This window comes from uncultured Paraglaciecola sp. (assembly GCF_913020055.1).
Classification (GTDB): Bacteria; Pseudomonadota; Gammaproteobacteria; order Enterobacterales; family Alteromonadaceae; genus Paraglaciecola.
On sequence record NZ_CAJWCF010000025.1, the window covers coordinates 1 to 46271 of the forward strand.

Below are 46271 nucleotides of genomic sequence, written 5' to 3' on the forward strand. Positions count from 1 at the left end.
TTGCAAAAGTCATCGACATCGCAATACAACTCAACTAAATTCTTCATGCCTGTTCCTTGTTTAAATCAGATGTTTTTTGGTCGAAAGATCTGATCTTGGAACAGGCATTTAGTTCCATTGCTTAAACAGGATTGAGGTTAAATAATCTACCTGAGGCTATGATCCCTGATCTTCAATTACACACTGCACTCACCACTACAATTAGTTTGGCTACAGGCGCGCCTTCTAAGATTGTTGCAAAGCAATCCTTCCTGTCCTCACTGCTTGTTTAACTAACGTTACTTCTGGCGCTAACTTAAACAAATCGCCGTTTAATCCAGTCAAACTTCTGGGTACATGACTTAAACGGGCGATGTCTGCATTCGCTTGCAAATGCTCGCTTTCTCCGTGAGTAGGCACAGCTATTTGTGGGCGCACCCATTCGTACATTTGTTTTAGCTCTTCCTGACAGGGGTGGCCAGATGCATGGATGGGTAGTTCTGAGTCATCGGCCATCAATGTGTGTATTTTGCGATCTTTGTAGGCTTTAAGTAGGTTTTCAATAGACTCTTCGTTGCCGGGGATCACGATAGAGCTGAATATCACTAGGTCCCCCTCGTCCAGAGACACATTGCGATAGGTGTCTTTGGCTAATTGATTTAATGCAGCTCTAGGTTCACCTTGGCTCCCCGTTGCCACTGCTAATACTTCTTCTGGTAGTAAATATCCTGTATTAAATGCGTCAAGCACAGGCAAATCATCAGGCCAATGCCCAGTGGCTTTGGCGGCGCCTACGGTGTTTTGTAACGAACGACCAAACAACGCAAAATAACGCCCCGTCTCTTTAGCTATTCTTGCTAAGGTAATCAAACGAGCAATATTGCTGCTAAAACAGCCCACTATGACCCGTCCCTTTGCGTTTACCACAGCTTGTTTCAAACCTGTATAACATTGTTGCTCAGACACCGAGTGCCCTTCGCGATTAGCATTGGTAGAGTCACACACCATAGCTAGGATATTTTGCTTAGCCAATAGTTTAAAAGCATGGGGGTTAAATGGTTTATCTGTGACTGGCGCTAAATCAATTTTCCAATCAGCTGTATGAAACACGTTGCCTGCAGAGGTTCTGATCACAAAAGCATGAGGCTCTGGTAAAGAATGGGTAATCAGCATCCATTCAACGTTAAATACGCCAATATCGACACGCTGGCCACTGTCGATTTCGATAATCGGAATGTTGTCACCTTGACCATCACGAGCAAGCTTTCGGCGTAATATTTCTGCAGTATATTTAGTGGTGTAAACAGGGCATTTAAAGCGACGCCATAAATAAGGCAAAGCGCCAATATGATCTTCATGGGCATGGGTAATTACAATGCCCGCTAACTGCTCTTTGCGTTGGCTGATAAAACTAGGGTCGGCAGACACAACGTCGTGTTTATGCAACCCAGAAGTTTTTGCTTCAGCTTCAGTGCAAAGTGGGCTACTAAAAGTTATGCCACAGTCCATCATCAACCACTGCCCAGCATGACCATAAAGATTCATATTCATGCCAATTTCACCTGTACCGCCTAAAGGCAGAAACCAAAGATCTTTATCGCTGGGAGTAAGTGACTGAATAATAAATTCCTAATATAGACAAACTGTAAGGGGGATAAGCAGCGCCTGTCCGCGCTACTTTTATTTTTAAACTAAACCAACAAGAATTGATCCTACAGGCAGAACATACGTTGCCCAATCATTGAACAACAAAACTGGCTAAATCTTCTCCCAAGCTGGTAACTGGCTTTTCAATGATACGGCCTAATTCTTCCTCTCCTTGCAAAAGAATAAAGGTGGGTGTGTACCTTAAGTCATATTTTTGGTGCAAATTAGTCGGATCTTGTTTGTTATAATTCACCCCATGTAACGACAAGTTAGCCAAATCCACACCTGACAAATCCAATAACTTTAACAGTCTAGGGACTTCACGTTCACTGTCGTGGCACCAAGTGCCGAACAATACAACTAGCGACTTACCCGATACAACATTTACCGCTGTGATCTCGCTGGCACTTGGTTGGTATTGTTCATAAATGGCCCGAAATTGCGGATAATCAGCCATCAACTGGGCCGCCGAAATGATTCCAGTAAAGGGCTCAGATGCCACTCTATGCTGCTCTGTCGAACCACAGCCTACAGACACAACAACCACTAAAGCGAGAAATAGCGCTTTCATTTTAATTTCCTTTTAATGTATTCAGGCCTTCGCCAAAGTATTGATTAATGTTTATGTGACTCGCCAATATTTCGCGTTTCACCGGGTGCTGAAAAATAGTCGACAGTACCTGATTTAAGCTGATTAGGAATAACCACTGGCACGTGAATACCAATAGACTGTTTGGCATTGATTATTTCGTTCAGAATATCATTACCTTCGGCTGAAAAATAGAACCAATACGGCGGCAAAGCAGTATCGCTAACACGTTCTTTCCAATGGCTTTTATAAGGTAGAAAATGTTTATCTTCTGGATCAGCATCGCCCAGATGCATAACTGTGACAGACGTATTTTGACTATTTAGGGTCACTCTAAAAACCAAGTTTTCAATTTCTGCTCGACTGGGCCAACCAGCATGAGGAATGCGCACCGCATCAATTTCTAAACCAGCGACTTCAAAAGCTTTGGGATGCTGATCAAATGCTAGTTTAACACTTGTCACTTGTGGGAGTATTTGCTTCGCACCAGACAATAACATCAATTCTGTAACCGCCTGTTCAGGTGCGATTAACTGAGTCATCGGATATTTCAACATATATTTCAACACCTCATCTGCGGCGAAATGATCACCATGTGCGTGACTAATAACAATAGCGGTAAGGTTGTCAAAAGGCGGAGCAGCACTGAAAATCGCCTGTTTAGTCTGTTCTGGTACCAGCTGATAAGTGCCAAATACTTGATGGAAAAACGGATCGAACAACACTTTTTTATCGCCATTTGTAATCAAAACAGCTTCATTCGCAACATAAGTGGCTGAGCTTTGATGAGCCAAAGCAATAGGTTGACCAATCAAAATTAACCACACACAAAAAACTACCAGTCTCATTATCATTCCATTTCAGTGGTTATAGTTGGCTTCTCAGTTTCACTATACAGTTGAAACATATATTCTTGCATATTCGCAACGTACTCCTCAGCCTTTTGTAAGTTGCCACTATCAATATTATCTTCCACCAAAATAGCAAAATCGCTGAGTTGCCCAAAGCCGTAACTTCCTGCCGAACCTTTCAATTTATGCATAAGAAATTTAATCTGAGCCCAATCATTTTGAGCTCTGGCAGCTTGTATATCTTCTAATTTTTTATTGAAACTTAATCGATAGTTTTGCACTAATTGCTCAAACTCAGAACGATTGTTAGCAAATTTAGTCTGTGATTTATTTTCTTTATTTGTATTGAGGTGAGTCTCATTGTCTATCACCTTAGCTAAGTACTTGGTCAACATAGCGTAGAAATTTTGGCTATCAATGGGTTTAGCAAAGTGCGCAATAGCACCTGCTGCCAACATATTCTTTTTACTATTTGAATCAACATTGGCCGTCAACATGATAATTGGTGCGGTGAAACCTCTTTGTTTAAGAATAGTGGTGGCTTGTAAGCCATCCATTTCTGGCATTTGCATATCCATTAAAACTAAATCAAAACGTTCTTTTTCACAGACAGTTACCGCCTGCTGACCATCGTTAACCAAAGTCAGTTGAGCACCAGTTTTAGCCACCAAATAAGCCACCAACTGACGATTGTCTTCATTGTCGTCAGCACACAGGATATGCCCAATTAATTCAGGTATCTCTGCCTTAGGCTGCAAATCTCTGAGTGGTACCTGGTCAGCCTGATTTTGGTTAATCATTACTTGCTTGTTTGCCGCTTCTACATAAGGCATATACACCGCAAACTGACTGCCTTTGCCTTCTTGACTGGTCACTTTGATATGCCCACCGAGCATTTCTGTTAGTTGTTTACTGATATATAAACCTAAACCTGTACCGCCATATTTTCTATTGGTTGACTGATTACCTTGAGAAAAAGCAGTAAACAATCGCAACTGTTGTTCATCACTCATACCCGGCCCAGTATCAGATACTACAAAAATAAACCTTTGCCTAAAGGTGTCCCAATGAATGTTTAAGTCCACCTGCCCTTGATGAGTGAACTTGATAGCGTTATTGCACAAATTTAGCAAAATTTGTTTGAGTCGAGTGGGATCCGAATTAAATTCATAAGGTAACGGGAAGTTAAGTTTAAGATTAAAGACAAGGTGTTTTTCTCTGGCGAATCCCTCCATATAAGCGTTAACTTCTTGCAGTAAACCAGCCAATACGATATCAGTTTTGTCGAGTTTGATTTTACCCGCTTCTATTTTTGATAAATCTAAAACATCGTTAACTATATTCAGTAAATATTGCCCGCCATTTTGCACAGCCAAAATGGCTTTGGCTTTATCACTTTCACTGGCATTTACGTCACTGAGTATCTCAGAAAAACCGATTATTGAATTAAGTGGAGTACGAATTTCGTGACTTACATTGGCCAAAAACCGACTTTTAGCGTCAGTCGCAGATGCAGCAAGTTGTTGTTCTTTTTGTGCTATTTCGACTTGATACTTAATGGTATTGGTTTGGCGTATTTCTTCAGCCTGATCTTTTATTTTCTGCTCACGCTCCATAACAGCACTTTGCATACTGCTAAATTCTTTGGCTAATTCTCCCAGCTCACTTTTTTCTGACACTTTAATTTGGTCAGTGTAGCTTCCACTTGCTACCAGTTTTGCAGCGTCCAACAAACGGCCGACTGGCCGAGTGATACTGCGGGCAATAAAAAAAGAGCCCAACAATGCCAATAGTACCCCAACTATAAAAAACGGTAACAACTCCAACATAAAGGCGTTGCGGTTTTTTAACCAATCACTGATTGAATCTTGTAACACCACAACAAAATGCTGTTGGTTATTAGTGAATATACTAAAAGGTAAAGCAACCCAATCTTCTGCCCCCATGATAGGAATATCATTCACCGCTCCTTGGGCAACAAAACTAGCCGTTACTTGTTGTAACTCTTGCTGCACAACGGCAGTATTGTTTTGCGTAGATAACAATATCTGGTTTTGGTTTTCAGCTACTACCAAAAAATTAATATCTAGAGATATTAGAGTTTTGATTCTGTTCAAAAAATCAAGATTCAACTTCTTGCCCATCAATAACCAACCAATAGTGGCCGGTGCTTTGATAGGTTCAGCAGACATCATAAAAGGCTCGTTACCCACCATGGCAATCCAAGCTCTGTTTTGTTGTTTGTCATCTAAATCTTGGGCTAAAAACCGGTCGACAGTGAGATCTTCTCCACCATATTGAGCAATCAACATAAAACGTTTATCCAACACCAACGCGATATCTGCGTTAATACGTTTACCATGATTAAACAACACACTTTTGATCGACTCGGTGTCTTCTCCCTGACCGATTGCGCTGCGAAGTGCCCAATCTTTGGCAATGGTTTCAACGCTCGAATCGAGGTGCTGCTTAGCAATCACTACTTCGTTCATAAATACGTTTTTGCCTACATTTAGGCGGGTAACAAATTCACGTTCGGCTTGGTTATAGGCAGCCTGATAAATACTGACTAAAGTCAAAGCAAAAACCAAAGTAAACAAACTCACCACCAGCAAAAATATCTTTCTTTGCAGAGGTGTCCAAATCAGTTTTTTACCTTTTTGTAGGTGTGATTTCACTTATTATTCCTAAGCCACAAAAGAAGCGTCAATTAACGCAGTTTGAAGGTCTCTGGCCCCAAAACAAAACCAGTTGATAATCCAAGTCTGAGGCTAGCACGTTTAGCTCATTTTTCGTATGCAGACAGTTCAGGTTAGATTATAAATCTTCACTAAACGTTATTTACTCACTTTTTTATCACTATTACCTTTTAGTTTGACAACGCGATAAAAAACTACCAATAACAAGATTGCCTTCTATGCTTACTTTGATTCTATAAAACAAGGACACGTATATGAATATCGTCGATTTCCCAACCAACACTTCAAAGTGGAGTTTAGTATTTCACAAGGTCAGCCAAACATCAGTCGAACTCTGGGCTGGCACCTTGTTTGGCACATTGCGCAAACCTAAACTGGCAAGGTTAATTGTTAGCTTAGATGACAATGAAATTAATCGTGAAGATATCACCCTTAAACAGTGGCAACGACCTTTCAACAGGTTAAGTCAGCGCTTTTATGACACCCGATTGGTCTCAAGTTTACAAGCAGGGAAAAGTTATAAAGTGGATTTTTACCAACGCTTAGAAGGGGATGAGCATCAAGGTTTAGACCAATGGCAATTATTACGTAGTGGCACGTTTTCAACCTTACCTGAAGCATTACCCACTAACAAAAACAAAGCCTTTACTGTGGCCTTGAGTAGTTGCTTTTACGAACACCGAGATTGTGGTCAGGCTGCTCGGGCTTTCAAAGCTTTGTACGAGCGTGGTGATGAATCAGTTAAGCCTGACATTAAATTTATGGTGGGCGATCAGGTGTATTTAGATATCGGCCTAGACTCACTGTCTCCATTGACTAACGAAGTACGCCAACGGGTAGCAGAAGACTATGCCAAACACTGGCAAGCATTAGGTAGCATATTGGCCCGTGGCGGGGCATGGATGTTGCCTGATGACCATGAATTTTGGAATGATTATCCGTTTTACGACAGCTTATTGCCTACCTTGTTCATGTTGAAAATACGCAAGATCCGCAATGCTTGGAAAGGCGCATCTCGTGATGGTGTGTTGAACGTGCAGCAAAGTAGTAAGGTCGATACCTTTGAAATTGGTGGTGACCTTTCGTTTTGTTTCGCTGATTTACGCTCCTATCGCAGTAAAACCCAATTTATCGATAAACAAGGTTTTGATAAAATGCTTAGCTGGGCAGAAGGATTAAATAAACCTGGCGTGTTAGTCATTCCACAAGTATTGCTGACTGAAAAAAATAAGTTGGAACGCAATCTATTGAGTTTCAAAAAACAATATTCACAGCTGATTACTGCCATGGCCAGTTCAGGGCACGACATTGTAGTTATGTCAGGTGATGTGCACTTTGGCCGTATTGCTCAGGTCAAAATGGGGGCCCATGGGGGCAGATTGATTGAAGTAGTGTCCTCGCCTATGTCGAACTTAACCGGGTTAAATAGCTTGGCGTCAGATAAAGCCAAAACCACTCCTAAACACTTTCCCGATCCATCAGCCATCGACATCCCAAATTTTGAACCACAACCGGTGCAATACGATAAAAACTTTCATGTGCATACAAAAAAAGGTTTCCCTTTATCTGCATACTGGAAAGAACGCACCCGAGAACATTTTATGACGGTAAGTTTTCACAAAAATACGGCAAGCGTGGGTATGTCAGTTCAAGCGTGGCGTATTCGAGAACAAGACAGTGACCGTCTACCAGTCAAAGACTTTAAGCAGGCTTTTACAGTTAATTTAAAGTAAAAAAGGGGCTGTACAATTTTTTGCAGTTGGCGGTATCGCAACATATCTATGTGCGATTTCGCCAAATTACTACGATTTACTGTATTGGAAGTATGTGTTTTGCGCCTAACAGTTTATAAAATGCCAATGAAACACCATTTGTCCAACCAAAACCATGCTGAACTTCATACTCACCGCCCTGTGCAACATGTTGACTGTGTTGCACATTATATTTTTCCATCATGTTGTTATCGGTAATAAATTGTTGCTCTACCGTTGCCACCCAGCGTTCCATTATTTTCACTGGTAACAATTCAAATCCATAATTGATTAATCCAACAACCGCGAACCATTGAAGTGGGGCCCATCCATTTGGCGCATCCCACTGTTGTGCACTATGGTTTAATGTTGTTACTAGGCCACCTTCCATAAGGAACGAATTTTCCAATTTATGGGCAATGTGTTGAGCTTGTTCCTGTGAGGCTATCTGAGTAAATAAAGGTAAACATGCCGCTAAGGATTGAGTTGGTGTTTTTTGACCTTTGATAAAATCGAAATCATGATAAAAGAAGCTGTGCTCATTCCACAAATAGTAATTGATTGCATCACTTCTAGTCTGCGCGAATTCAGCAAATTTTATACTCTGTTCTGTTTCAAGTAACTCAGCATAAAATTGACTCAGTAACATCTCCAACTTATACAACAAACAGTTTAGATCAATAGGTACTATGTGGGTTGTATGGATAGATGCTAAGTCATCTTGGTCGGCTAACCACCTAGAACTAAAATCCCAACCAGATTCACATCCGGCGCGGATGTTCCGGTAAAAGTCAGGCCTTTTGGCAACCGCAATTTTTTCTGCTTCCTCGATATCTTCGCGATACGATTCTGGCCTAGGCTCAGTACTATCGTCCCAATAACGGTTTAAACACTCTCCATTTGGCATTTTCACAACACGCTTAGTTGCAGCAGCATCATCGGTCAATAGCTCTTTACCTTGCATCCAAAATTGGTATTCCTTTTCCATTCCTTGCACACAGTGTTTTAGAAATTGGTTTCTGACTTGCACTTGATTGGCGGGAATATTCTGCAAGTACATTTCAACCATCAGCCCTAATACAGGGGGCTGGGAACGGCTATTGTAATAACTTCGATTGCCATTAGGTATACAGCCTAAAGTATTTTGTAAATCAATAAAATTTAAGATCATTGACTTAATAAGATCTGACCGAGACGACTCATTTAAGCCTAATGCCGTGAAGTAACTGTCCCAATAATAGATTTCACGAAACCTGCCTCCAGGCACAACATAAGAATGAGCAAGTGGTAACAAAGAAGATGAATCTAATTTATCAGGTTGTTTTTCAAGTTTTGGCCAAAGAGATTGAATATAACTTTTTACCGAAGCACTATCCGTATCGTTGCTTAATAATATCGTTTTAGGGATGACAAAATTTTGCTCAACAAAAGTTGTCAGATTAAAGGCTTCATTAGTCTTAGCGACGTCATAATCAGCATATATTTCTGACCAAGCATGTTTGGGGTAAGCGTCAGCAAATGTTTTACTATCTGCAAATATTCTAGACAATTGCACATCATGAAATAAACGACTTTTAAAGAAATCTAAACTTTCTTGTAGGCAAAGTTTTGCATCGGTTTTTTCTGACATAACCACTATTGACCGCTCTGCATGGTGGACGAAGCCAACTTATTGGTTGAATTACGAAAGAAGTACAAAGTGGTCGCCAACAGCGCCATAGGCAGCAACGACAAGTAAAAAGCATTTTTCCCGCCAAAAGTATCAAACACAAGGCCAGTAATAACCGAACCTGTGGTGCCACCAAGCGCAGAAAAAACAACAATCAAGCCTGTCATTTGTGCATGTTTTGCTTTTTCCAAAGAACTTAGCATTACAGAGTTAATAATTGGATAGATGGGTGCCATCATCAAACCAGCTAAGGGTAAAAGATAAGCGGCGATGGGCGCATTAAAAATACCTGTAATGCCCGTTGGGTCGATGTCATCTGCTAAGGGCAAACTCAACAGCATTAAAATAGCCATCATCGCGATACATATATTCAAAAATAAAAACCAATTCATGTACTTCAATATCTGCCCGGCCATTAATCTGCCAATAGCTATCATAGCCGCAAAAATACTGGTGATTTGCACACTCACATCAACTGGCAGGTGTAATACTTCACTATTAAAAGTAGGTAACCAGGTGCCAATGCCTTGCTCTATTAATACATAAAGAAAAACAGACAAAACAAATACCAAAACCAGAGGTTTATATGCCAATTTAAGCATGTCTACAAACTCGTGGATCAGGCCATTATTTTGTGGTTCAACTGGGGCTTTTTGAATGGGTGAGAATAAAACAATACCAGCGGTGATGAACAATACTGCGGCTAATGGGTAGTATACATTTAGCCAATCGAGTGAAGTGGGTGCTTCTGGGTCTATATAAGCACTGAAGATCCAATAACCAGACAATACGCCCAGCATAAAAATACCCTCAATTGTATTCAGTAAGGATGAATGAGAACGAGTATCGTGGGTGAGTTGACCTACAAGGGAATAAACAGATACTTTGACTAAAGCAAAGGAAGTTCCGATACAGGCGAACAACAACTTTATCGCAACAAAGTCCCCCCAAATAGGCGTGACTAAACAAGCGCCTGCTGCCAATAATAAACCAAACAACATCGCCATTTTGTAACCAATTCTTGGAATAAAAGAGGCGACGAGAAAAGACACAAGGGCGATGGATAAATCTTTAAACCCTTCAAGCGTACTGGCATCTGGCTTACTGATACCAAAGCTGTTTATGGATTGCAAAATAACCGTACCCACACTGTTCAACAAAATTGCGAACATAAAGTAACAAGCTGCAATCGCACTAATCACAAGCAATCGGGACATACACACTCAACTCATAGAAATTTAATGACGTTAGTCTATAGCCAACACAGTATAAATGCAATCGATTGCATTTATTTTCTAAACAAACCTCTTTAGTGACGGGTGGAATTACGGGTTATTAACTCAATATCAATAACAGTAGATTGCGTTGGTTTACCCTCAAATTGGTTTACCAATTGATTCACCATCACTTCTGCCGCTTTTTTTATGTTTTGCCTAATAGTTGTTAGCGAAGGGTGAAACAGCTCTGCCATCGCAATATCATCAAAACCTACTATCGCTACTTCGCTGGGAATGCCTATGTATCTTTCTTTTAGGGCCTTAAGCGCCCCTAAGGCCACCATATCACTTGACGTGACTATGCCATCAAAAAATAAACCATGATGCAAAATCGTCTCACTAATTTTTTCATAGGCTGCGGTACTAGTAATATCAATAGACAAGGTTAATTTGTCTTCAATTATACAGCCTGCTTCAGACAAGGCTTGGCGATACCCTTTATAACGTTCTGCCAATTCCAAATGTTCAGGATCACCTAAGAACACAATATTTTTGCATCCACTGTCTATCAAATGTTTGGTTGCAATATACCCTCCTAACTTGTTATCGCTGCCAACTACAGTGTAATCAACGTCAGATGTAGGGTCGCCCCATACAACCATAGGTAGTCCAGAACGCGCGACCGCATCAATTTTTTCATCACTTTTACCTTGGCCGACTACAATGATGCCATCTGCCCTACTACTCGAAAGAAAATAATTAGCCCAATCATCGGATGCCATAAAAGAATTCGATAGCAATAATTCATACCCCTTATTATTAAGTGCCTGATTAAGTTCACCTACTACTTTTAGTAAAAAGGGGTCACTAATACTTTGTTCAGTATGGTCTACCAAATTCAAGATCACTGCTATCACGTTAGTTTTTTGAGTACGTAAACGGCTTGCAGCTGCGTTGATACTAAAATTATACTTAGTTGCTAGTGCCTTTATTTTGTCTCTGGTTGCCTGTTTGATAACGGGGTTGTCGTTCAAAGCCCTTGACGCTGTAGATGTAGAAACTCCAGCCAGCTTGGCAATATCAGCAAGTGTTAATCTTTTATCCGCTTTCAAAATGTAGTCCGTCTCAATAGTTTAATAAAAAGAGTTTGGTGTTTATTCCAAAGCACAACTCTACTCTACCATATTTGTGTTACTTGAAATAAATTTCAATCGATTGCAAAAATAAATTGCAATCGATTGCAATTTTACATAAGGTTAACAACAGGAACACAATCACACATCCAAGGTAACTAAAATGAAAACTAAAACATTCCATAAAAAATTACTACCGGTCAGCATTGCCCTTATCATGACAGGTTCGGTTCTAGCGCAAGAAGAAGCCCCAGATGAAAGTAACAATACCGATTTTATTGAACAAATTATCGTAACTGGCACCGCCAGCGGAAACGCCATAAGGAAAGTCGACGCTAGTTATGCATCGACTTCATTAAGTGCAGAAGATATTTTGAAATTAGCCCCTAAAAGCACTGCCGAGCTATTCAGAGCTGTACCAGGAGTATGGGCTGAAAGCTCAGGCGGAGTTTCAGGAGCTAATGTCTTTGTCCGAGGTTTTCCTTCTGGTGGTGATGCCCCTTTTTTAACGGTGCAACTTCAAGGAGTGGGCATCTACACCCCTCCATCAGTGTCTTTTCTTGAGAACTCAACACTATTTCGCGTAGACGAAACGATTGAGTTTATGGATGCATTACGTGGTGGACCAAATTCAGTTTTGTCCAATGGACAACCTGGATTAACAACTAACTTTTTACTTAAAGAAGGTCAAGACGAAACCGAAGGTACATTTAAGTACACAACTTCAGACTATGGATTACAGCGGATTGATGCCGTGCTCAGTGGAGCCTTGGCTGAAGACTTTTATTATATGTTCGGTGGTTACGTCCAGCAAAGTTCTGGGGTCAGAGATGCCGGTTTCACGTCAGAAAAAGGCAATCAATTTACTATCAACTTAACCAAAGAATTAGACAACGGTAAAATCAACTTTTACACACGAATTACTGATGACCGCGGCACATGGTACACACCATCTCCTCTAATAGAGGGGGTAGATAACAGCTTTGTACATTTAGGTACTTTAAATAGACAAGCAACTATCAATTACGGCCCAGAGGGCAATAGCAGTAGTGAAGCCTTTGATTTTGGTGAAGGCCGTGGCTGGGATGGTTCGGTTTCTGGCGGCAGTATTAACTTAGAACTAGGGGATGGTTGGACTTTTGTTGACCGTTTCTCTTTTACAAAAGGTGAAGCAGACACCTTAGGTTTAGTCACAAATGGTGACCCAGTAAGGCTTTCAACCGTAGCTGATAACGGTGACTCAGCTACCGGTGCGGTAACGGGCGATACCTACGCTGGTAGCACTTTTGTGCAACAATTAGGGAGGTGGGTTGTGCGTAAAGACATTGAGTCTTTTACCAATGATTTGGCCTTAACTAAGACCACAGATACTTTCAAGACCTCTGTAGGTTTTTTCAGTTCTAGTTACTCGTCAAATGATTGGTGGGCATTAGGTAATCACGCCTTTCACGTTGTGCAAAGTGGTGGTGAAGCCCTGGCTGGTATAGCTTGCAATGACAGTGTTGCAGGTTGTGGCTGGAACTACGATATCAACAGCACTGGTGATGGCAAAACCACGGCTCTTTATGCTGCTGTAGATTATCAATTTAGTGATGACCTGAGTGCTGATATTGGTATCAGAAACGAAAACCATCAAATTGAATATAGCGTGGACGAAGGGTTAGATGGACTGATTACCAAAACTGTTCAGTATGATGAGTCTGATGTTGCCTACACTTTAGGCGTGAACTGGCAATTTGAAAAAGATTCAGGTGTATTTACCCGTTACAGTGAAGGCAGCAAAATGCCCTATTTTGATGATTTTCGTGATAATTTTGGCAGCTACACCAACGGTAACGACCTTATCTCCGATGTGGTTCAATTTGAATTGGGCTACAAACTTGCCGCTGAAAACTACAACGTTTACGCTACGGGTTTTTATAATGAAGTAGAAAGCTCTCAAACCCCTATTCCTGGCGGCGCATCAAATTTATTCGCTACAGAAGCTATGGGTATTGAATTAGATGCCGCCTATTTCACTGATGGTGGATTCGCAGTATCACTTAATGCAACCATTCAAGATTCTGAAGTGGTTGATTCTGTTGATACAACTGTAATTGGTAAAGAAGCGCAGCGTCAGCCAGCTTTCCAGCTACGCGTTACACCAAGCTATGACTTCGAAATGACAGATTTTTATGCCACCGTATACGGCACACTATCTATTGTTGACGATAGATTCGCTGATTCAGGTAATACAGTAGTGTTAGACGGTTACGAAAGTCTAGATTTCGGCCTAACCGTTGCTAACGATAGTGGTTTAAATATGAACTTAGCTATTCAGAACCTGACTGACGAAGATGCGTTAACTGAAGGAGATCCTCGTAATCCGACTGCACCCAATGGTCGTTTTATCTTGCCTAGAACAGTCACTTTTAGTGTGGGTTACTCGTTCTAATAAAGCCGGGGTATTTTGATATAACGCCTGTAGACCATTAGTTTACAGGCATTTTTATTATTGGAATGGACATAAGCAAAAGGGATGGCATAAGCCATCCCTTTTTTTGTAGATATTGGAGTTGGCCGATAAGCCGGGTTCTGTGAAGTTTGTTCGAAAACAAACAGCGACAATCATTCATCTAGGCCAGCAATCGCTCACTGGCTCCAGCAACACACCCGATCTCAACGTGGGCCACGCCATACGAGATCCTATTTGGTCTTGCTCCGGGTGGAGTTTACCTTGCCGTATACTGTTACCAGAAACGCGGTGCGCTCTTACCGCACCCTTTCACCCTTACCGGCGCTTACGCGCTTAGGCGGTCTTCTCTCTGCTGCACTTGTCGTCGGCTCGCGCCGCCCAGGCGTTACCTGGCACCCTGCCCTATGGAGCCCGGACTTTCCTCCCTTCAGAAATTCACAAGTGAAAACTGAACGGCGATTGTCTGGCCAACTCCGCGGCGGATTTTACGCAGGTTACACATTAGATACAATCACAATCCTAAACAACTTAGCTGCAGTAATAATGGAAGTGAGTTTAAGGGTGTATGTCACAAAAAATTTAGCGGTAAAATGGTCGTGTTGATTAGAAAAAAGTAGACAAATTATGACTGGTTACATGTATTAAATTTTAACAAACAACATTAGGTCAGGTCAGTCCATACCCTTCATTTTTTAGCCATTCTTTGGCCTCTGAATCAGTTTTAAAAAAGCGCCTTTCAAATACATCTGGCAATGCTTTTGATGGTTGTTTTTTTGTGTATTTGTGGAATAAATCAAGCTTAACGCTTTCGATATTAGTGTTAATTATGGCTTCTCTTTTCATACCTAGACGTTTGCATTCAACTGACAACTGCACAATCAGCAACTCACAATCAGGTGTGCATAATTCCCATTCCATAACATCACTGATGAGCCCCCAAGGTTTATCTTTAATTGGGCTAATGATTTCAAGAAAAACTTCGCTATAAGCTTTAGCCGTTTCTGCATTCCAGGCGCCAGTTACCACCACCAACACAATGTCACCTACGAGAGTTACCTTAAAACCACCATGTTGATTAAACATATCCGAGCTACCTTAGAAGGGTAAAAAGTTAAAGGAATAATCCAAGATAGTAGCTGTTACGCTTTGCTCGCCAAAATTGATCAGTTTTATCCTATTAAGTAATTTGTTTTCAACATTTTCTGAATCCAGTTCGCTAAACACCAGCTCTACTTTAGAGACTGCACCACTTGGCTCTATGCTTAACTTAACTGTTACTTTTCCTTGCAAGCTAGGATCAGAACGTAACGCTTTGCGATAAATAGCGTAAATAGCACCTTTGTTGGCATCTAACACTTTACGAATAGATTCGGTGTCTCGATTACCTAATACCGTATCTTCAGTCACAATTTGTTTCGCTGCTAACGACGCTAATCCTTCACTAGGTGCAAGGTATTCAGTGTTTTTGCGACCCGCAAGCTCTCCTTTTGAGCCGACGTTGGTGGTTAACCTACTGGTGTCTACCCCTCCGCTATTACCCGCCACTTTTTTACCAATAAATTTACGCTGAGTTTGGTTGCTTGCACCTGCCCCTTTGATGGTATCGGTATCGGCTAGATTGGTCAGGCTAGCATCGTCTCGCATACTGGCTAAATCATCTTGGAAGGCCAACAAACCCGATTGTTTGGCTTTGGTTTTAGCCAGTTCAGTAATCTCAGCTTGGGTGGGCACTTTTTTCACTTCTTTAGGTGGTACCTTCTTGGGCTCTACGGGTTTAGGTGGAACAGGTTTCGGTTTTTCAATTATAGGCTCAGGTACAACTGGCTTTGGCTTTGGCTTGGGCTCTGGAATAGGCTTAGGAGGTTCAACTTTTCTAGGCGTCATTAAACGCGTCAATTGAGGTGGCACCTTTTCTTTATCAGCGCGAGCACGCTCTGGTAACTCCTGCCACTTCACCACTGCCGCAAAGGCAAGAGTGATGCACATAACAACAGCAGTGATAGTTTTAAAACGTTTATTTTCCAGTTCACTTGAAGACCAAGGCAACACTGTAATAAAGGCATTAGGGACTGACATTTTACTGTTAGCAGTAGCAGTATGCACATTCATGCTGGCGGCATTCATAGGGTTTCTCCCTGAGCTACCACTGCATTTTCAACTTGATTATCACCTTTCTGGACAGCTGGTTCTTGTCCTTCTACCGCCAAAGATATGTTGGTAAACCCAGCTTGAGCACAGGTCTGCATAATACGTTTGAGTAATGTATAAGGGATGTTCTTATCACCCATAATGGTAATCGCTCTTTCGATATCATTACCATCGGCGTCTTTTTCATCGCTGTTACCTGCGCGGTTAATTTGGTAAGCCAACTCGGTCACCAACTCTGGTATCAGGTCATCGTTTTGACTCAAAATAGTCGGTACATCAGCTAATTTCTGGCCTTGTAGAATGAGATCGTTATTGTTAACCATCAATATCAAGGTTTCTTTCGCTGCTTGTTGCGCTGTAGATTCGGGTAATTTTACACTTTTATTGTTTTGTAAGACTTGTACATCTGATGCATTAACCATCAAGAAAAACACCAAAATAGTAAAAATATCCATCAATGATACTAAGCTGAGCTTGGAGTCTTTCGCCATACGTTTATGATGACGATCCATGCGCATCGCTCTTGCGGATTTTTTCATTTTAATCCCCCAGACAACCCATTTGGTCCACTAGGTCTAGCATCGCTTGGGGCATCTCCTAAGGAAATTTTTGGGAAAAGCTCGGCATCCACCACAGAGGCGATTAGCACATCTTGGTACGAACGTGTGGTATCCATTAAGGCCACAATCACTTGATACGGAATTTTTTCTTCTAATAATAAAGTGGCTGCTTTTTTATCAATATTTTTGTTTATCAGAGTCTGCTTTATTTGCCTAAGCACTAACTGTAAAGCAGGGTAATCATAACCTTGTTCGGTAACCGCTATATCTTTTACCAAGTACCCTTGAGGGTAATAAACGGCAATACTGTCTGCTCGCACCACCAGCTCTAAACGCTGATCTTTCACATCAAGGTTTTGTTCACTTGCTTCACCAAGTTGTGGCAAGGCAAGTTCTAACACGGTAATCCGCGAGAACACCATCATCATCAACAGCACTGGCACCAGTACAATCATCAAATTCATAAAAGAAGTGATGTCTAATTCAGCTTCTTTTTTGATTTTTCGACTACCACGACCGAATTTTGCTATACCCGCCATATCGTATTCCTATGCTTGAACCTAGAATAATCTGTTGGATGAACTTAACGATTATCGTCTGTAGAACGAGATTGGGTACTCAGGTCATTCCGTGCAATTAGGGCGTTTAAACACTTCACCCCAGCCATTTCCATGCTGTCTATTATTTCAGTTGTTTTGGTTTGTAATACAGAGTGAAAAACCAATAGAGGAATAGCGGCTATCAAGCCAAAGGCCGTGGTATTCATCGCTACCGAAATACTCTGAGACAACAAACTGGCCTTTTCAGACGGATCAGCCGTTGCCACTGCTGAGAAAGCGGCAATCAAACCAATGATAGTGCCCAGCAAACCTAACAAGGTTGAGATATTTGCCAGCGTCGCTAAATAAGCCGTACGTTTTTCGAGTCGAGGTGTGGTTTCCATTAACCCTTCTTCCATCGCATATTCGATGTCTTCACGTCTTTGGCTATGGTTCAATCGAGCCATACCAGCGCCGATAATCCGGCTAATTGGCGCTTTATCACTGCTGGCAAAACTTAACACTCCGGTGTAATCATGTTTGTTAAGCAGTGGCTCCATTTGTTTAAAAGCTCTCTTATTCACACTTTTGGAAAAGGTTAAAAAGAAATAGCGTTCGATTGCTATTGCAAGACCAATTGCTAATACAACCGCAATTGGAAACATAAAGGTTCCACCTTCTTGAAAAAACCTGATTACCACTTCAAAAAAATCCATCACTGACTCCTTCTAATATATGTCTTCATCATAACTATTTACCCTAAACTGTTAAGTATCATCCTGTGGTTTGGGGTATATGTTTTTGTTCTCTAAAATTTTTATTTGACGCTTTAGTTCGTCTCTTTGTAACGGCACAAAGGTTTTATTAATACGTTCAACAATCGGGCTAGGTAGTGCTTGTTTTGCTTTAGGTGATTGCCACGGCACTATGGTCAACACTTTTGGCTGCTCTTGGTTCCCCCGAATAGTCTCTTCTAACTGAATCACCTCTGGTTGTTGCGCAACAAGGGTATGACTAAAAAAGCCTAACGGCAGCACAAAACACAAAACGGGTAAATACTGTTTTATATGCTTCATAACATGGCCCCTGTTTGAGTGGTTTGTTCGGCGGCTTTGATTTGTCTCTGCAAATCGATTATCCAACCTTTTAATTGCCGTGAATCGTCATTCGACAACCCTTGATAAAGCTCGTAATCAGCCAAAGCCAAAGATTTTTTACCCATGTATAGATCGTATAAAATACCTCGATTTAAATACCCCTGTGCAAAAGCAGGCCAACTTTTTAGCGCTAACTCGTAATGGGTTAATGCTTGTTTAAACTGCCCCTGTTCACGAAATACCAAGGCTAGTTCATTGTGGGCTAGGTAATTTAAAGGGTTGACAGAAATCGCGTTATTCAGATATTTGGTCTTGTTTTTAGCCTGTTGTTCCAGAGTGTCAGAAACTTGTTCCTTTGCCAGTAACGCAAGTTGTACCCATATTCCGGACAGGTTTGGGTGTTGTTCAGATAACGCCATAAACCTATCTCTAGCTTGTGTAAACTTACCTTGTTGCTTTAACAACAAGACACTTTGAAACTGATTTAATGCTTGAGTAGTAGGTTTATGTCCGCTGACCTGTGTTTTGTACAAATTGGGACGTGCTTGTAAATCCTTCACCTGCATTTGCAAAGGCGTTAACGACTCAGTAGTGGTTTTGGCAATGTTTGTTGCAGCTTCCTCAGAGGGTAATAAACTAGTACAACCGCTTAATGCCAATGCACTCATCACACTCAATACAACAAAAACATTAGTAAATTTCATCGGTGACCTCGAGACTCTTCTCTTGTTTGTTATATCTACCTGGCAACAGTTTTTCTAAGGCGCTAAAACTCTTTTTGACCCAACTGTCATAACTACCCTGCCAACTTCGTTTGGCGTTAGTTTCGTGAATATCGATGGCCTTTTCTTCAAATGGGTAAGCTTGCTCTTCAAGCAAAAGATCATATTGCTCAAGCTCTAAAGCGTTAAGGTTTTTAGGTTTACTCGAGGTCATCAAATCTTTGGCCAGTTGATGGTAAATATCCGCGATACTAAAATTGGCCGAAGTACTGAACTCCTCAACCTTATAATCCAAAGTTTTATTGTAGGCATTCAGCGCAGTATTTAATGCAGCCTTTTTCTTACCTAAACTGGCTTTTAGCGGCTGCGTAAGTTTGATTTTTTTGTAGGCATACAGCTTGTCATCGGCAAACACGTTAGATGCCATTGCCGCTAAATAACGGTTGCGATCACTACGTTCTATATCGGCAGATTGTTGCGCTTGTTTGTCAGCTTGAATGAGTTTATTCAACCAGAAACGGCGTTTGCTGTGTTCATTACTTGCAAGGTAAAACTCACTCATAATGAAACGGGCTTCGTTGGCTTCGGCAAAAGGTTGTGCATAGCTGTGAGCATAAGTGCGATAAGCCTCTAATGCTTTTTGTTTATTGTCTATTTTGTGCAAATACTGTGCTGCCACATACAAGGCTTGTCTGCCTTCCTCGGATTGTGGATTGGCTTGATGCAAAACCAATAATTCATCAGCGGCTTGTTGCCAGTTTTCATTCTGCTGGTAAGCCAAAATCAATTGCTCTTGGATATTGGCAGTTAATTTATTTTTCGGAAAACGTTGTCTAAAGTCTTCAAATAAATCAATACCTTGCTGCCATTCTTGCATTTGTAATAAATAGCTAGCTGCATCATATTGTGCATTTAATCGAATAGCTGACTCAGGTGTTTTAGCCAACACTCGCAAAAAGTCGTTCACAGCTAAAGGTAAATAGTTATTAGCAACATTCTGCTCACCTTGTTTGTAAATACTGGCTGCTAAACGCTCTCGCATATCATGCTGACGAGGATCGTTATCTGGCAATAATTGAATGATTTTTTCGTAGGTACTTTCCCCAAGTGCATATTGTTGCAGGGCAAATTGACTATGCCCTATTACTAAATAACTGGCTAACTGTTTGTCTGCTTGTACTTTTGGTTGCCAATCCAACAATTTTTGTGCCGCGGTAATGGCCAAGTCATATCGTTTTAAAGTAAATAACTGTTGCATGCTGCTATACAAAATATCCCGCGCTCTAGGATCATCGGCAAAGGTATTCACAAATTTTTCTTGAGAAAAAAGCTGCTTGTCTAACCAATTAACCTCTTGCTTAGTATCTGGGCCTACTGGAACAGCAGCCATCAACTGAATTTGTTGATAGGCCAATATAGCCGCATAAGCCGCTTCTGCTGCTTTAGGATGAGCAGTCGTTGTAAAGGTGTTTGGTTGCAAATGCTGGTATGCGTAACGTTCAAATGCACTGATTGATTCGGCATATTGCTCCGCTTCAAATAGCGCCTCGCCTAAACGGTAAATTGACTCTGGTGTTTGCGCATCGCGAGGAAACGTCAGGATAAACTGCTGATACCACTTTGACGCTAACAAAAATGCTTGGATGCCCTGTTCTTTTAACTCTTGCGCTGTGGGGATATTTTTGTCGCTATCCTTATCCTTAGGTTTTTGACTTGCACTCACTAACATCTGGCCGCGGCTATGTTCATATTGCGCAAGTTCTTGTAGATATTCGTTTAGATAAGGTGCGACTTGCTCTTGCAAAACAATCGCCCAATTAGGCCAATAGTTACCGGCAATACCATAACGCTTTACAAAACGCTGTTTGGCGGGTAATACTAAAGTGGGGAATTTACCTAAAATGTAAACGTCGATTTGTTTCACTGCAAAAATAGGCGCTTGAAAATGGTCGCCGTGGATTTCTGTAAAGGCTTGGTAGGCTTTAGCACTATCGCGATATCGGTCTTGGTTCAAATAGTGTTGCGCTAATGCATCATATAATACGTATTCATAATGCCTACTGCCAAGTTGTGAAAAATGTGTAGCAACACTGTCTGCTGGATTCGGATATTGACCATCCTGATAAGAAAACAACAAACTCATAATACGAATAGTATCGTTGACCAAACGTTTCTCACCCACAGGTAAACGGTCAACTTGATCCTGGCTGTCGATCTGAGACAACATCGGCTGAGCCACAATTTGATTAGGCAGTTTATGATCAAGCAAAGTGCTAAAGGCTTTTAATGCCAGGCCTTGCTGTTCATTTTTAAAATAACTCCAGCCCAACATATAGGCGGCTGTGCCGTAATAAGGGTTTTGTTCACCCTGTTCTAGCACCTTAGTGTAAGCACTAATGGCGAGTGGATAATTGGTCCGATTAAATTCTACCTCACCCATTCTAAAATGCGTTTCAGCTAAGTAAGGGTTGTCTGGAAATTTCTCTAATAACTGCTGTAAGGTGGCAAAACTGTCTTGTATTTGACCTTGCTGTTCATAGGCTTTGGCTAGCTGATAAAGCACTTCTAGATTGTCAGGGCTGTGTGGATGCCCGACTAATAATTGTTGATACTGCTGTATGGCTAAATCAAATAATTTTTGCGGCTTTTGCCCAACCTGCTTATCGCTAATGGTTGATTCTAGCGGTGCCCCATCTTCCTGTTTTTGTTCTGCCAATGACACTTCTAGATCGGCTAACCTGTACTGCACTATTTTTCTAGTTTGTGGGTCGCCCACCACATCAAGCAATGCTTTGTAAGAATCTCGCATGCTCTGTGTTTCGGGCTGCTCTAAAGGAGCATGGTCCAGCGGCAATGGCTCAAAAAACACATCACCTAAGGTTTGTTTACTAACGGATGGTGTTTCAGCGGTTTGTTCTGGATACTCAGCCGAAAACAATCCACAAGCAGATAACGGCAACATCAAACCTACAAAAATCAACGGGCAATAACCTAACCTCATAGCTGGTTTTCCTCGTTTGCAGATGTCTCATCTAACAGTGTTGTACTGTCATTGTCTTTTTGCAGGGCTTGATCACTCAACCGCACCATGGCTAATTGTGCTTGTAATATATAATTTCTAACTTTTAGTTTATGCGCTTGGATAAATTGGCTGAAGATGCCTGATAATTGGCTAACAAGGGCATCTTGCAGTCCATTACTCTTATCAATTTCAGCGTCAATCCGCTGTGCCAAATTACTCACTCTGAGTCTTTGCTTGGCAAAATCAGGTTTAGCTGCCAGTTGATTAAGTAGTTGCTGCTGACGCTGCTGTGCTTTGGCAATCTCACTATCGAGTTGCTTCAACGCTTTCTGTGCTTGCCAATGATTGCTAGAGTAAGCTTCACTTGCTTGCCAAACCAGTCGTCCCGCCACGCGCTCAACACGTTGTTGATAACTATCAGCCAAGGGTGGTTGAGCAAGTTGTTTTTTAAGTTGAGAAATAGTGACTAAACGTTGTTCCGAACGTTTTACTCTGTCTAACCATTTTTGACTTTGCTGGCTCATAAACACTTGGCCATCTTGCTGCGTTTTGGCCGTATCTATGACTAAAGCCAATTCTTCACGCTGCATTTGCAGCTGTGCCAATTGCTCCAACGTACGATTTTGTAAGATCTGTTTAGCGCGCTTGCGCCTCTCTACTTGTCTTTCATCTAACATCAAATCATATTGCTGCATACGTCGTTGCCAATTTTGCATTTTTTGCTGTAAGAAACGACTTTCCTGTAACGCAGATAACCCAGCCCTAAATTCACTAGTTACAGCCACACTATTAAATAACTGAGTATTAATAAGTTGCTCACTATGTTCGTCCTGCTCACTTTCCGATTGGTTATTATTGACTAATAAACCCAAAATAAACTGTGGCTGACTCACTTGCTGCTGCGCTTGATTAAGCTCATCTAAGGCTTGCTCAAAACGCTGCAGCCCCAGCTGCAACACTTGCAATGATTGGCGTGGTGCAAATGCTTTTTCATAGGCATAGGCACTGGCTAAATAGGCTTCTAGGGTATATTCACTATTTTGCGGCATTTGCATCAATCGTTGCCAAATAGACAAAGCAGTTTGCAATTCATTCTTTTTAGCCGCTGCCCAGCCATAACCTAATAATGCAGCCTCTGCGTCTAAACCCTCGGTACGAATATTTTCAAACACTCTAAACGCTTGATGCGGCTCTTCATTTTTAAGCAAGGTGTAACCTAAAGTTAAGTTGGCTCGGTCACGAATGGCATCACGCTCTGCTGCAACATCTTGTTCATCATCTTCACTAAAAATCGGCTCGGCCCAGCCCATCCAACGGCTTACGAAACTACTTTCCTTATTGGCCAAACTAGATAAACGGCTAATCGCTTGTTGATTGTCTCCTTTTTGCAGCAACGCTAACGCTTGGTTGTACTGCACGTAATCGCGATAAATTGAATCGTTTGATAACTGCTCTAGCCATTGAACATCCACAGCCTTGGCATCTTCATCCAATAAAAAACCATGCAGTTGCGACTGCATATACAGCCAGTTATCTCGGGTAGATTGCTCGAAATACTCTTCTGCTGCTTCTTGCCCTATATTTTGAAAGGCACGGGCTGCATCTGAAAATTGGCGTTTTTGATAATAGGTTTTACCCAACAATAACCACGAAAAAGCCGTGACTTCAGGTGTAGCGTTGTTTTTCAATAAGCGTAAAAAAATGTCGGCGGCTTGGTTATCTAAACCATAGGCTAAGCTCATTCCACCTTTAAGTAATTCTGGCTCAACTTTATGACCGCTCAAAAAGTCAGGGATTTGTCTCAAACCCTCAGGAAATTTTTGCTCTAAGATTGCCATTTGAGTTAAGGCTAAGGAAAAATTACCTTGGTAATATTCATATAAAACTTGTTGGTAGGCTTTTTCTAGCTGCGCAGAATTAGAGGCTTTCGCCTGTTGGGCGCTTATTTGTGCGCTAATTGGGGCACTAACCAGCAAAACAAAAAAACAGCTGAACGTGCTATACCACTTCAACATATTAAAGTTCAACCGCCTCAAAAACAGGCTGTTGTTTAACGCTAGAATCAATAACGCTTAGCTCCAACGATTTGGCTTCAGCGGTTTTGGTGAAGCTGATACTAGTGGCTCGTTTGTACTCTCTGTCTTGTGGCCCTTTACCAATAAAAAACGCACTGAGCTGATGTTCGCCTTGGGCTAAATTATCAATATGTAACTTTTGCACCCCACCTTTGAACAAGGCTTGAATTTGTTTTTCGGTATACAGGTGATGGGTGACCACTTTGTCGTTAATTTTCAGCTCAACTGCGTCCAAATTAAAATAAGTGCCTACGTCCAGGGAAAGATACACCACCACTTGGGTGCTAGATGGAAACAATAAATCTTCTTCCAGCACAAACAAATCACGGTTAAGGGCAACTACTTCTTTTCGCAGTTGCTGTAATTGTTCAGCAACAGTGTTGTCGACAGGCTCATCACTTTGCTGAGCATTGAGGTTTAAACTGATGCTCAGCAAAAGACTACAAAACAAAAATACCGCCCAGTGAATGGGATGGATATTTGCTACTTTTTTAGAATAAAAACTCATTGGTATATACTTCCTATAACCCTTAATAAATCAAAGGACACTAGTAAAATATGGACACGTAAAAACGTGTAATATTAGCCGAAAACTGATAAAGCGGTTCTTCACCTACTGGCGCTATACCGCTAGTGTCACCCTCTAATGTGCTATTAACCAAAACGTTTCTAAAATCGTCATAGTTATAATTCACGTGGTCAAAATCGAGGTTAATTGTGCTTTTCTTAAAAAAGTTGGCGGCGGAAAATTGAAACTCGTAGGTCAAACTTAAACCCAACGACAAGTTGTTAAAGGTACTCATTTCTTTATCACGTGCTCGGAAGTTAAATTCAGCACTTCGCGTATACAAATCCTGATAAAAATCGGCTTTGTCTTGTTGATAATGGCGAGCACGCATTTCCACAATCCAGTCATCGCCAAATGTATGGATATAACCCAACTTATAGGTATTCGCTTGTATGCCCCAAGAATCAGAAAACACCTTAGCTTCACCATATACAGATGCACGATAAGGCAAATAATAATTAGCCGTAATCGAAGCCGCATTACTTCTGCGAGTGTTGGGGTAAACCTCAGTTTCAAAACGGTAACCACGGGCACTACTGGCATCGATAAAACGCACTGAACGATAAGGATTATTCAAATATCCTTGATCAGATATGTTTTCCACACTCAAGCCAAGTATCATATTTTTGGTAATCACCTGGGTGACACCTAACTGATAATTTTGTCGCTCGGCTAACTCTAAAAAACTTTCGTCACCGGTTTTTCCTACTTCATCGTTGCCTTTCGAATAACCTAAACTAAGTGTTGTGAGGTCACCAAAAAAATCTTGGCTAACACCAAAATGTATCGACTGAGCTTCAAAGTCGTTTTCTGAACTAGTGGTGTAGTTCAAACTCATTAAGGTTTTATTATGTAGAAAATCAACGCCCACGCTATTTTCAGTACGTTCTTCTGCATAAGGGCTGGCGGTAGCTAACACATCTATGGATGCACCAGAAATGGTGTCGACGTAATAATTTGCGGAAACAGACACATGGTTACCTATTTTTTTACGTAACAAAATAGACGGACCATCGATTGACATACCGCCACCTTGGTAGGAGTGATACATCGCGTCAGAGCGATCTTGTGGCAACACGGCAGCAAACGCCTGCCAAACAAACAAGCCAACTATGATGCAGGCAATTATTAATCGAATTATCAATTTTCTTACCGTGCCACTAGGCGTAATCGTTTTCTGTTTAATTACAACCACAACCGCCTCCTGCTCCACCTTCGGCACCTCTGGCACCCTCTCGAGCTTGATAGGCATGATGGGTATATGCAAGCGATACAGGGTTGCGATTCATGCTCATAATCGGGTCAGCCAAGTTGTCACGCTCATAGGGCTTGACCCAAGGTTCAAATGTGCTGCTACAGCCACTGGCAAAACCCGATACCATGATGACCAGTAGCAAACGCAAATGAGTTGATTTAATTGCCTTCACAACTTACTCCCGAAGTAACGCTTTAACAGCTTGTTTGTATTTCACTTCATCACCACTTTTGTATCCGTGGTGCAAAAGACGTTGATTACCATCGCGATCCACAATCACAGTAGTAGGCATAGCTTTCACTTTATATAATTTGCTGACATCGTCATTCACATCAAATAAAACGGGAAAAGAAACGGGAATATCGTTTAACAAAATATCGGCCTTGGAAGGATTTTCATCCACGTTGACTGCCAAAATGGTAAAACCCAAATCGGCATATTCTTGTTGTAACGTCTCTAAATAAGGTAATTCTTCTCGACATGGTCCACACCACGAGGCCCAAAAATTGATTAAAACCACATTGCCAAGTTGCTCCTGCAAACGCACATTACCGCCATCTTTACTGGCCAAAGTAAAATCTGGCGCGGGTCCTTTGGCATTGGCCGCTAAACTATTCATTGAGGTCAAGAACAGGCTAATAAAAACCACTGCCAACCCTAAACGACTGTAAAATTTGGCACTGGTTTTTGGGTCGAAATCTTTAACATATAACAGCATAAGATAGTCTCTCAATAAATGTAAAACGGACTAAAAAAAGAACGTGGCACCTAGGCCATATTCAATATTGTGTGTGGTTTTTTCTGCGCCGATTAGCTCAGAATTAAACAGGTGATCTTTCACGTTTAAGTGCAAAGCAAAATAGTCAGTCAGCAACAAGCGGTATCCCGCTCCTAAGGTAAGAGTGAACCTTTCATCGCCGCCAAATTCGGTACTGCCTGCACCTAAGGTGAGATAGGTAGCTGAATTAAACACCAAATTGTCAGTGAAAAAAGTTTCGCCATTCAAGTTGTAACCCAAAGACACATTGTAATAACGAAAATTGCGTTCTTCATCGGTTAAAAACGGCGCACCACCACTAAGCACTTCAAAGCTGGTTTCTCCAGCATCTGCTTGTCCATAAGTGGCTTCAACAAAAAAGTCTTCATTAACGTGATAAGCGGCGCGTGCACCTACCACCATACTCGATGAAAAATCCTCAATGCTGATCACGCCCACTAACAAACCAAACTCAAAGTTTTCTGAATCGATATTGGCTTCGTTAATATCTCTACGCTCGATATTAGGCTCGATAACACTTTGTTCAGCTTCTTGTTGCGAGCTTTGTTGAGAGCCTTGTTGTGCATACAAAGAAAAACTTGTCACTGTGCACAGCATGGCTAGAAAAAAACTGCGAATCCCAATTTCCATTGTTCTAAATCCTCGTTCTCGTCTCTGTTGGTTAAAGCTTGAAGGTGCTGATATTCAAGCTTAAGCATAAAATTTTGTGCGATGTAATAACGCAGGCCTAAACCAGCGGCTAATAAATCACTGGTGCGCGCTTCATCGCCACTTTGGACTAAATTGGCTCTAGGTTTGGTACGAATTTGCCCAGCACCCAATGTCACGTAAGGTGACACCCGCCATTCGGGAAAAGTGGTATGTTGCACTCGCACTAAAAAGAATTGATTTTCAGATAAGTCACCCAAGGCTTGGGTCACACTTACCCCTGCGACGAGGTTTTCAGTTGCCACCCAATCAGCAAAAACTGTCATAGAAGGCACACCTTCAAATGAACCGCCCATAGCGCCAAATTCAAAATCTCGTTGTGCGAAAGACTCAAATGACCCGTCGGATAACTTCACAGCTTGACCGCTACTGCTTTGGGTTAAATGTAATGCATCTTGTTTTACCCAACCTTGCACACCTTTAACGGTTTCGACTTTAAACCAGTTGGTTCTGCGTTTTAATACGGTGATCCATTCATTTTTCGCAGCAACATAAATAATCGGAAAACCACCAGCGGGACCTGAATGTAAGTCGATATAGGGTTGTTGAATCTGTACTTGTACGTTGTCATCGGCTAATACTTGATGAAAAATTAGCCCGAGCATTAGACACATTACGCAGCCAAGCTTAGCTAGCTGGATAGAATTGAAATATACCTTTTTGAAGTCGATTACCATCAGTTTACCGGCGCCGCAAAAGGATTATTATAATACTGACCACCAATATCTAACCATTCAGATAGTAGTTTTAGTTCGGCAGGTGTTAGCCAGCCATTATGGGTGCCACCTGGATTAAATGGGCTGAAAAATCTTGCACTCGATCTTGCGCCGTTGACCGACATACTATTACCCACACCTACGGTCTGAGTCACTGGAATAGCGTTACCCTCTGCATCCAGTATTAACTCACCTTCTTCGTCGAGCTCAAATACAGTATTGCCGTTTTGATCTGTGACAATCACCAAACGATCGAGTAACACACCTTCTACCAATTCTTGTTCATTATCAGCAAACATCAGCTCACGATAACTGGTGAGAAAATCTGCGTTTTCAGTCGAAGGCGTAGCCCGCAAATCCAACTGGGCTGCAGGTAATTGCGCTAAACCATCTTCGCCTTCAGGTGTATGACAACTTAAACAACTTTGGTCGTCGAGGAGCGTTAGGCCATCTTCATCAAACACTTGTCTGTCTAAGGAAAATATCGGTTGAATATGCTCTGGAAAATGAATTTGTATACGGCATAAACTTGTCCAATTAAGGGCACAAGCAGCGGTAATAGGTAAAGAAGATTGTAGATCGGCATATCGATAGGTAAAACTGGTTGCCGGAGTTTGCATAGCAGGGTCGGTCCAGATATCTTCAAAATTGATATCTTGTGAAGGATAGTTGATACCGTTAATTCTGCCTGATGTTTGCGCCATTGTATCGCCTAAATCGGCAAACAAAGCAGGATTGCTATTAGGAAAAGGATTACCAGTGCTAAGTGCACCAAAATTTATACTGTCTGCTTGTGCATCTGTACGACCATGCGGCGCTTCGCTACCTTGGGTATGACAGCCATTACATGTGCGCACTTCTCCAGGCGCAAATTGCAACCAATTCTGATGTCTTTCAGTCACGCGTTTACCGTTTTCATCCAGTATACTGAACGCCAAAGGTACATTGGCAGGTACATCAAATAATACCGAACCATCAGGCTCCACAGGCACATAACCAATAATTTCACGCATCAATTGATTGCTACTACGACCAAAAGCTGAGTTATCAAAGTCCCGTACTTCATCATTAGGAATAGATACTGCTTTTACAATTCGTAAAAATCTGGCGGGTCTATCTTCAACGGGCGTTTGAGTGGGGTCGGCGAGTATTGCAATGCCTTGTGCGGTAACGTCGATACCGGCAAAATCATAGACACTTTTAATATGTACGCGGCCCAAATCATTGTTGGCTAAATCTTGATCAAATTCCTCAGCCTGTTGTGCATCTGCAGGAAAAGCACTAGGCTGCATGGCCGCTACATCAGTATAAAATTGACCTTCCTCAGGTACATTTATGACTAACTGAGTATTTTCAATAGGGTCAAACATCCATAATCCAAACAGCAAAGGTGCGGTTTCAACTTGTGGGTTGGCTATCAATTCATCATTACAAGGTAAAATAGTGCGAACGTCACCTTCAGCCAAAACTTGTTCGGGATCATATACTCTGCATTGGCTCCAGCTAAACAACATCCTTTGGCTACTATCCCAAAGTGGATAGACAGTTGAAAACAGACCACCAGGTGAAATACCGCCATCAATTAGAATATTATCGAACAAGGCTGATACTTGTGCCGGTCCATTTAGGCCACTTTGCGAAGCAATTGGCATAGTGTTATCAATATAATTAGCGATATCGATATTAACGTATTCACCGCCCCAATCATTACTAACAAAGGGGCGAAGCGCGGCCAATAATTGGCCATTCGGTTGTTCAGTTAATTGGGTGAATTGTAACGCTTCATTTGCGAGTTCACTGCTATGACTGTGACGACCATAGACAATTTCTAAGCTACTGCCATCGGCATTCATTTGGTAAATGTTGATACTGTTGTTGTTGGCTGCGTTGTCCCAACGACTAAATAGAATTTTACCTGAACTGAGTACTATAGGATTAAGATCGTGACTTTGGTTGAAGGATATCTGTTGAATATCACCACCATCTGCAGCCATTACATGTAAAACAGATGCAGTTTCATCGCGGTCTTCATCCAAGGCTTGATATTGCGGTTTTCCTTCATCTAATAAAAGTGCTTGATTAGCCTGTTGGCGAGTCGAGCTAAACACAATACGCCCGTCAGGCAAATAGGTTGGCGAGGTATCTTGGCCGAATTCAGCGTCTAAATCGGAGACAATAATACGCGTTAGTGTATCTGTCGCTAAATCATACTGCCAAATATTCCAAGTGGGTTGTTCGTCATCGTCGGCATCTTCAATTTCTGGCGCACGCATAGCAAAGAGTATACGCGTGCCGTCATATGACACAGACAAGTCTTTTACATCGTAACCGGCCAATGGTGATGTGTCTGTTGCGGCCAAAATTTCTTGTTCGGAAAAAAATGCACGATCACTAATGTTTTGCTCAAGGGCACTGACTGACGCCCTTGGTTTGACAAATAATTGCGCGCCGGGCAAAAAGGCATTGGGAATACGTAAGTCTTGCGTTACCAGTGCCGAATCTTCATTTAATGGCGCTGGCCTTTTGATATAAGCGATAGGCACATCCACTACCACAGGATCGGGTTCTTGCTCGGCCGTTAATAGTTGATCACCACCACAGCCTATAAACTGCAGACAAAGTACAACAACTGCTGCACGTGTCAGTTTAATATGGGTAAGTTTCGGTAAGAACCAATGTTTCACGGTATTTTCACTATGGTTAATAAAAACGCTAATAGACTATCAGTATCTGCTGTAGGGAAATACTGTCTACAGACTGCTACTTTGCCAATTAATAGGCGATGGATACTTGCATTAACGGCTTTGCTGAACAATTTATGGTTTTATCATTAGGAATACTATTCAATACCTTAAATGAAAATGATGCAATTAGAGCAAAGGGGTTGATTAAATATATTTGGCTACATTTAATGTTGCAGGCGATGTATGAAATTAACGACACCGACAACCGTCTATCAAAAAACATCTAATCATCTGATAAATAACAAATTAGTTATACCTCTACCGACACAGAAGGTAAATAAAAGTCTCATAACTTAAAAAATAAAGTCTGAAATAAGTGACACTCTTATTGCTAGAGTGAACATTTTGTTTGCATCAAATTCCATAAACTCCAAGCAATTCAAAGCATTAAACTAGGTGGCGTAATTCGTGCTGGAGGCATCCCGTCAGTTTTGCTGTGATTTTTCCTTGGTAACTGCGCTTTATTCGCTAAACCAGTCTATTTAGGTATGAATAACTAAACCTAACTTGCTTCAGCAGTATTGTGATAAATGGATTTATTGACTAAAACCCATAACAAGCCAAACAAATCGTTACTGGCGGTAAGAGGAGTTCCAATTTGAAATATCTAGTCAGGCAAATTGGCGGAAGTAAAATCGCTATCACTTGGGCATTAATTATTGTCAGTCTATCCACTCTGCCGCAGACCTATGCGGGCACAAGAGAACAAGCCAAACGTATGCATGACCGATTGGCTGGGGTTCCTCCGAGTAACGCTGTACTAGATCAAATGGAAAACCTTATAAGCACAGGTGATGTGCGCGGGGCAGCAGACATCGCTATGGACCACTCAGCCTTTTATTCTGTGACCTTAAAAAATTGGGTCACACCTTGGACAAACGAAGACGCTGATGTATTTGCACCTTTGAATGACTATACCGCTACTGTGATTGGTATCGCACGCGACGAAGTTGATTTTAGGCAAATACTCAGTGGCGATATTCTGTATATAGCTAATTCAAGTGCCGGTGTGCCCGCTTATTCGAACACTAGCAACGCCCACTATCAGGCTTTAGAAGACCAAAGTGCTGATTTAAAAGACGTATTACAAGCCACCACCCAATCAGCTGTGACAGGTTTACCAGCAGAAGCAACAGCCGGGCTGATGACCACACGTGCAGCGGCCAAATCATATTTTAAAGACGGCACCAATCGCGCCATGTTTCGTTTTACTTTAATCAATCATATGTGCACAGATTTAGAAGGCTTAAAAGACACTAGCCGCAGCCCAGATCGAATTCGCCAAGATGTGAGTCGCAGTCCCGGTGGCGATAGCCGCATATTTAATAACTCATGTGTAGGCTGTCACTCAGGTATGGATCCCTTGGCCCAAGCATTTGCTTATTATAACTACGAGTACAACGTTGACAGTGACCCCGATGGTGAACAAGGTGCATTAGAATACAATCAGTCAGGTCAAATAGACGCAAATACCGGTACTCAAGTGCAGGGTAAATATCACATAAACAGTAATAATTTTCCCTATGGCTTTATCACCAACAACGACAATTGGAGTAATTATTGGCGACAGGGGTTAAATAAAAACCTTGGTTGGGATGAATCTTTGCCTGATAACGGTAGCGGTGCTAAATCTATGGGCCAAGAACTTGCCAATAGTCAACAGTTTGCCAGTTGCCAAGTGACCAAAGTATTTGAAAATATCTGCCTACGCTCACCACAAGATTTCGCTGACAGAACAAAAATAAACAGCATGACCAACACATTTACCAGTACGGGCTTCAACATAAAACAAGTGTTTGCCGATTCCGCTGACTACTGTAAAGGGGAATGAGAATGCGCAATGACATAACTTTTTTACCTACAATCAAGCTACATAAACACCTTACAATATTAGGTTTAGCGTTAACTGCTTCATTGTTAACGGCGTGTGGTGGTGGCACGGCTGATGTAATACAAACACCCGCTCCCGCTCCTCAAGAAAACGCGCCCATTACCTATTCTGGCCCTGTTGCATCCACACCAGACGTAACGCAGTTTAAATTAGAGCTATGGGACAATATAAGCTCGCAAGAACGATGCGGTGCCTGCCATGTACAAGATGAACAAACACCAGCTTTTGCTCGTAACGATGACATTAACTTGGCGTACAGCGCGGCAAACCCATTAGTCAATTTTTCCTCGCCAGAAGAGTCTAGCTTAGTCACAAAAGTAGCGGGTGGGCACAACTGTTGGTTAACTAGCGACGCCGCTTGCGCAGACATAATGACAACTTGGATAAGCAACTGGGCAGCCACAGAAAGTACCGCTAACGAAATACAGCTAGAAGCACCTACTGCCAAAGATCCTGGCGCGAATAAAAACTTTCCAGCAGACGCGCAACTGTTTGCCGACACTGTGTATCCATTATTAGAAACCTACTGTGCTAATTGCCACACCAATTCAGCCACCATTTCAATTTCACCTTACTTTGCGTCGAGCGATATTGATGAAGCCTATGAAGCATCCAAAGCGCGGCTCAATCTGGACTTACCGGCTAACTCTCGTTTTGTAGGCAGGGTCCGAGACGAGTTTCATAATTGTTGGAGCGATTGCACCAGCAATGCGAATGATCTTATCAGCGCTATTCAAAACATGGCTGACGGCATTGATCTCACCGAATTAGATGGGCTGTTAATCAACAGCAAAGCACTCACCCTATTTGATGGCACACTTGCTACAGGTGGCGGGCGTTTTGAAAATGATGTGATAGCCAAATGGGAATTCAAAACGGGATCTGGCACTACCGCATTTGATACCAGTGGTGTTGAGCCAGCCATTAATCTGACCTTAAATGGCGACGTGAACTGGATAGGCGGTTGGGGTATCCAATTAATTAATGGCAAAGCCCAAGGTTCAACCACTAGCAGTAAAAAAATACATGACTTAGTCACAGCGACAGGCGAATTTTCGATTGAAGCATGGGTAGTACCAGCCAATGTTACCCAAGAAGGACCCGCTAGGATCATCAGTTATTCTGGCGGTGCTACCACCCGTAACTTTACCTTAGGGCAAACCCTGTATAACTACGATTATTTGCTACGCACCGACAAAACAAATTTAGACGGGCAACCGGCGTTATCCACTGCCGATGCGACAGAAGTGTTACAAGCCAGTTTGCAACATGTAGTCGTGAATTACGATTCGACCAATGGCAGACAAATATTTGTGAATGGCCAATATACCGGTGATGCAGACAATACCGAAGTAGGACACTTTGCAGACTGGAACAACAGTTACGCCTTTGTATTAGGCAATGAAGTGTCGGGTGACATTCCTTGGGCAGGCTCTATCAGAATGGTGGCTATTCATAACCGTATATTAAGCGCCGAACAGGTGACCCAAAACTTTGATGTAGGCATAGGCCAAAAATTCTTGTTGTTGTTTGAAGTCAGCGAAATCACCAATATTGCACAAAGTTATGTGGTGTTGGAGGTCAGTCAATTTGATAGTTACAGCTACCTCTTTAGCGAACCATTTTTTGTCACCTTAGATAGCAATGCCAGTATCCCAGACACACCGTTAAAAGGTATGCGGATTGGGATTAATGGCCGCGAATCGAATGTAGGTCAGGTGTATCAAAACCTCGATACCCAGCTGACTCAAGCCGATTATATCTCGGGACAAGGACAACCATTATCAACTTTAGGCACCATTATCCCAGTGGAGAAAGGCGCTGGGGTGGATGAGTTTTTCTTAACATTTGAAGTATTAGCTGAGCAAACAAACGTTGTGGTAGAAGCGGATCCTCCAGCACCCGCCGCCAATGTAGATATAGCAGCACAAGCACAAATCGGCATGCGTAATTTTGCCGAAATTAATGCCAGCATGTCGACAGTTACAACTGTGCCCATGAACAACCCTGCGGTTAAAAGTGCCTTTGAACAGTTAAAACAACAACTGCCTGCAGTCACTAACATGGACGGATTTTTAGCCTCGAATCAGATGGCGGTCACCCAAATGGCGATTAAATATTGCGATCAATTAATTGAGATTGACAACCTAAGAGACAATTATTTTACTGGTTTTGATTTTACTCAAAATGCCTCTGTGGCGTTTACCAATCAAGACAGAAGTTTAGTACTCACCCCCTTAACCACAATGATGTTGGGTACGAGTCTTAATGACCAACCAGACAACACCGACGTTTTCGATGAATTAGATAATTTAATCACCCGTTTAACCGATTGCAGTGGTGACAAAGTGTGTGATGCCAACTACACCAAAACAGTCGTCAAAGCAGTGTGTGCCGGTGCTTTAGGCAGCGCTGCCATTACTTTGCAATAAAAGGTAAATAAAGATGAAAAACAACAAACCAATTGGCTTAAACGATCCTCTTTATCATGCCTGCCACGCTAAACCTGTTACCCGACGTGACTTTATCGCTCAAGGTTTTATGGCTGGTATGGGCACTGCACTGAGTGGTTCGGTATTCAGTTTATTTGCCAACCCGGGTAAAGCCCATGCGAGTTTATCGCCAGACTTAGAAGCACTAAAAAGTAGTTGTGGTATTGCTACCCAAGGCGCTGGGAAAATTCCTTTTATTGTGTTTGATTTAGCCGGTGGCGCAAATATTTCTGGCTCCAATGTATTAGTAGGTGGTCGTGGTGGACAATTAGACTTTCTGAGTACCGCTGGATATAGCAAACTTGGTTTGCCCGGCGATGTTATTCCCTCGATTGCTAATCCAGATACGGGTTTAAGTGATTTTATCAATACCGAACTAGGTTTAGCGTTTCATTCAGACAGTGCGTTTTTAAGAGGCATTCAGGATAAATTGAATGTGACTAATCGCGCCAATGTAAACGGTGCCGTTATACCTGCCCGTTCTGAAAATGATACTGGCAATAACCCGCATAACCCTATGTATGGCATTAATAAAGTAGGCTCTGATGGTTCGTTATTAACCTTAATTGGCTCCCGTAATTCAGACTCTGGTGGTAACTCTATGGCACCAGCGGCCATGATCGATACCTCCAAACGCCCCACCAAAGTCGACCGACCGTCTGATGTAACAGGCTTGGTCGACACAGGGGATTTAGTTGGTTTATTAAGCCAGCAAGATTCGGTCGCGGTAATGGAGTCAATTCAACGGATTAGCGCCATGAAGCTGGGCAAAGTCAACACCCAAATCACCACTGACGATGTATTAAAAGACTTGGTTAATTGTGGTTACGTTAAAAGTGCAGATATCACCGATAGATTTGGCGATCCGTCTTCCCTTAATCCTGAGCTGGATGCCGACATAGTCGGTGAAAATGGCATTTTTACCCAACAAGAGTTCGACAGCGATGGCGAATTTAGAAAAACCGCCTCCACAATGAAACTAGTGATCAACGGTTTTGCCGGCGCTGGCACCATCACTATGGGTGGTTTTGATTACCATACGGGTGATAGATCAACAGGTGAAGTACGGGACTTACGCGCCGGGCGCTGCATGGGCGCATGTTTAGAATATGCAGCACGCGTAGGTGTGCCTTTGATGATGTATGTGTGCAGTGATGGCTCGGTAGCCAGTAACGGTATGATTGACGATTCAGTGAATGGCCGAGGAAAAGGCGTGTGGACCGGCGATAACTCATCTACCGCATCCTCGTTCTTTTTAGTCTACAACCCAGGTGGCACACCACAATTAATCGGCGCTACACCAGATACCCAAGCCCAACACCAACAAATTGGTTACATGCGTAACGATGCATCAGTCGAAACCGCCGCAACACCCGCCGCTAACAACGTTAACTTGTTGGTTGAAACAGTCATTTTGAATTATATGGCGCTGCATGGTGAACAAGGCAATTTTGACAATTTCTTCCCTCAGAATGGTTTGGGTAGTTCTGTTTTAAAGGATAGTTTGACTACGTTTGAGCCAATAGTGAATGGCGTGATTTAAATAATTAGGATCACATTCTATAAGCCCAATCTAACTGCATAATCGAGATAAAGGGCTGACTACCGAATTACCGCCACGTTGTAAAATGTGGGTATATATTTGAGTGGTACGTAAATCGGCATGGCCTAATTGATCTTGCACTGTACGAATGTCGGCGCCTGATTGCAGTAAGTGGGTGGCGAATGAGTGGCGTAGGGTGTGTGGGGTGACGTGTTTTTGGATCTTTGCTTTAAATGCAGCGCTACGAACACTTTTTTGTACCGTTGTTTCATCACTATGGTGTCTGCGCAGGAGTTTACTCTCGGGATCAATTGACAGTTTTATACTTGGGAACAAGTATTGCCAAGGTAACGTTTTAATTGCGCTTTGATACTTAATTCTAAGCCGATTGGGTAAATAAACCCCTGCATATTCAGGATGAGCGAGATCGGATTGTAAGTATTGTTCTACTAATACAATTTGGCTACGTATCGCCTGATGTAACTCAGGTGCCAAAGTCACCACTCTGTGCCGCCCTCCTTTTCCGTACCAAATCTTTAAACAGGAATAATCAAAATCAACGTCTTTTACTCTTAACCGAACCGCTTCCATTAATCTTAGGCCACTGCCATAAAGCAGCGATATCAGCAGTCTATGTTTAGCATTAACAAATTCAAAAAGGCTTTTCACTTCTTCAAACGTTAATACTACGGGCAGCTTTGCTTGTCGGTTACTTTTCATGAAATTCAATTTAATTCTCAGTGGTTTTTTAATTATTTCCTTGTATAGAAAAACCAACGCATTGAGCGCACTAGCTTGGGTACTTGGTGCCGAATCTAATTTAAATACCATATAATTCAAAAATTGCTCGACTTCGTTATCTCCCATTTGTGCAGGATGTCGTTTTTGATGAAAACAGATAAAGCGATAAATCCAATGAATATAACTTTCAATTGTTTTCTTCGCATAGTGCCGTTGATACATCGATTCAGATACATGAGTTAAAAAAGGAGACTTTTTCATATTTTTGGAACCAAATTAACTGTATTTACATACAGTTATAGTGTCTAACCCGTATATATGCAAGATCACGGGTAAATGCCGTATATCCGCAGTGAAGTTAATTTAAGATCTGGAAAACTCTATAAGTTGTAATAACTTAACGTCTATGTATAGAATAGGGGCAAATTTATATACGGCAAAAGCCCGTGTTTAAACACGGGCTTTTGCGTGTTATTAATATTGTTAGATTTCTTGGTGGTTCAGTGATAATTGAGTTTTCTGTGAGTTACACCCTCGAAGAGTACTGCTCTATTGTTGGAGACTACTGCATACACGTACTTCAAGAAAAAGATAGAGAAAAACATTTGGAGAAAGCTGTGAATGCTAGATATCTAGTTAGGCCGTTGCGTTTCTTAATCCGAACGGTTGCATCCATATTTTTTTACTTTAAAAAACGTGAGATGCCGGTGTGTGAGTTCATGATAACCGAATCAGATATATCCCGAAAAACCAAACAAGGCACACTTACGGTTTCTTGGAGTGAATTGACAGAGATATATCAATCATCCGAGGGGTTGATACTGATTGACGATGATGGAGGATTGCCAATACCTTTTCGATGTATATCATCGACAGAAAAAGATTGGATAGTAGAAATATACGAGCGTGCGAGATCTATAGAAATCTAACAAACCAATTAATCCGACCTCAACTCGCTGCGCTCTTTTCGTCGGCTTATTGGGGTGTTATACCCCTATATGAAAATTCGAAGATGCATTTATATCAAAGTATACAAAGGGTACTTCGTTACTCGCCTTCAGGGTTGCACTGAAGAAAAGAAATACTTGTGTAGTGGCCTCAATCACCCAAGAACACTTGCTGGCGATTGGCGAGAATTGGAAAAGGTAATATCAGAAATAATAAAGTACTACGGGCCAGTTTATAATCGACTAATTAAGCCAATCGTTCTTTTCCACTTTGTTACAAAACAAGAAGGTGGATACACTTCGTCAGAGCTACGGACATTTCAAGAAATTGGGCGTTCGTCGGGTGCTAACTTTTGTTTGATGTGTGAAGACAAATACGGCCCATTAAATAATGAGCAACTTAGTTCTATTTTTAAGCATGCTGATGGGGTATAACAAAAACATAATGGTGGGAATTTTACTCGCTGAAAAAGCGCTCCCAAAATCCCCATATGTTAAGCGTTAGGCATAAAGGAAAAGTTTTGAGCAGCATTAAATGGAGTTATTTTTTAACCGTCTTTCAAGTGACTCTCGGGATAGTATATTTTTCTGCGGGACTAAGTAAATTATTCCCCAGCTTCCCTAATATCATTGGTCCTGTTTGGCTAATAGATGAATTATCAAAATATAGTTTAGGCTTGTTCGGTTATTTTATTGCAATAATGCAAACACTAGTAGGTGGTTTGTTACTCATAAGTCGTTTTCGTTTAATTGCAAGCCTAATGCTACTCCCAATGCATATGTGTGTCTTAATAATCCCATTTTCACTTGGTTGGCAAGGCACTCAGTATATAAATGTTTTTTTCCTTTTCATGTTGCTATCACTATTGTTTAGCGATCGTAAAAAGATATATTCCTTAATAAACTCTAAGCCAGTGTCACTAAGTTTAGCTTCGAATAAATTGTATATAAGTACATTTGTTCTGACTTGGTTTTTTGCAATTTTTTTAAAGTATGGATTTGGGCACTAATTATGCCTAACAAACGCATCAAACCTGACTCCGCAAGCAGGCCGGTTTTTTGCAAAACACACGGCGCAAAAAAGCGTCCAACTTGCTCCGCTGTTTATGCGAAGCGTTATAAGCACATGGAAGCCTGCGTTCAATGAATAAATATAAGTTGAGGTTGATTGGTATTTTGGTGATTCAGTTGATCATTACACTAATACACAATACCTCCTCAAATAATTTTGACGCTTCAAACTTCTACCATCTTGAGAATTGGACATATTGGCTTGGAATGGGCTGGGGTATTTTTGCTATTGTCTATGCTATAAAGTTGGCCTGCCCTCACTGTGGCGCAAAGCAAGTATTACGTGGCCTAAGTGTATTCTCGTTGCGTTGGCCGCAAGATCAATGTCATAAATGTGGTGCCAAAATTGAATAGTGCTTATAACAAAAACATCATGGTGGGAATTTTACTCGCTGGTAAAGCGCTCCTAAAATCCCCATATGTTAAGCGTTATGTCGCCAATCATTTTAGCTAGGGAGAAACGATTGAAGTTTCTATCGATTATAGTTTTAGCGTTTATTTCACTTATAACCGAAGCTAGGGAAATGGAAGTTGAATGGCCTAATTTGGCTGCTCTTAACCCTTCACAAATTGAAGCTGATGCGAGAGAGTTCCTACTGGATAAAAAGCCAGAACTGGCGAATATGGGAGTTAAACTTGTCCAAATAGACATCAACTATTTCAGAAAAACGCCTGAACTAACGGCAACATTCGTCCATAAAAATTCGATGAAGCACATAAGTCAAAACACGACTTTAGGGTCGCCTAATCCATGGGGAATAAATCACTATATGGAGTTTGTGATTGTTTCATTCCCTCTAAATGATGGGCTAGTGGAGATTAGTTATAATGAAAGCTTACTCACAAATGACGAACAAGAATCAAAAGAGTTGTTTGAAAAGTATTATGATGACTACTGATGTGCATTCAGGACATAACAAGCCAAGTCAGCGGGAATTTCACTCGTTGAAAAACACTCACAAAATCCCCTGCTTGGGGCGTTATACGTCTATGGAGTTCACGTAAATGTCATCGATTTCAGATGGAGTTTTATTCGAAACATTCAGAGCGGTTGGGTCTGCATTTTTACGTGAGGCGCATGTAGATCTAACCTTTGACGCTAAGTTTAATGAAAATCGTGAATATTGGAATGGTTTAACTCAAGGATTAACGCTTTCAACTTTTTGCCATTTGGTTGAAACGGAATATGGAAATAAAGATAATTTCAGAAGCCAATTAAAAATAGCTATCCACAAAGAAATTTTAGATATTCTTTTCTATATTAGAAACTCTTTTATCCATTGTAATTGGGATATCTCAAAACTTAACTTTAAAAATCAAGAAGAAAAGATACGGAATTTTGTTATTAATAATCCTTACCTAGATTCAAGCTTCGATTTACAGGTCGAAGACAACATAGTTAAATGTAATAATTACGAACCTATATGTCGCATGTTGCTAAATGACGTATAACAAGAAAAATCAACAAGGACAGATACTGCTTGGCTTTTGTCACTTCGTTCCAAAATTATAGCCAAGCAATATTTGCCCGTTATTTTGGCGTTAGGTGTTCAGGGAATTTTGTTAAATATATTAGCTCTATAATGCTTTCGTTCGCCTTGTTTATGACATTTGTAGCAAATTATCAATTTGAGCAAGACACTTCAGGACAGCTATTAACAAAGACTTTAAGTATATTTATGAGGCTCTTCTCTAAGCCACCAGAAGGTCCTTCGATGATGGCGACGCCTTTTTATCAAGATAATCAGTTTGCAACTTTTGTAGTCATATTTATTTCAACAGCGTTTTTGTTGTTTGTGTGCGCTAAAGAGTCACAAACAATCTGGCGTTCTGGTAAAAATAAAAAATCTGCATATTTGTTAACATTATCAGCGGCAATTTTGTTTTTTAACGTTAGGCTAGCAATATGGAACACCTAACAAATTTATTAAATATCGTTACGGCCAAAAAACGGCCTCCACTGGACGCGCAAAAAACGCGCGCCGTTTATAAAAAGCGTTAGGCTTCTTGGAGAATTGGAAGGTTGGAACCAGATTATTCAAACTACTCTATCGAAGAACTAGAAGAGGCTTTGGCCTCAATTGATAAAAATGCATACCCAGACCGGACAAAAATACTTGAGAAGGAGTTATCAATACGACAAGGTTGGTCGGGCCAGCGACAAACAGAGGTATCATTACCATACTATTGGACTTCGACGGGTAGAAACCTTTTTTTTGTTATCTTTTTTAGCGGCCTCGCATTTCTTTCTTATTCAAGTTTTTCGGACAAAAGCCTTGAAGGTGTAATAACTTTTATTATTAGCACTGCTTGCTTAATTTTTTATGGGACTGCCCTTTACCAAAAAAGTGGTTGGGTTCACGTGGACGATAATGGGATTTCCTATCAAAATATTTGGGGTAATAAACAGGTTCCATGGAGTGACATCTCTGGCTGTTATATTAGATATATACGATTTACTAAAATCGTATATATCGTGGGCAAAAACGGTGGCGAAAAAATGTTACCCATCGTTGGCTGGAAAGCACAAGAGATAAATAACATTGTAAACACCGAAATTCAGCGTAGAGAAGCCTAACAAGTGCCGCAATTCGCTCGTAAACTCGCTCGGACAATTAACAATGGGCTATTGTCGCTGCGCTCAATATTTTAGCCCATTATTAATTGCCGCTTAGGCAGGCGTTAACTGCCAACGAGAGTCATGGAAGAATTTAAGCATAATCACATTCCGAAGAAGACGCGCATTTTCAATATGATATGGGCCTGCACCCTCATATTTTTGGCTATATATGGTTGGTTGTCTGGCAGCTTTTATTTTCCGGGTCGGGTTGGTAGTAATGGTGTTACGTTCACCAATTTAGGTTTGATTTTATTCATTTGCGCTTTAATCACCGCAGCCATAAATGCTCTTTTGGTAGTTGTAGACCACTACGATAAGCGTAACAATGAAACACAATACAAAACCTTTTCTCGGTATCTTAATATCTTTGGTGTCATTGTCATTATCAGCGCTTTTGGTTATCAATATGTTTATAGTCAAAAGCCAGTGGTAGTAATTAGCAATGGCAGTTAACAAAAACATCATGGTGGGAATTTTACTCGCTGAAAAAGCGCTCCTAAAATCCCCATATGTTAAGCGTTAGAGGTCAGCGAAGGTAATGGAATGACCAGCGATAATAAAAAAATCATGAGATTCGGGTTGTATATTATTACTACGATTTTTTCGCTGATTTATGTTTTTTACGAAGAATCTGAAACCGAAAAAAACCTCAGTGAAGTCTTTGACAATAAAATATTTGGAATTCAAGGAGTAACTACGAAGGTTACTCACTTTTCTAATATGAACACTAATATATCGATCAAATTTGAATCTAATGGCCTCCCTGAGATTGCATCAAGCTACAAGCCAGGCATTCTAGCTTTCGTTTGCACTCACCCATTTTTCAAAGAAGAACTGCTAAAAGGCAAATTCATTGACTTTGATATGTCTGCATTTGATAGAGCAGACGGTAAGCATGTGAATATGAAAATAGACGGGGGGCGTTGTAAATATGACCTCTAACAAAAACATTATTTCGTTCGTAAGCTCACTGGGACAATTACTCACTGGCTGGCGCTTCGCGCAGTATAGCCAGCAAGTAATTGCCCCATATGTTAAGCGTTAGAGGCACTCATGGTTGAGTATAAATATAAAACGTTTTGGCCTAGATTTTGGGCGGGATTAATCGATGGATTGATTTTTATGCCAATGGCACTTTTTAGCGATTGGCTGTTTGGGTTGGAACTGAATGGTGTAGTTAATTTTATTTATTATGCCCTTGTTCATACGTTAAGTTATTACTTTTACTCGGTCTACATGCACGGTAAGTTTGGTCAAACTATCGGTAAAATGCTTCTGAAAATTAAAGTCTCAAAAGTAGGTGGGGAACCGTTTACTTATAAAAGAGCACTATACCGAGATAGTGTAATTATAGGCGCTTCTATTATAATTTTGTTTATTGAGGCAGGGCCTATCTTAAATGGTATCAATCCATTTTTAGCAGCCGAAGGTAGCCAAGCGTTTCAAGTGCTCATTTGGATACAAATTGCTTGGTTTATGATGGAGTTCATTACTATGTTAACCAATAACAAAAGAAGAGCTGTTCACGACTTTATTGCAGGGTCAGTGGTTACGCGCCTCTAACAAACAAATCATGACAGGGACGCGAAAAAGCCGCGCCCCATATTTGAAGCGTTATATTTATTTTTTAGGGTCAACGTAAAAATTTTAAAAGAGAGTTGAAGTTAATATGAATGAAAACAGTACAATATTATCCGATGAATTACTTGAAGGTAATGAGCCTAGTTGCAGTAACACAAGTTGTTGCCCACCTAAAAGTCCTATTGTAAGGGCGACTCCAAAAGTTGGGCGTAACGATCCTTGTATTTGTGGTAACGGGCGTAAATATAAGAAATGTTGCGGGAAAAATGCATAAAATTTCCTTGTGCGTTCAAAATATAACAAACAAATCATGGCAGGGACGCGAAAAAGCCGCGCCCCATATTTGAATTGTTATGCTTCCAAATTACCTACGAACAGTCGCTACTCAGTTTGATCCACGGATTCATTCAAAAGCTTAATACTAGAAATTAGGTAAGAGCCTCAGCGAGAGAATTGACCTGCATTTTGTCAGCTGCCAGTGCTGGGTTATTCGGCAAATGTTGAGAAACGCGCTTCAACCAGCCCTTGATAACCGGGTGCTTCGCCGCGCTTAACTCTTCCTCCAACCCAAACATGTAGTTAAATACGAGTTGTGGAAAGACAGCAAAATCAAGCATGGTTGGCTGATTTAGCCCCCCCATATAGGGGCCTTCACCAATGTGCTCAACGAGTTCTGAAAGAATGCGAACTTGCATGTCCTCATGGCTCTCAGTGAGATCCATATGTTGGCCCATGTGCTGTATGAAAGGCGCTTTCCGAAGCCCCACTGGCCAAATAAGGCGTACCGGCCAAGGCAGGGGGGTATCCGCGCTCACTAACGCTGCCAGACGCCATGCTCTGCGCAAAAACTGAGTGGTAATGTTGCCATCAATCGCGCGCCTGAAAAGACTTATGAGGAACGTATCGCTTATCCAACGATCAATTTCGTCTATTTTTGCCCGATGCTCCAAGGGGTAAAGCGGTTTTCCTGGAAAGAGTTCATCCAACCAAAGGGCATGATCAGAGGACTCGCGTTTCCATTCACCATCCACTTCCAGCACAGGTACCTGTGTGCCGTTGGTGTGACCAATGGTGGCCTTGGGTTTGATTGGGTTAACCGGAACGTGGGAGAAATCAATCCCTTTGTAGTAAAGAAAACACGCAGTTTTTCGAACGTAAGGGCTAGTGGCATATCCAAAAAGCTTTACTTTTGGCATAGGTGCTCCGTTGGTGAAGTGAATTGCTATTAAGTAGTGCTCCCTATAATATGAGCTATCACTCAGTTTAAATACTCGGATTGAACGCTTATGCTAGGGATAAAATCTAAGTCATTGTTTGAGCTTAAGAAACTTCCTAAACAGCGTCGCTCAAAAGCAACTGTCGAGGCCATTCTGGAAGCAGCTACTCAGTTATTACTTGAGATTGGTTATGACAAAACTAGCACTAATCGGATCGCGGGGCGGGCGGGTGCGAGTATAGGATCTCTGTATGAGTATTTTCCTGGGAAGGAGGCGATATTTGCAGAAATTAGGCGTAGAGAAGACGCTAAGATATACCGCGCGAGCGCTCAAAATGCTGTTCCCGACACCATTAGCGATATGCTTCGATTGCATATCACTGCCTATGTTGATTTTGTGCGCTCAAACTTAGACTTGCATGTGGCTCTTATACGCGAGGTACCTCAATTTGCAGTCGCAAATGCCGAAGCCGAGCTTCTGCGGATCTATTTGCCGCTGTCTACAAAAGAGCTAAAGGAACGCAAGCAGCAACTTCGCAAAAACCGATCGCCCTCATTTGCGACCGAATTTATAATCCGTGTTGTTAGAGGAACGATTAGTGAATATGCCCTTTATGCTCCAGAGCATCTAAATGATAGGTTCACTGAAAATTTATTGGATATGCTGGAGGGTTATTTGGTTGGCTGATGTATATCCGTTCGATTGCCGGCAGAGTGATTTGAGATAGTTGATGAGAGACTGCACATCGATGGGCATAACAAATCAAGCAAGCGGGGCGCCTCGATCGGCGCACCTTCTTGAGGCGTTATAAGCAACGGTAACCCAATGACTAAGAAACCCGAAATACCAAAGAATTTTTATAGAGACTATGGAATTATCATTTTATGTTCTGTAATTTCTGGAGGATTTTTTTATTGGTCCGAAATGGATTTTCTTTTTCGTTTCGTTCCGCTCGTTATTGTCACTATGGTTCCTCCATTCTACTTTCGTAACTATTACGCAGAGTTAAGCTTGTATAAGAGACCTAAAGTAAATGTTCAGCCGTCCCAACAAAAGCCTTCGAAAGTAAATGAAAATATTGCTAAATATATAGCAATGCAAAAAGAACGAAAAGCTAATGCAAAGTAGTGGCAGTTTTGGATTTAATGCATATAACGCCAAATAAACAAGACATATATGGACGCTCCCGTGATGTCAACGTAATACCTGCCTCTTCGTGCTGATTTTCAGCATGAATTACGCTTTA

At 41.4% G+C, this 46271-nt stretch carries 43 protein-coding genes and 1 other RNA gene; 18 read left to right on the forward strand and 26 right to left on the reverse strand.

Features of this window, described 5'->3' with window-relative positions:
- Positions 1-225: 225 nt before the first annotated feature.
- From QZ488_RS07345 to QZ488_RS07360, 4 genes are all read right to left on the reverse strand, one after another.
- Complete coding sequence (locus QZ488_RS07345) at positions 226-1524, reverse strand: ribonuclease J (protein ID WP_293747229.1); 1299 nt, start codon at positions 1522-1524, stop codon at positions 226-228.
- A gap of 193 nt (positions 1525-1717) precedes the next feature.
- Positions 1718-2197, reverse strand: a complete 480-nt coding sequence (locus QZ488_RS07350; protein WP_293747188.1) for a thioredoxin — start codon at positions 2195-2197, stop codon at positions 1718-1720.
- Between the two features lie 44 nt (positions 2198-2241).
- The gene (locus tag QZ488_RS07355; RefSeq protein WP_293747189.1) at positions 2242-3063 is read right to left on the reverse strand and encodes an MBL fold metallo-hydrolase; all 822 of its coding nucleotides are present in this window, start codon (positions 3061-3063) and stop codon (positions 2242-2244) included.
- A gap of 2 nt (positions 3064-3065) precedes the next feature.
- Positions 3066-5744 (reverse strand): ATP-binding protein, encoded by a 2679-nt coding sequence (locus tag QZ488_RS07360; protein ID WP_293747190.1) that lies wholly within the window; start codon positions 5742-5744, stop codon positions 3066-3068.
- Positions 5745-6019: 275 nt separating this feature from the next.
- Between QZ488_RS07360 and QZ488_RS07365 the strand changes: the two genes are divergently transcribed.
- Positions 6020-7498, forward strand: coding sequence for a hypothetical protein (locus QZ488_RS07365; protein ID WP_293747191.1), 1479 nt, complete (start codon positions 6020-6022; stop codon positions 7496-7498).
- A gap of 76 nt (positions 7499-7574) precedes the next feature.
- Here the strand turns inward: QZ488_RS07365 and treF are convergent, their stop codons facing one another.
- From treF to QZ488_RS07380, 3 genes are all read right to left on the reverse strand, one after another.
- Complete coding sequence (gene treF / locus QZ488_RS07370; protein WP_293747192.1) at positions 7575-9146, reverse strand: alpha,alpha-trehalase TreF; 1572 nt, start codon at positions 9144-9146, stop codon at positions 7575-7577.
- A 5-nt stretch (positions 9147-9151) separates the two neighbouring features.
- On the reverse strand, positions 9152-10402 hold the full coding sequence (locus QZ488_RS07375) for an MFS transporter (protein ID WP_293747193.1): 1251 nt from the start codon (positions 10400-10402) through the stop codon (positions 9152-9154).
- Positions 10403-10494: 92 nt separating this feature from the next.
- Positions 10495-11514 carry a LacI family DNA-binding transcriptional regulator gene (locus QZ488_RS07380; protein ID WP_293747194.1) on the reverse strand — a complete coding sequence of 340 codons (1020 nt, stop codon included), beginning with the start codon at positions 11512-11514 and terminating at the stop codon, positions 10495-10497.
- A gap of 184 nt (positions 11515-11698) precedes the next feature.
- Between QZ488_RS07380 and QZ488_RS07385 the strand changes: the two genes are divergently transcribed.
- A complete protein-coding gene (locus QZ488_RS07385; RefSeq protein WP_293747195.1) occupies positions 11699-13969 on the forward strand; it encodes a TonB-dependent receptor in 2271 nt (756 codons plus the stop codon).
- Positions 13970-14082: 113 nt separating this feature from the next.
- Here QZ488_RS07385 and rnpB read toward each other — a convergent pair.
- The 17 genes from rnpB to QZ488_RS07470 all read right to left on the reverse strand — a co-directional run bounded on the left by rnpB (position 14083) and on the right by QZ488_RS07470 (position 30862).
- An RNA gene (gene rnpB / locus QZ488_RS07390) (RNase P RNA component class A) lies at positions 14083-14465 on the reverse strand.
- Positions 14466-14656: 191 nt separating this feature from the next.
- A complete protein-coding gene (locus QZ488_RS07395) occupies positions 14657-15073 on the reverse strand; it encodes a hypothetical protein (RefSeq protein WP_293747196.1) in 417 nt (138 codons plus the stop codon).
- A 12-nt stretch (positions 15074-15085) separates the two neighbouring features.
- A complete protein-coding gene (locus tag QZ488_RS07400) occupies positions 15086-16114 on the reverse strand; it encodes an AgmX/PglI C-terminal domain-containing protein (RefSeq protein ID WP_293747197.1) in 1029 nt (342 codons plus the stop codon).
- Positions 16111-16677 carry a biopolymer transporter ExbD gene (locus QZ488_RS07405; protein ID WP_293747198.1) on the reverse strand — a complete coding sequence of 189 codons (567 nt, stop codon included), beginning with the start codon at positions 16675-16677 and terminating at the stop codon, positions 16111-16113. Before QZ488_RS07405 ends, QZ488_RS07400 begins: the two co-directional genes overlap by 4 nt.
- Complete coding sequence (locus QZ488_RS07410; RefSeq protein ID WP_293747199.1) at positions 16674-17237, reverse strand: biopolymer transporter ExbD; 564 nt, start codon at positions 17235-17237, stop codon at positions 16674-16676. The genes QZ488_RS07405 and QZ488_RS07410 overlap by 4 nt, the downstream gene beginning before the upstream one ends.
- 44 nt (positions 17238-17281) lie before the next feature.
- On the reverse strand, positions 17282-17953 hold the full coding sequence (locus tag QZ488_RS07415; protein WP_293747200.1) for a MotA/TolQ/ExbB proton channel family protein: 672 nt from the start codon (positions 17951-17953) through the stop codon (positions 17282-17284).
- A 51-nt stretch (positions 17954-18004) separates the two neighbouring features.
- Positions 18005-18313 (reverse strand): hypothetical protein, encoded by a 309-nt coding sequence (locus QZ488_RS07420; RefSeq protein ID WP_293747201.1) that lies wholly within the window; start codon positions 18311-18313, stop codon positions 18005-18007.
- The gene (locus tag QZ488_RS07425; protein ID WP_293747202.1) at positions 18310-19038 is read right to left on the reverse strand and encodes a tetratricopeptide repeat protein; all 729 of its coding nucleotides are present in this window, start codon (positions 19036-19038) and stop codon (positions 18310-18312) included. Before QZ488_RS07425 ends, QZ488_RS07420 begins: the two co-directional genes overlap by 4 nt.
- Positions 19025-22057 (reverse strand): tetratricopeptide repeat protein, encoded by a 3033-nt coding sequence (locus QZ488_RS07430; RefSeq protein WP_293747203.1) that lies wholly within the window; start codon positions 22055-22057, stop codon positions 19025-19027. The genes QZ488_RS07425 and QZ488_RS07430 overlap by 14 nt, the downstream gene beginning before the upstream one ends.
- Positions 22054-24093 (reverse strand): tetratricopeptide repeat protein, encoded by a 2040-nt coding sequence (locus tag QZ488_RS07435; RefSeq protein ID WP_293747204.1) that lies wholly within the window; start codon positions 24091-24093, stop codon positions 22054-22056. Before QZ488_RS07435 ends, QZ488_RS07430 begins: the two co-directional genes overlap by 4 nt.
- A gap of 1 nt (position 24094) precedes the next feature.
- On the reverse strand, positions 24095-24661 hold the full coding sequence (locus tag QZ488_RS07440; protein WP_293747205.1) for a hypothetical protein: 567 nt from the start codon (positions 24659-24661) through the stop codon (positions 24095-24097).
- A gap of 40 nt (positions 24662-24701) precedes the next feature.
- Complete coding sequence (locus QZ488_RS07445) at positions 24702-25916, reverse strand: DUF3570 domain-containing protein (RefSeq protein ID WP_293747206.1); 1215 nt, start codon at positions 25914-25916, stop codon at positions 24702-24704.
- Positions 25903-26148, reverse strand: coding sequence for a DUF4266 domain-containing protein (locus QZ488_RS07450; RefSeq protein WP_293747207.1), 246 nt, complete (start codon positions 26146-26148; stop codon positions 25903-25905). The genes QZ488_RS07445 and QZ488_RS07450 overlap by 14 nt, the downstream gene beginning before the upstream one ends.
- A 3-nt stretch (positions 26149-26151) precedes the next feature.
- Positions 26152-26694: a TlpA disulfide reductase family protein gene (locus tag QZ488_RS07455; RefSeq protein ID WP_293747208.1), complete on the reverse strand. Its 543-nt coding sequence runs from the start codon at positions 26692-26694 to the stop codon at positions 26152-26154.
- Positions 26695-26724: 30 nt separating this feature from the next.
- The gene (locus QZ488_RS07460; RefSeq protein WP_293747209.1) at positions 26725-27384 is read right to left on the reverse strand and encodes an outer membrane beta-barrel domain-containing protein; all 660 of its coding nucleotides are present in this window, start codon (positions 27382-27384) and stop codon (positions 26725-26727) included.
- A complete protein-coding gene (locus tag QZ488_RS07465) occupies positions 27354-28067 on the reverse strand; it encodes an SH3 domain-containing protein (protein ID WP_293747210.1) in 714 nt (237 codons plus the stop codon). Before QZ488_RS07465 ends, QZ488_RS07460 begins: the two co-directional genes overlap by 31 nt.
- 71 nt (positions 28068-28138) lie before the next feature.
- Complete coding sequence (locus tag QZ488_RS07470) at positions 28139-30862, reverse strand: hypothetical protein (protein WP_293747211.1); 2724 nt, start codon at positions 30860-30862, stop codon at positions 28139-28141.
- Positions 30863-31520: 658 nt separating this feature from the next.
- On the opposite strand from QZ488_RS07470, the gene QZ488_RS07475 reads away from it, so the two are divergent.
- The 3 genes from QZ488_RS07475 to QZ488_RS07485 are packed head-to-tail and all read left to right on the forward strand — an operon-like array spanning position 31521 to position 36848.
- On the forward strand, positions 31521-32753 hold the full coding sequence (locus QZ488_RS07475) for a hypothetical protein (RefSeq protein WP_293747212.1): 1233 nt from the start codon (positions 31521-31523) through the stop codon (positions 32751-32753).
- Positions 32754-32755: 2 nt separating this feature from the next.
- Positions 32756-35245: a LamG domain-containing protein gene (locus QZ488_RS07480; RefSeq protein WP_293747213.1), complete on the forward strand. Its 2490-nt coding sequence runs from the start codon at positions 32756-32758 to the stop codon at positions 35243-35245.
- Positions 35246-35258: 13 nt separating this feature from the next.
- Positions 35259-36848, forward strand: coding sequence for a general secretion pathway protein GspF (locus QZ488_RS07485; RefSeq protein WP_293747214.1), 1590 nt, complete (start codon positions 35259-35261; stop codon positions 36846-36848).
- Between the two features lie 30 nt (positions 36849-36878).
- Here QZ488_RS07485 and QZ488_RS07490 read toward each other — a convergent pair whose 3' ends face one another.
- Entirely contained in the window at positions 36879-37850 is a 972-nt protein-coding gene (locus QZ488_RS07490) for an integron integrase (protein ID WP_293747215.1), read from the reverse strand.
- Between the two features lie 458 nt (positions 37851-38308).
- Here QZ488_RS07490 and QZ488_RS07495 point away from each other — a divergent pair, with 458 nt between their 5' ends.
- The 11 genes from QZ488_RS07495 (at position 38309) to QZ488_RS07545 (ending at position 44082) form a co-directional block, all read left to right on the forward strand.
- A complete protein-coding gene (locus tag QZ488_RS07495) occupies positions 38309-38518 on the forward strand; it encodes a YcxB family protein (RefSeq protein ID WP_293747216.1) in 210 nt (69 codons plus the stop codon).
- 69 nt (positions 38519-38587) lie between these two features.
- Positions 38588-38971 carry a hypothetical protein gene (locus QZ488_RS07500; protein WP_293747217.1) on the forward strand — a complete coding sequence of 128 codons (384 nt, stop codon included), beginning with the start codon at positions 38588-38590 and terminating at the stop codon, positions 38969-38971.
- A 708-nt stretch (positions 38972-39679) separates the two neighbouring features.
- Positions 39680-39961: a hypothetical protein gene (locus tag QZ488_RS07505; protein ID WP_293747218.1), complete on the forward strand. Its 282-nt coding sequence runs from the start codon at positions 39680-39682 to the stop codon at positions 39959-39961.
- 110 nt (positions 39962-40071) lie between these two features.
- Positions 40072-40506 carry a hypothetical protein gene (locus QZ488_RS07510; RefSeq protein WP_293747219.1) on the forward strand — a complete coding sequence of 145 codons (435 nt, stop codon included), beginning with the start codon at positions 40072-40074 and terminating at the stop codon, positions 40504-40506.
- Positions 40507-40612: 106 nt separating this feature from the next.
- A complete protein-coding gene (locus tag QZ488_RS07515; protein ID WP_293747220.1) occupies positions 40613-41059 on the forward strand; it encodes a hypothetical protein in 447 nt (148 codons plus the stop codon).
- 227 nt (positions 41060-41286) lie between these two features.
- The gene (locus QZ488_RS07520; protein ID WP_293747221.1) at positions 41287-41526 is read left to right on the forward strand and encodes a hypothetical protein; all 240 of its coding nucleotides are present in this window, start codon (positions 41287-41289) and stop codon (positions 41524-41526) included.
- A gap of 104 nt (positions 41527-41630) precedes the next feature.
- Positions 41631-42185: a PH domain-containing protein gene (locus QZ488_RS07525; RefSeq protein WP_293747222.1), complete on the forward strand. Its 555-nt coding sequence runs from the start codon at positions 41631-41633 to the stop codon at positions 42183-42185.
- A 123-nt stretch (positions 42186-42308) separates the two neighbouring features.
- Positions 42309-42680: a hypothetical protein gene (locus QZ488_RS07530; RefSeq protein WP_293747223.1), complete on the forward strand. Its 372-nt coding sequence runs from the start codon at positions 42309-42311 to the stop codon at positions 42678-42680.
- 90 nt (positions 42681-42770) lie between these two features.
- Entirely contained in the window at positions 42771-43169 is a 399-nt protein-coding gene (locus QZ488_RS07535; protein WP_293747224.1) for a hypothetical protein, read from the forward strand.
- Between the two features lie 111 nt (positions 43170-43280).
- Positions 43281-43790 (forward strand): RDD family protein, encoded by a 510-nt coding sequence (locus tag QZ488_RS07540; protein ID WP_293747225.1) that lies wholly within the window; start codon positions 43281-43283, stop codon positions 43788-43790.
- Between the two features lie 106 nt (positions 43791-43896).
- Entirely contained in the window at positions 43897-44082 is a 186-nt protein-coding gene (locus QZ488_RS07545; protein ID WP_081589039.1) for an SEC-C metal-binding domain-containing protein, read from the forward strand.
- A 154-nt stretch (positions 44083-44236) separates the two neighbouring features.
- Here the strand turns inward: QZ488_RS07545 and QZ488_RS07550 are convergent, their stop codons facing one another.
- Positions 44237-45004, reverse strand: a complete 768-nt coding sequence (locus QZ488_RS07550) for a glutathione S-transferase family protein (protein ID WP_293747226.1) — start codon at positions 45002-45004, stop codon at positions 44237-44239.
- Positions 45005-45094: 90 nt separating this feature from the next.
- Between QZ488_RS07550 and QZ488_RS07555 the strand changes: the two genes are divergently transcribed.
- Positions 45095-45712, forward strand: coding sequence for a TetR/AcrR family transcriptional regulator (locus QZ488_RS07555; protein WP_293747227.1), 618 nt, complete (start codon positions 45095-45097; stop codon positions 45710-45712).
- Between the two features lie 138 nt (positions 45713-45850).
- Complete coding sequence (locus QZ488_RS07560; RefSeq protein ID WP_293747228.1) at positions 45851-46153, forward strand: hypothetical protein; 303 nt, start codon at positions 45851-45853, stop codon at positions 46151-46153.
- Positions 46154-46271 lie beyond the last annotated feature (118 nt).

What these genes read in the sequence shown, in the direction of transcription:
- QZ488_RS07345 (WP_293747229.1), bottom strand. Translation starts at nt 1,524, where the DNA reads ATGAATCTTTATGGTCATGCTGGGCAGTGGTTGATGATGGACTGTGGC.
- QZ488_RS07350 (WP_293747188.1), bottom strand. Translation starts at nt 2,197, where the DNA reads ATGAAAGCGCTATTTCTCGCTTTAGTGGTTGTTGTGTCTGTAGGCTGT.
- QZ488_RS07355 (WP_293747189.1), bottom strand. Translation starts at nt 3,063, where the DNA reads ATGAGACTGGTAGTTTTTTGTGTGTGGTTAATTTTGATTGGTCAACCT.
- QZ488_RS07365 (WP_293747191.1), top strand. Translation starts at nt 6,020, where the DNA reads ATGAATATCGTCGATTTCCCAACCAACACTTCAAAGTGGAGTTTAGTA.
- treF (WP_293747192.1), bottom strand. Translation starts at nt 9,146, where the DNA reads ATGTCAGAAAAAACCGATGCAAAACTTTGCCTACAAGAAAGTTTAGAT.
- QZ488_RS07375 (WP_293747193.1), bottom strand. Translation starts at nt 10,402, where the DNA reads ATGTCCCGATTGCTTGTGATTAGTGCGATTGCAGCTTGTTACTTTATG.
- QZ488_RS07385 (WP_293747195.1), top strand. Translation starts at nt 11,699, where the DNA reads ATGAAAACTAAAACATTCCATAAAAAATTACTACCGGTCAGCATTGCC.
- QZ488_RS07395 (WP_293747196.1), bottom strand. Translation starts at nt 15,073, where the DNA reads ATGTTTAATCAACATGGTGGTTTTAAGGTAACTCTCGTAGGTGACATT.
- QZ488_RS07400 (WP_293747197.1), bottom strand. Translation starts at nt 16,114, where the DNA reads ATGAATGCCGCCAGCATGAATGTGCATACTGCTACTGCTAACAGTAAA.
- QZ488_RS07405 (WP_293747198.1), bottom strand. Translation starts at nt 16,677, where the DNA reads ATGAAAAAATCCGCAAGAGCGATGCGCATGGATCGTCATCATAAACGT.
- QZ488_RS07410 (WP_293747199.1), bottom strand. Translation starts at nt 17,237, where the DNA reads ATGGCGGGTATAGCAAAATTCGGTCGTGGTAGTCGAAAAATCAAAAAA.
- QZ488_RS07415 (WP_293747200.1), bottom strand. Translation starts at nt 17,953, where the DNA reads ATGGATTTTTTTGAAGTGGTAATCAGGTTTTTTCAAGAAGGTGGAACC.
- QZ488_RS07420 (WP_293747201.1), bottom strand. Translation starts at nt 18,313, where the DNA reads ATGAAGCATATAAAACAGTATTTACCCGTTTTGTGTTTTGTGCTGCCG.
- QZ488_RS07425 (WP_293747202.1), bottom strand. Translation starts at nt 19,038, where the DNA reads ATGAAATTTACTAATGTTTTTGTTGTATTGAGTGTGATGAGTGCATTG.
- QZ488_RS07430 (WP_293747203.1), bottom strand. Translation starts at nt 22,057, where the DNA reads ATGAGGTTAGGTTATTGCCCGTTGATTTTTGTAGGTTTGATGTTGCCG.
- QZ488_RS07435 (WP_293747204.1), bottom strand. Translation starts at nt 24,093, where the DNA reads ATGTTGAAGTGGTATAGCACGTTCAGCTGTTTTTTTGTTTTGCTGGTT.
- QZ488_RS07440 (WP_293747205.1), bottom strand. Translation starts at nt 24,661, where the DNA reads ATGAGTTTTTATTCTAAAAAAGTAGCAAATATCCATCCCATTCACTGG.
- QZ488_RS07455 (WP_293747208.1), bottom strand. Translation starts at nt 26,694, where the DNA reads ATGCTGTTATATGTTAAAGATTTCGACCCAAAAACCAGTGCCAAATTT.
- QZ488_RS07460 (WP_293747209.1), bottom strand. Translation starts at nt 27,384, where the DNA reads ATGGAAATTGGGATTCGCAGTTTTTTTCTAGCCATGCTGTGCACAGTG.
- QZ488_RS07465 (WP_293747210.1), bottom strand. Translation starts at nt 28,067, where the DNA reads ATGCTCGGGCTAATTTTTCATCAAGTATTAGCCGATGACAACGTACAA.
- QZ488_RS07480 (WP_293747213.1), top strand. Translation starts at nt 32,756, where the DNA reads ATGCGCAATGACATAACTTTTTTACCTACAATCAAGCTACATAAACAC.
- QZ488_RS07485 (WP_293747214.1), top strand. Translation starts at nt 35,259, where the DNA reads ATGAAAAACAACAAACCAATTGGCTTAAACGATCCTCTTTATCATGCC.
- QZ488_RS07490 (WP_293747215.1), bottom strand. Translation starts at nt 37,850, where the DNA reads ATGAAAAAGTCTCCTTTTTTAACTCATGTATCTGAATCGATGTATCAA.
- QZ488_RS07495 (WP_293747216.1), top strand. Translation starts at nt 38,309, where the DNA reads ATGATAACCGAATCAGATATATCCCGAAAAACCAAACAAGGCACACTT.
- QZ488_RS07500 (WP_293747217.1), top strand. Translation starts at nt 38,588, where the DNA reads ATGAAAATTCGAAGATGCATTTATATCAAAGTATACAAAGGGTACTTC.
- QZ488_RS07505 (WP_293747218.1), top strand. Translation starts at nt 39,680, where the DNA reads ATGAATAAATATAAGTTGAGGTTGATTGGTATTTTGGTGATTCAGTTG.
- QZ488_RS07515 (WP_293747220.1), top strand. Translation starts at nt 40,613, where the DNA reads ATGTCATCGATTTCAGATGGAGTTTTATTCGAAACATTCAGAGCGGTT.
- QZ488_RS07520 (WP_293747221.1), top strand. Translation starts at nt 41,287, where the DNA reads ATGAGGCTCTTCTCTAAGCCACCAGAAGGTCCTTCGATGATGGCGACG.
- QZ488_RS07530 (WP_293747223.1), top strand. Translation starts at nt 42,309, where the DNA reads ATGGAAGAATTTAAGCATAATCACATTCCGAAGAAGACGCGCATTTTC.
- QZ488_RS07535 (WP_293747224.1), top strand. Translation starts at nt 42,771, where the DNA reads ATGACCAGCGATAATAAAAAAATCATGAGATTCGGGTTGTATATTATT.
- QZ488_RS07540 (WP_293747225.1), top strand. Translation starts at nt 43,281, where the DNA reads ATGGTTGAGTATAAATATAAAACGTTTTGGCCTAGATTTTGGGCGGGA.
- QZ488_RS07545 (WP_081589039.1), top strand. Translation starts at nt 43,897, where the DNA reads ATGAATGAAAACAGTACAATATTATCCGATGAATTACTTGAAGGTAAT.
- QZ488_RS07550 (WP_293747226.1), bottom strand. Translation starts at nt 45,004, where the DNA reads ATGCCAAAAGTAAAGCTTTTTGGATATGCCACTAGCCCTTACGTTCGA.
- QZ488_RS07555 (WP_293747227.1), top strand. Translation starts at nt 45,095, where the DNA reads ATGCTAGGGATAAAATCTAAGTCATTGTTTGAGCTTAAGAAACTTCCT.
- QZ488_RS07560 (WP_293747228.1), top strand. Translation starts at nt 45,851, where the DNA reads ATGACTAAGAAACCCGAAATACCAAAGAATTTTTATAGAGACTATGGA.